General features: G+C 65.1%; 51 protein-coding genes and 1 other RNA gene (1 of these 52 running past the window's edge). 29 read left to right on the forward strand and 23 right to left on the reverse strand.

Annotated elements, in window-relative coordinates:
* Positions 1-764: 764 nt before the first annotated feature.
* Entirely contained in the window at positions 765-1,745 is a 981-nt protein-coding gene (locus QRM89_RS15120; RefSeq protein WP_285448377.1) for an IS5 family transposase, read from the reverse strand.
* A gap of 634 nt (positions 1,746-2,379) precedes the next feature.
* Entirely contained in the window at positions 2,380-5,580 is a 3,201-nt protein-coding gene (gene putA, locus QRM89_RS15125; protein WP_285448378.1) for a bifunctional proline dehydrogenase/L-glutamate gamma-semialdehyde dehydrogenase PutA, read from the reverse strand.
* A 278-nt stretch (positions 5,581-5,858) separates the two neighbouring features.
* On the opposite strand from putA, the gene QRM89_RS15130 reads away from it, so the two are divergent.
* The 6 genes from QRM89_RS15130 to QRM89_RS15155 are packed head-to-tail and all read left to right on the forward strand — an operon-like array spanning position 5,859 to position 10,629.
* The gene (locus tag QRM89_RS15130) at positions 5,859-6,335 is read left to right on the forward strand and encodes a DUF2244 domain-containing protein (RefSeq protein WP_285448379.1); all 477 of its coding nucleotides are present in this window, start codon (positions 5,859-5,861) and stop codon (positions 6,333-6,335) included.
* Between the two features lie 16 nt (positions 6,336-6,351).
* On the forward strand, positions 6,352-7,326 hold the full coding sequence (coxB, locus tag QRM89_RS15135) for a cytochrome c oxidase subunit II (RefSeq protein WP_285448380.1): 975 nt from the start codon (positions 6,352-6,354) through the stop codon (positions 7,324-7,326).
* 39 nt (positions 7,327-7,365) lie between these two features.
* Positions 7,366-8,970 carry a cytochrome c oxidase subunit I gene (ctaD, locus tag QRM89_RS15140; protein ID WP_114999697.1) on the forward strand — a complete coding sequence of 535 codons (1,605 nt, stop codon included), beginning with the start codon at positions 7,366-7,368 and terminating at the stop codon, positions 8,968-8,970.
* Positions 8,951-9,124, forward strand: a complete 174-nt coding sequence (locus QRM89_RS15145; protein ID WP_285448381.1) for a hypothetical protein — start codon at positions 8,951-8,953, stop codon at positions 9,122-9,124. The genes ctaD and QRM89_RS15145 overlap by 20 nt, the downstream gene beginning before the upstream one ends.
* Positions 9,121-9,717, forward strand: a complete 597-nt coding sequence (locus QRM89_RS15150) for a cytochrome c oxidase assembly protein (RefSeq protein ID WP_228417471.1) — start codon at positions 9,121-9,123, stop codon at positions 9,715-9,717. Before QRM89_RS15145 ends, QRM89_RS15150 begins: the two co-directional genes overlap by 4 nt.
* A gap of 36 nt (positions 9,718-9,753) precedes the next feature.
* Positions 9,754-10,629 (forward strand): cytochrome c oxidase subunit 3, encoded by an 876-nt coding sequence (locus QRM89_RS15155; RefSeq protein WP_042595322.1) that lies wholly within the window; start codon positions 9,754-9,756, stop codon positions 10,627-10,629.
* 92 nt (positions 10,630-10,721) lie between these two features.
* Here the strand turns inward: QRM89_RS15155 and QRM89_RS15160 are convergent, their stop codons facing one another.
* A complete protein-coding gene (locus QRM89_RS15160; RefSeq protein ID WP_011038908.1) occupies positions 10,722-10,940 on the reverse strand; it encodes a twin transmembrane helix small protein in 219 nt (72 codons plus the stop codon).
* Positions 10,941-11,000: 60 nt separating this feature from the next.
* On the opposite strand from QRM89_RS15160, the gene QRM89_RS15165 reads away from it, so the two are divergent.
* Genes QRM89_RS15165 through cyoE form a run of 4 tightly spaced genes read left to right on the forward strand, consistent with a single transcriptional unit; the run spans position 11,001 to position 14,402 of the window.
* Complete coding sequence (locus tag QRM89_RS15165) at positions 11,001-11,726, forward strand: SURF1 family protein (RefSeq protein WP_285448382.1); 726 nt, start codon at positions 11,001-11,003, stop codon at positions 11,724-11,726.
* Positions 11,727-11,753: 27 nt separating this feature from the next.
* Positions 11,754-12,329, forward strand: coding sequence for a hypothetical protein (locus tag QRM89_RS15170; RefSeq protein WP_014506320.1), 576 nt, complete (start codon positions 11,754-11,756; stop codon positions 12,327-12,329).
* Positions 12,330-12,339: 10 nt separating this feature from the next.
* Positions 12,340-13,503, forward strand: coding sequence for a COX15/CtaA family protein (locus QRM89_RS15175; RefSeq protein ID WP_285448383.1), 1,164 nt, complete (start codon positions 12,340-12,342; stop codon positions 13,501-13,503).
* Between the two features lie 2 nt (positions 13,504-13,505).
* Positions 13,506-14,402 carry a heme o synthase gene (gene cyoE, locus QRM89_RS15180; RefSeq protein ID WP_042595343.1) on the forward strand — a complete coding sequence of 299 codons (897 nt, stop codon included), beginning with the start codon at positions 13,506-13,508 and terminating at the stop codon, positions 14,400-14,402.
* Between the two features lie 91 nt (positions 14,403-14,493).
* Here cyoE and QRM89_RS15185 read toward each other — a convergent pair whose 3' ends face one another.
* The 7 genes from QRM89_RS15185 to rpsU form a co-directional block, all read right to left on the reverse strand.
* A complete protein-coding gene (locus QRM89_RS15185) occupies positions 14,494-16,068 on the reverse strand; it encodes a thioredoxin family protein (RefSeq protein ID WP_285448384.1) in 1,575 nt (524 codons plus the stop codon).
* Between the two features lie 207 nt (positions 16,069-16,275).
* On the reverse strand, positions 16,276-17,316 hold the full coding sequence (locus QRM89_RS15190) for a bile acid:sodium symporter family protein (protein ID WP_285448385.1): 1,041 nt from the start codon (positions 17,314-17,316) through the stop codon (positions 16,276-16,278).
* Between the two features lie 46 nt (positions 17,317-17,362).
* On the reverse strand, positions 17,363-17,863 hold the full coding sequence (locus tag QRM89_RS15195; RefSeq protein WP_285448386.1) for a sulfur transferase domain-containing protein: 501 nt from the start codon (positions 17,861-17,863) through the stop codon (positions 17,363-17,365).
* Complete coding sequence (gene dnaG / locus QRM89_RS15200; RefSeq protein WP_285448387.1) at positions 17,860-19,608, reverse strand: DNA primase; 1,749 nt, start codon at positions 19,606-19,608, stop codon at positions 17,860-17,862. The genes QRM89_RS15195 and dnaG overlap by 4 nt, the downstream gene beginning before the upstream one ends.
* 80 nt (positions 19,609-19,688) lie before the next feature.
* Positions 19,689-20,636, reverse strand: coding sequence for a YihY/virulence factor BrkB family protein (locus QRM89_RS15205; protein WP_161960447.1), 948 nt, complete (start codon positions 20,634-20,636; stop codon positions 19,689-19,691).
* 823 nt (positions 20,637-21,459) lie between these two features.
* Positions 21,460-21,906: a GatB/YqeY domain-containing protein gene (locus QRM89_RS15210; RefSeq protein WP_011038898.1), complete on the reverse strand. Its 447-nt coding sequence runs from the start codon at positions 21,904-21,906 to the stop codon at positions 21,460-21,462.
* A gap of 225 nt (positions 21,907-22,131) precedes the next feature.
* On the reverse strand, positions 22,132-22,347 hold the full coding sequence (gene rpsU, locus QRM89_RS15215; protein WP_002808376.1) for a 30S ribosomal protein S21: 216 nt from the start codon (positions 22,345-22,347) through the stop codon (positions 22,132-22,134).
* Positions 22,348-22,627: 280 nt separating this feature from the next.
* On the opposite strand from rpsU, the gene tsaD reads away from it, so the two are divergent.
* From tsaD to QRM89_RS15230, 3 genes are all read left to right on the forward strand, one after another.
* Positions 22,628-23,692: a tRNA (adenosine(37)-N6)-threonylcarbamoyltransferase complex transferase subunit TsaD gene (tsaD, locus tag QRM89_RS15220; protein ID WP_285448388.1), complete on the forward strand. Its 1,065-nt coding sequence runs from the start codon at positions 22,628-22,630 to the stop codon at positions 23,690-23,692.
* 69 nt (positions 23,693-23,761) lie between these two features.
* Positions 23,762-24,115, forward strand: a complete 354-nt coding sequence (gene folB / locus QRM89_RS15225; RefSeq protein ID WP_011038896.1) for a dihydroneopterin aldolase — start codon at positions 23,762-23,764, stop codon at positions 24,113-24,115.
* Between the two features lie 255 nt (positions 24,116-24,370).
* Positions 24,371-26,542, forward strand: a complete 2,172-nt coding sequence (locus QRM89_RS15230; protein WP_285448389.1) for a glycoside hydrolase family 3 N-terminal domain-containing protein — start codon at positions 24,371-24,373, stop codon at positions 26,540-26,542.
* Between the two features lie 320 nt (positions 26,543-26,862).
* Here QRM89_RS15230 and QRM89_RS15235 read toward each other — a convergent pair whose 3' ends face one another.
* On the reverse strand, positions 26,863-28,041 hold the full coding sequence (locus QRM89_RS15235) for a PQQ-dependent sugar dehydrogenase (RefSeq protein ID WP_014506333.1): 1,179 nt from the start codon (positions 28,039-28,041) through the stop codon (positions 26,863-26,865).
* A 170-nt stretch (positions 28,042-28,211) separates the two neighbouring features.
* Between QRM89_RS15235 and yiaA the strand changes: the two genes are divergently transcribed.
* A complete protein-coding gene (gene yiaA, locus QRM89_RS15240) occupies positions 28,212-28,646 on the forward strand; it encodes an inner membrane protein YiaA (protein ID WP_012439434.1) in 435 nt (144 codons plus the stop codon).
* 39 nt (positions 28,647-28,685) lie between these two features.
* On the opposite strand, the gene QRM89_RS15245 is transcribed toward yiaA, so the two are convergent.
* From QRM89_RS15245 to QRM89_RS15270, 6 genes are all read right to left on the reverse strand, one after another.
* Positions 28,686-29,033, reverse strand: a complete 348-nt coding sequence (locus QRM89_RS15245) for a hypothetical protein (protein ID WP_014506334.1) — start codon at positions 29,031-29,033, stop codon at positions 28,686-28,688.
* A 171-nt stretch (positions 29,034-29,204) separates the two neighbouring features.
* Positions 29,205-29,702 carry a hypothetical protein gene (locus QRM89_RS15250; RefSeq protein ID WP_076036578.1) on the reverse strand — a complete coding sequence of 166 codons (498 nt, stop codon included), beginning with the start codon at positions 29,700-29,702 and terminating at the stop codon, positions 29,205-29,207.
* An 87-nt stretch (positions 29,703-29,789) separates the two neighbouring features.
* A complete protein-coding gene (locus tag QRM89_RS15255; protein WP_285448390.1) occupies positions 29,790-31,091 on the reverse strand; it encodes an APC family permease in 1,302 nt (433 codons plus the stop codon).
* Positions 31,088-31,864, reverse strand: a complete 777-nt coding sequence (locus QRM89_RS15260; RefSeq protein WP_285448391.1) for a L,D-transpeptidase family protein — start codon at positions 31,862-31,864, stop codon at positions 31,088-31,090. Before QRM89_RS15260 ends, QRM89_RS15255 begins: the two co-directional genes overlap by 4 nt.
* A gap of 163 nt (positions 31,865-32,027) precedes the next feature.
* Positions 32,028-33,122, reverse strand: coding sequence for a dipeptide epimerase (locus QRM89_RS15265; protein WP_285448392.1), 1,095 nt, complete (start codon positions 33,120-33,122; stop codon positions 32,028-32,030).
* Complete coding sequence (locus tag QRM89_RS15270; protein ID WP_285448393.1) at positions 33,119-34,528, reverse strand: SH3 domain-containing protein; 1,410 nt, start codon at positions 34,526-34,528, stop codon at positions 33,119-33,121. Before QRM89_RS15270 ends, QRM89_RS15265 begins: the two co-directional genes overlap by 4 nt.
* Positions 34,529-34,681: 153 nt before the next feature.
* Here QRM89_RS15270 and QRM89_RS15275 point away from each other — a divergent pair, with 153 nt between their 5' ends.
* From QRM89_RS15275 to QRM89_RS15335, 13 genes are all read left to right on the forward strand, one after another.
* On the forward strand, positions 34,682-35,482 hold the full coding sequence (locus QRM89_RS15275) for an N-acetylmuramoyl-L-alanine amidase (protein ID WP_273675758.1): 801 nt from the start codon (positions 34,682-34,684) through the stop codon (positions 35,480-35,482).
* Positions 35,483-35,704: 222 nt separating this feature from the next.
* Positions 35,705-36,622, forward strand: coding sequence for a hypothetical protein (locus QRM89_RS15280; protein ID WP_285448500.1), 918 nt, complete (start codon positions 35,705-35,707; stop codon positions 36,620-36,622).
* 387 nt (positions 36,623-37,009) lie between these two features.
* On the forward strand, positions 37,010-37,315 hold the full coding sequence (locus QRM89_RS15285) for a lysozyme inhibitor LprI family protein (RefSeq protein ID WP_228427246.1): 306 nt from the start codon (positions 37,010-37,012) through the stop codon (positions 37,313-37,315).
* A gap of 54 nt (positions 37,316-37,369) precedes the next feature.
* Positions 37,370-38,731 (forward strand): peptidoglycan-binding domain-containing protein, encoded by a 1,362-nt coding sequence (locus QRM89_RS15290; protein WP_285448394.1) that lies wholly within the window; start codon positions 37,370-37,372, stop codon positions 38,729-38,731.
* A 314-nt stretch (positions 38,732-39,045) separates the two neighbouring features.
* Positions 39,046-39,750: a M15 family metallopeptidase gene (locus QRM89_RS15295; RefSeq protein ID WP_285448395.1), complete on the forward strand. Its 705-nt coding sequence runs from the start codon at positions 39,046-39,048 to the stop codon at positions 39,748-39,750.
* A 10-nt stretch (positions 39,751-39,760) separates the two neighbouring features.
* A complete protein-coding gene (locus QRM89_RS15300) occupies positions 39,761-39,958 on the forward strand; it encodes a CPXCG motif-containing cysteine-rich protein (RefSeq protein ID WP_285448396.1) in 198 nt (65 codons plus the stop codon).
* Between the two features lie 236 nt (positions 39,959-40,194).
* A complete protein-coding gene (locus tag QRM89_RS15305; RefSeq protein WP_011038880.1) occupies positions 40,195-40,572 on the forward strand; it encodes a hypothetical protein in 378 nt (125 codons plus the stop codon).
* Between the two features lie 224 nt (positions 40,573-40,796).
* On the forward strand, positions 40,797-41,144 hold the full coding sequence (locus QRM89_RS15310) for a hypothetical protein (protein ID WP_103700430.1): 348 nt from the start codon (positions 40,797-40,799) through the stop codon (positions 41,142-41,144).
* Positions 41,145-41,383: 239 nt separating this feature from the next.
* A complete protein-coding gene (locus tag QRM89_RS15315) occupies positions 41,384-41,818 on the forward strand; it encodes an EF-hand domain-containing protein (protein ID WP_285448397.1) in 435 nt (144 codons plus the stop codon).
* Positions 41,819-41,983: 165 nt separating this feature from the next.
* The gene (locus tag QRM89_RS15320; RefSeq protein WP_285448398.1) at positions 41,984-42,736 is read left to right on the forward strand and encodes an HAD family hydrolase; all 753 of its coding nucleotides are present in this window, start codon (positions 41,984-41,986) and stop codon (positions 42,734-42,736) included.
* Positions 42,737-42,847: 111 nt separating this feature from the next.
* A complete protein-coding gene (locus QRM89_RS15325) occupies positions 42,848-43,414 on the forward strand; it encodes a hypothetical protein (RefSeq protein WP_285448399.1) in 567 nt (188 codons plus the stop codon).
* Positions 43,414-44,079 (forward strand): hypothetical protein, encoded by a 666-nt coding sequence (locus tag QRM89_RS15330; RefSeq protein WP_223647362.1) that lies wholly within the window; start codon positions 43,414-43,416, stop codon positions 44,077-44,079. The genes QRM89_RS15325 and QRM89_RS15330 overlap by 1 nt, the downstream gene beginning before the upstream one ends.
* Before the next feature lie 255 nt (positions 44,080-44,334).
* Positions 44,335-45,702 (forward strand): VOC family protein, encoded by a 1,368-nt coding sequence (locus QRM89_RS15335; RefSeq protein WP_285448400.1) that lies wholly within the window; start codon positions 44,335-44,337, stop codon positions 45,700-45,702.
* Positions 45,703-45,813: 111 nt separating this feature from the next.
* Here the strand turns inward: QRM89_RS15335 and QRM89_RS15340 are convergent, their stop codons facing one another.
* The 3 genes from QRM89_RS15340 to QRM89_RS15350 form a co-directional block, all read right to left on the reverse strand.
* Positions 45,814-47,085 (reverse strand): sigma-70 family RNA polymerase sigma factor, encoded by a 1,272-nt coding sequence (locus QRM89_RS15340; protein ID WP_115003750.1) that lies wholly within the window; start codon positions 47,083-47,085, stop codon positions 45,814-45,816.
* Positions 47,086-47,539: 454 nt separating this feature from the next.
* The gene (locus QRM89_RS15345) at positions 47,540-47,974 is read right to left on the reverse strand and encodes a VOC family protein (protein WP_228433518.1); all 435 of its coding nucleotides are present in this window, start codon (positions 47,972-47,974) and stop codon (positions 47,540-47,542) included.
* A gap of 24 nt (positions 47,975-47,998) precedes the next feature.
* Positions 47,999-48,418 (reverse strand): YciI family protein, encoded by a 420-nt coding sequence (locus tag QRM89_RS15350; RefSeq protein WP_220375804.1) that lies wholly within the window; start codon positions 48,416-48,418, stop codon positions 47,999-48,001.
* Positions 48,419-48,672: 254 nt separating this feature from the next.
* Between QRM89_RS15350 and QRM89_RS15355 the strand changes: the two genes are divergently transcribed.
* Positions 48,673-48,749, forward strand: a non-coding RNA gene (locus QRM89_RS15355) — sX9 sRNA.
* Positions 48,750-48,753: 4 nt separating this feature from the next.
* Here the strand turns inward: QRM89_RS15355 and QRM89_RS15360 are convergent.
* The 3 genes from QRM89_RS15360 to QRM89_RS15370 all read right to left on the reverse strand — a co-directional run bounded on the left by QRM89_RS15360 (position 48,754) and on the right by QRM89_RS15370 (position 56,605).
* The gene (locus QRM89_RS15360) at positions 48,754-51,894 is read right to left on the reverse strand and encodes an efflux RND transporter permease subunit (RefSeq protein ID WP_129589222.1); all 3,141 of its coding nucleotides are present in this window, start codon (positions 51,892-51,894) and stop codon (positions 48,754-48,756) included.
* 130 nt (positions 51,895-52,024) lie between these two features.
* Positions 52,025-55,273, reverse strand: coding sequence for an efflux RND transporter permease subunit (locus tag QRM89_RS15365; protein WP_285448401.1), 3,249 nt, complete (start codon positions 55,271-55,273; stop codon positions 52,025-52,027).
* Positions 55,274-55,366: 93 nt separating this feature from the next.
* On the reverse strand, positions 55,367-56,605 hold the full coding sequence (locus QRM89_RS15370) for an efflux RND transporter periplasmic adaptor subunit (RefSeq protein ID WP_011038868.1): 1,239 nt from the start codon (positions 56,603-56,605) through the stop codon (positions 55,367-55,369).
* A 258-nt stretch (positions 56,606-56,863) separates the two neighbouring features.
* Here QRM89_RS15370 and QRM89_RS15375 point away from each other — a divergent pair, with 258 nt between their 5' ends.
* A protein-coding gene (locus QRM89_RS15375) for a M20 family metallopeptidase (protein WP_050912478.1) crosses the window boundary here: on the forward strand, positions 56,864-57,020 show its start. The gene runs 1,148 nt beyond the window's last position; only the first 157 of its 1,305 coding nucleotides appear in the window; the start codon lies at positions 56,864-56,866; the stop codon falls past the right edge of the window.

Raw genomic sequence — 57,020 nt, forward strand, 5'->3', positions numbered from 1 at the left:
CAGGATTGAGGGTTTCTTTTTGCCTGCAATTTGACCAAAGACATATCCATGGGCGTACGTGGACGCGCGGTCCTAGCGATTTAATGCGGACTCGGCTTGGACACGCTCGCTTTGGCGTTGGCGCCCAACGACAGCGCCCACGCCGTGAGACTACGTGGTTAGATCGTTCCTAAGCCGCTTTGCTGATCAGCCTGGCGTTATGCGTAGGCACTATGCGTAAAATATTGGCCTCTCCCGCACTGGGCAATAGGCATTTACCGACACTCTGCTGCAGAGATGAGTGGTGCGCTTAGCCGCATGCGATGTCTGAGCACATCTCTGGTACGACCCCTTTCTGCTGCGCTGCCTCAAGGAAGAACCATAGAAGGTATAGCTATGAGGTGGCCACTAGCCCTAAAGAGTGATTTCGTAAGTGCTGGAGCAAAGGCTCAGACCAGCGCGAGGCGATACACCGGTAGTGGGTTAGGGCTCGTGTAAGTGCTCAGAGACGACGCCGTTTGTAACTTCCGTCTGCGCGTCCATTTGCTGATCAGTCGTCCAGCATCACTGCAGGCCGGCGTACAAGCCCCATTGAAGTGGTGTCGTATTACTAGCCACCAATGAAGGCGTGTCCAGCATTAGCACTGGCGATCAGCGAGGCGCTGACCTAGGCATGGTCTGATCAACGGCGTCGGAGGATGAGCCTAACCACATCGGCCAGGCCGACGGCGCTCAGATCCTCGATTTTTTGCCGTTTCCGGCGCGTTTGCAGGGTGTTGCCCGCGTTACAGGCGCACGCTCCCCATAGCAGGCATCAACTGCTTTCGCTTTATCCACAGATTGGAGAGCGCAAACAGCGTCAGCACCTGCGCGGTGTTCTTCGCCAAGCCGCGATAGCGGACCTTGGTGTAACCGAACTGGCGCTTGATCACCCGGAACGGATGCTCCACCTTCGCACGCACGCTGGCCTTGAAGTGTTCCCAACGCTGTTCCCGAGCACGCTCCCGCTTGTTGCCGATGGCTTGAATCGTCCAACGCTTGGCAGCAATGAAAAATGCAGCCTCGCAGTCCTGCAGTTCTTCGCGCTTATCCGCACCGGTGTAGCCGCTATCGCCAAACACGCTGTCTTCCTTGCCATGCAGCAACGTGTGCTTCACCGTGACATCGGCGACGTTGGCGGCTGTGCAATGGACGTGGTGCACCAACCCGGAAAATTCATCCACCCCGATGTGCGCCTTCATCCCGAAATGCCACTGATTGCCCTTCTTGGTCTGATGCATTTCAGGGTCGCGCGCATGGTCGGCATTCTTGGTCGAACTGGGCGCCGCGATCAGCGTCGCATCGACGATCGTGCCCGACCGCAGGCTCTGGCCCTTGCGCGCCAGATGCGCGTTGACCGCTTCCAGCATCCGCGCGGCAAGGCCATGGGTCTCCAACAGGCGGCGAAAGTTGAGAATCGTGGTCTCGTCCGGAACGTTGTCCAAGCCACCGAGCTGGGCAAAGCGCCGCAAGGTCGGGATCTCGTGCAGTGCTTCTTCCATCGCCGGATCGCTCAGCGCATACCACTGCTGCAGCAGATGAATCCGCAACATCGTCGCCAGTGCGTACGGCTGCCGACCTGGCCGCCCCGAGACCGGATAGTGCGGCGCGACCAGCCCGAGCAGTTGCTGCCACGGGACGACCTGCTCCATCTCGGCCAGGAAGATCTCCCGGCGGGTCTGCTTGCGCTTGCCCAGGCCCTCAGCGTCACCGAACGTCAGTTGCATGGATCACTCCTCAACATCAGGCGGGTAGTGTCGCGTATCTGTTGTGCGTTGTTCAGAGGTTCCCTAGGTGGATGTAGTCATCCGAATGCGCGCTCGGCCTATGCGATAGCCAGTGGTCCAGATGGTTGAGTTAGCAAAAAGTGACGCTACTTGGCTGCTTGGCTAGTTGGTACGGCGCAGATTCGCTAGATGCAGTGCTGTCCCGGAAGCTGCTTAGATCCCGCGGGTAGGGTAGCCAATTGCGTTGCATCGCGGTGTCTAGTGCACTGCTGAGCCAGATTAAATTCTGAATCATGTGCTCAGGCATCGGCTGCGCGTAGGTCCACGGCCGTTTCGCGCTCGGCGGGGCCTATCCGTTGCGCCAAAAGAAAACCCCGCTTCTGCGGGGTTTTCTTGTTTCAAGCGCTCAATTCGACGCGTAAATGTAATGCGGCACTGCACTGCCGCCTGCATCAGTCGAACTTTCTGGCTTCCAGTGATGCGATAGCAAGTTGGGGCACTCCCTACTAGTTATAGCTGCCAGGGAACTCGTACTTCTTTACATCTAGGCTTCCTGCAAGAATCGTTCGGTAGCGTTGCCTTGCTACGCCCACGGACTATTTACACAGCTACCCAAAGTGACGCACTCCCAGCCTCAGTCACCCAAGGTCAGCAGCGAAGCATTGCCGCCGGCTGCGGTGGTGTTCACGGTGACGACCTTTTCGGTGGCAAAGCGCAGCAGGTAGTGAGGGCCGCCGGCCTTCGGGCCGGTGCCTGACAGTCCCTGACCACCGAACGGCTGCACGCCGACCACAGCGCCGATCTGGTTGCGATTGACGTAGACATTGCCCACGGCGACGCGCGAGGTGATGCGTTCGATGGTCTCATCGATCCGCGAATGCACGCCCAGGGTGAGGCCATAGCCGGTGGCGTTGATCTGATCGATGACCGCATCCAGCTGGTCGGCTTTCCAGCGAATGACGTGCAGCACGGGGCCGAAGATCTCACGCTGCAGCTGCGCAAGTGACTTCAGTTCATAGGCGCGTGGAGCAAAGAAGCTGCCGTGTGCCGTGGCGCTGTCCAGCGTGGTCGTGCCGATCAGGCGTGCTTCGCTGTCCATGCGACTCGCGTGTTCTTCCAGGATCTTCAGGGCATCGGCGTCGATTACGGGGCCAACGTCTGTGGAGAGCAGGGCCGGGTCGCCGATTTTCAGCTCGCCCATCGCGCCGGCGAGCATGGTCATGACCTTGTCGGCGATGTCGTCCTGTACGAACAGCACGCGGGCGGCCGAGCAGCGCTGGCCAGCAGAGATGAAGGCGCTGGAGATGGCGTCCTTGACCACGGCTTCCGGGAGCGAGGACGAATCGGCGATGAAGGCATTCTGGCCGCCGGTCTCGGCGATCAGTACGCCAATCGCGGCGTCACGCGCGGCGAGGGTACGATTGATGCTGCGGGCGGTGTCGGTGGAGCCGGTGAAGGCGACGCCGGCAACGCGGGGATCGTTGGTCAACGCGGCGCCGACCGTGGCGCCGTCGCCGGGCAGGAACTGCACAGCGGCTTCCGGCACGCCGGCTTCATGCAACAGTTTGACCGCCGCAAAGCCCACCAGGTTGGTCTGCTCGGCCGGCTTGGCGATGACGGTATTGCCTGCCGCCAGCGCCGCAGCCACTTGGCCCAGGAAGATCGCCAGCGGGAAGTTCCAAGGGCTGATGCAGACGAACACGCCGCGACCATGCAGTTGCAGCTCGTTGGATTCGCCGGTGGGGCCCGGCAGGCGCTCGGGCGCACCAAACTGCGCACGCGCCTGGGCAGCGTAATAGCGCAGGAAGTCCACGGCTTCGCGTACCTCGGCCACGGCGTCCGGCAGGGTCTTGCCTGCTTCCTTGACGCAGATCGCCATGAACTCCGGCATGCGGGCCTCGAGCAGGTCTGCAGCGTGTTCGAGGATGGTGGCGCGGCTGGCGGCGGGCGTGCGATTCCAGGCTGGCTGAGCGGCGGCGGCAGACGCCAATGCCTTCTGCACGGTGGCTGGGTCCGCAGGCTGCCAGTGACCGACTGTCTCGCGGCGGTCGGCCGGGTTGAGCACGGCCTCGCTTGGCGTGGTGATCACGGCACCCGGCACCAGCGGCGCGGCCTTCCACGGCTTGATTGCAGCAGTGAGTTGGTCGGCCAGCTGCCGCAGATCGTTATCGTTGGCGAGGTTGGCGCCCATGGAGTTCTTCCTGTTCTGGTTCTGGCTGCGCAGCAGGTCGGCCGGCATCGGGATCTTGGGGTGCGGGATGGACGCAAACGAGGACACCGCCTCGACCGGATCGCGGATCAGGTCTTCGATGGCGACGTCTTCATCGGTGATGCGATTGACGAAGCTGGAGTTGGCGCCGTTTTCCAGCAGACGACGGACCAGATACGGCAACAGGTCTTCGTGCGAGCCGACCGGCGCATACACCCGGCACGGCAATCCCAGCCGATCGGCCGGAATCACCTCGGCATACAGGTCATCGCCCATGCCGTGCAGCTTTTGGTGCTCGTAGGTTTTTCCTGCCGAGATCGCGCGCACCGCAGCGATGGTCTGTGCGTTGTGGGTGGCGAACATCGGGTACAGCGCGTCGCTGTGCGCGAACATGCGGCGTGCGCAGGCCAGATAGGACACGTCGGTGTTCTGCTTGCGGGTAAATACCGGATACCCGGGGTGGCCGTCGATCTGCGCGCGCTTGATCTCAGCGTCCCAATACGCGCCCTTGACCAGGCGCACCGGAATGCGGCGGCCAACGCGACGCGCCAGATCGGCGAGGAAATCGATCGTGTAGGGCGTGCGCTTCTGATACGCCTGCACTGCGAGCCCGTAGCCCTCCCAACCATCCAGCGATGGATCGGAGAACGTGGCTTCGATGATGTCCAGCGACAGCTCCAGGCGGTCGGCCTCTTCGGCATCGACGGTGTAGCCGATGCCGTAGGACTTGGCCAGTTGTGCCAGCTCCAGCACGCCGGGAATCAGCTCGGCCATCACGCGTGCGCGCTTGGCGTGTTCGTAGCGCGGATACAGCGCGGACAACTTGATCGAAATGCTGGGCGCGGCGAATACGTCGGTACCGACGAAGCTGCCACTGCGGCCGATGGCGTGGATGGCATCGCGATACGCCTGCAGATAGCGCTGCGCATCCTTCATGGTGAGCGCGCCTTCGCCGAGCATGTCGAACGAATAGCGGTAATTGGCGTTGTCACCCTTGCGCGAACGCGCCAGCGCCTCGCCGATGGTGCGGCCCATGACGAACTGGTGGCCCATGATCTTCATCGCCTGGCGCACGGCCAAACGGATCACCGGCTCGCCGACGCGGCCGATCAGCCGCTTGAAGGCGCCCGGCACATCGGCGCGGGTAAGGTCGTTGAGCTGTACCAGCTTGCCGGTGAGCATCAGTCCCCAGGTGGAGGCGTTGACCAGCACCGAATCACTGCCACCTACGTGTTTTTTCCAGTCCGCCTCGCCAAGCTTGTCGCGGATCAGCTTGTCGGCGGTGTCCTGGTCGGGAATGCGCAGCAAGGCTTCGGCCACGCACATCAGCAGCACGCCTTCTTCGCTGCCCAGATCGTATTGGCGCATGAAAGCTTCGATCGCGCCCTGATCCTGGGCACGTGCGCGCACCCGGGTGACCAGGTCGGCGGCCAGCGCCTGCACCTTGGCCTGCTCGGCGGCCGGCAAGCGCGCCTGCTCCAGCAATTCACGGACGTGCTCGGTTTCGTCCTTGAGCCAGGCAGCGGTGATAGCGGCACGCAAGGCGCCGGGCGCGGCGGGCAGTTCGGGCGCCAACAGCGGGCGCGCGGCGTGGGAAGAGGCAAACGTATCTGGCTGGGCGTTCATGCGTAAGGTGCCTGGGAATCCGCGCTCATTCTAGAGAGCCCGCATGGCTGTGCACTTGTGTGGAAGCGGCAGCTTTTCTGCCGTTTTGTGCATGCCGTCGCGCAACGCGGTGATCGCCCACGCGCGCGCCGCGATAAAACCCCGGCCAGCGGGAAGTGATTGATTTTTCGCGCAGTTTTTAGCTGCAGTGCAGCATTGGTGATTCGCGCGAAACGCTTGCCGCATGCGTTCGCCCGGGACTACCATCGGGACATTCCCGCAGTCCGCTGCGTGTTGCCATGATCGAAGTAGTGCCGTTGATGTCCGAAGGGGTTGGGACGCAGGTGCGGTTACGGCCTCCGCGGGCAATGAGTGCCAGGCAATTCGTGCAGTTGTTTGCGGTGTTGGCGGGAACGATGTGGTTGTTTGCAGGCCTGGGGTGGTGGACCGGCAATGCGTTCGCGCCGGTGTTCGCCCTGTTGCACAGTGGTGTGGTGGCGCTGGCGCTGCGGCAGTTGTGGCGAAGCGGCGAGCGTGTAGAAGCGATCCGGGTGGGGGAAACGGTAGTTGAAGTGTTTCCTTCCGGGCGTGCGCCATCAGCGTTTCAGGCACATCCGCACTGGGTGCGGTTGCGCACGGAACGCGACGACAGGGTGTTGCTGGTGAGCAGCGGCAGGCAGATCGAGATCGGGAGCTTTCTCGGGCCGGCCGAACGTGTGGAACTGGCAGATACGCTGAAACGCTTGCTCGCGGCCGCCAATGGCCGTCACCGATGACGTAAGGGTCTAGGCAATGACGCAACGCAGCAGCTGGAACGCGACGTACATGAAATGTGGCTCGGCCGTGTTGGCGCTTGCAAGTGCGCCGTCTGCCTGGGCGCAATCAGCCGATCCCAAGGAATGGCAGCTCAACATGGGCCGTGGGGTCACCCAGACCGCGCGCATGGCCTATGAGGCCCACATGGTGGCGTTGTGGGTGTGCGTGGTCATCGGCGCGTTGGTGTTCGGCGCGATGGGCTATGCGATCTTCAAGTTCCGCAAATCCAAGGGCGCGGTGGCCGCGCAATTCAGTCACAACACCAAGGCCGAGGTGCTGTGGACGGTGATTCCGGTGCTGGTGCTGATCGCCATGGCATGGCCAGCGACCGCCAAACTGATCGCGATGTACGACACCCGCGAGTCGGAAATGACCGTCAAGGTCACCGGTTATCAGTGGATGTGGAAGTACGAATACCTGGGGCAGGGCGTCGAGTTCACCAGCCGTCTTGCGCGTGAATCCGACCGGATCCGCCAAAGTGGCGAGCGCCCTACCGCCGCGTCGCAGCCGCACTATCTGCTGGATGTAGACAACCGGCTGGTGTTGCCGGTCGATACCAAGATCCGCTTCGTGATCACCGCCGATGACGTGATCCACGCCTGGTGGGTGCCGGCGCTGGGCTGGAAGCAGGACGCCATTCCGGGAATCGTCAACGAAGCCTGGACCAATATCGAAAAGCCCGGCGTCTATCGCGGGCAATGCGCCGAGTTGTGCGGCAAGGACCATGGCTTCATGCCGATCGTGGTCGAAGCGCTGCCCAAGGCGGAATTCCAACGTTGGCTCGCATCGCGTCGTAGCGCGGCAGGCGCGCCGGCCGCGGCACCCGCTGCAACGCCGACAGCGCCTGCAGCACCGGCGATGCCAGCGGACGCACCGGGGGCCGCCGCACCGTCAGCAGAGGCCACACCGGCAGCCGGCACGGCATCTGCCGCACCGTCCGCCGCTCTCTAATCGCTCGCAACCGCATCGCTTCGCAGAGGTCGTTCCGTCATGGCGCACACCGCAGTCGATCACCACGGACACCACCAGCCCGGTTTCGTCGAGCGCTGGTTCTTCTCGACCAATCACAAGGATATCGGCACGCTGTATCTGCTGTTTTCCTTCGTGATGTTCATCATCGGCGCTGCGATGAGCGTGGTGATCCGCGCCGAATTGATGCAGCCCGGCCTGCAATTCGTGAAGCCGGAATTCTTCAACCAGATGACCACCGTGCATGCACTGGTGATGATCTTCGGTGGCGTGATGCCGGCCTTCGTCGGCCTGGCGAACTGGATGATTCCGCTGCAGATCGGCGCGCCGGACATGGCGTTGCCCCGCATGAACAACTGGTCGTTCTGGCTGCTGCCGGTGGCCTTCACTCTGCTGCTGCTCACCTTGTTCCTGCCCGGTGGAGCGCCTGCCGGTGGCTGGACGCTGTACCCACCGTTGTCGCTGCAAGGCGGCTACAACGTGGCCTTCAGTGTGTTTGCGATCCACGTGGCCGGCGTCAGCTCGATCATGGGCGCAATCAACATCATCGCCACGGTGCTCAACATGCGTGCGCCCGGCATCGACCTGCTGAAGATGCCGATCTTCTGCTGGGCCTGGCTGATCACCGCCTTCCTGCTGATCGCGGTGATGCCGGTATTGGCCGGCGCGGTGACCATGCTGCTCACCGACAAGTTCTTCGGCACCAGTTTCTTCAATGCGGCCGGCGGCGGCGACCCGGTGATGTACCAGCACATTTTCTGGTTCTTCGGGCACCCGGAGGTGTACATCATGATCCTGCCGGCGTTCGGCGTGGTCAGCGAAATCATCCCCACCTTCAGCCGCAAACCGTTGTTCGGTTACCAGGCGATGGTCTACGCAATCGCGGCGATCGCCTTCCTGAGTTTCATCGTGTGGGCGCACCACATGTTCACCGTGGGCATGCCGCTCGGTGGCGAAATCTACTTCATGTTCGCCACGATGCTGATCTCCATTCCGACCGGGGTGAAGGTATTCAACTGGGTCAGCACGATGTGGAAGGGATCGCTCACCTTCGAATCGCCGATGCTCTGGGCGGTGGCGTTCGTGATCCTCTTCAGCATCGGTGGTTTCTCGGGCCTGATGCTGGCGATCGTGCCGGCGGACTTCCAGTACCACGACACTTACTTTGTGGTGGCGCATTTCCATTACGTACTGGTGACTGGCGCGGTGTTCGCACTGATTGCGGCGGTGTATTACTGGTGGCCGAAGTGGACCGGGCGCATGTACAACGAGACCTGGGCCAAGTTCCATTTCTGGTGGACGATGATCTTCGTCAACCTGCTGTTCTTCCCGCAGCACTTCCTGGGCCTGGCCGGCATGCCGCGGCGTATTCCCGATTACAACGTGGTATTTGCCGACTGGAATCTGATCAGTTCGATCGGTGCATTCGGCATGTTCGCCACCCCGTTCCTGATGGCCGGCATCTTGTTCGCCTCGTTGCGTAGTGGTGCCAAGGCCGACGCGCGTGCGTGGGAAGGGGCCAAGGGACTGGAGTGGACGGTGCCGTCGCCCGCCCCGGCGCATACCTTCACCGTACCGCCGGTCATCAAGCCTGGAGATCTTGCGCATGAAGACATCGGTCACTGAGTCGACGCCGGCACCCGCGGTGGCACGCATGCTCTCCGCTGCCGAACGGCAAGCACAACAGCGGCGCGCGGTGCGCCGTACCACCATCACGGTGGGCATCATTGCGCTGCTGATCTATGCCGGCTTCATCGCCTCGGGAGTCATTGGCCGGTGAGTACGCGTCTGCCTACGCACACGCCCACTGCCGGCTTGTTCAAGCTGCTGGGCGTGGTGCTGGGTGTGTTTGTGCTGACGTTCTCGCTGGTGCCGCTGTATCGCATCGCCTGCGAAAAAGTATTCGGCATCCGCATGGAGCGTGCGCCGGGCAGTGCCCGCGAAGGCGCGTCTAACGCGGTGGCGGCCGGCAAGCGCACGGTGCGGGTGGAGTTCGATGCTGGCGTCAATTCGAAACTGCCGTGGACCTTCCATCCCGAGCAGATGACCATGGACGTGGTGCCCGGCGAACTCAACGAAGCGCAGTATTTCGCGCGCAATGACAGCGCACGGGCAGTGGTGGGCAGTGCAGTGCCTTCGGTGGCACCGTCACGGGCGTCGGGCTACTTCAACAAGACCGAATGTTTCTGTTTCACCGCGCAGACGCTGCAGGCCGGCGAAACACGCGACATGCCGCTGCGCTTCATCGTGGACCCGGCGCTACCGCCGGAAGTGACCACCATTACCTTGTCCTACACGTTTTATCGCAACGACACGCTGACCTCGGAACTGCAAGGCGGCGGCGCAGCCAGCGCCCCGCGTGCCGCGCCGTAATCGATCGCCCACTCATACCGACACGGAAGCAACGCCATGGCCGACCACAGTCCCAACGCCGACGCGTATTTCGTCCCGACCCAAAGCAAGTGGCCCTTTGTCGGCTCCATTGCGATGTTCGTGATGATGATCGGCGTGGCCAGTTGGCTCAACGACGCCGGATGGGGGCGCTGGACGTTCTTCGCCGGCGTGGCCATGTTGCTGGCGACGTTGTTCATGTGGTTCGGCGACGTGATTCGCGAGTCGAACGCCGGCCACTACAACCGCCAGGTGGACGGCTCGTTCCGCATGGGCATGGTGTGGTTTATTTTTTCCGAGGTGATGTTCTTCGGCGCCTTCTTCGGTGCGCTCTTCTACACGCGCGTGCTGACACTGCCCTGGTTGGGCGGCGAGGGCGATGGCGTGATGACCAACGAACTGCTGTGGAATGGGTATTCCGCAGCCTGGCCGACCAATGGCCCGGGCACCATCGGCGGGCAGTTCCAGACCATTCCGGCCTGGGGCTTGCCGCTGATCAACACGCTGATCCTGCTCAGCTCCGGCGTGACCTTGACCATTGCCCATCACGCATTGAAAGGCGGCCGACGCGGCGCGCTCTTGCTGTGGCTGGGGCTGACCGTGCTGTTGGGCTGCGTGTTCCTGTTCCTGCAGGCGGAGGAATACATCCATGCCTACACCGAACTCAATCTCACGCTGGGTTCGGGCATCTACGGCTCGACCTTCTTCATGCTCACCGGCTTCCACGGCATGCATGTGCTGCTGGGTACGATCATGCTGGCGGTGATGTGGCTGCGCGCGGCGAAGGGCCACTTCAGCCGCGACAACCATTTCGCCTTCGAAGCCGCCGCGTGGTACTGGCACTTCGTCGACGTGGTGTGGCTGGCGCTATTTCTGTTTGTGTATGTGCTTTGAGGGCAGGGATTCGGGATTGGTGATTCGGGATTCGCAACAGCGATTTTTCTGCTGTTACGAATCCCCAATGCCGAATCGCCAATCCCGGCTCTTCAGCGCCCCACGCCATGCGGTTTGATCCAGCCGGTGTAGATGCCCAGGATCACCAGCGCGATCAATGCCACCGACAAGCCGATGCGCCAGGTCAATGCGTTGACCGTGCGCTTGGTCTGGCCGCGGTCGGTGAGCAGGTAGTAGAGCCCGGCGCCCAGGTTCCATAGGATGACGATCAGGAAGGCGACAATCAGCAGCGTCTTGAGCGAATCGTTCACAACAGCCCCGGTGGTCGTCGACGTGGTGCCGGCATTGCACGCCTTTTCGCGCCGATTGTCATGATGCGCAAGCACACGGGCGTGCTCGGCTGGTGTCTGGCACTGGCGGTGAGTGCCGGATTTGCCGCATTGGGGCAGTGGCAGTTGCAGCGCATGCAGGCCAAGGAGCAGCTGCTGGAGCGTGCTGCCCATGTGCGGCAGACGCCAACAACCCTGGTACAGGCACTGGCCGCGCCGCGCCCGCTGGCATGGGTCAGTGGACGCGTACGCTTTCTGCCGCAGCAGGTGCTGTTGGACAACCAGTTGCAGGAAGGGCGCGCCGGTGTGCGCGTCTACCAGCTGGCCGCGCCGGAAGGCAGCGCTGCAACGGTGCTGGTGGATCTAGGCTGGTTACCCGTGCCTGCCACGCGGCAATTGCCGACCGTGACCGCGTTGCAGGGCAGCCAGGCAGTGCAGGGGTTGTTGACTGCGCCGCCGTCGGCCGGGCTTGCGGTTGGCGCGGCACTGGCCAGCACCGCCCAGCCACAGACCTGGCTGGCGGTTCGCCTGGAGCCGCAGGCGTTGCGGCAGGCCTTGCACAGGCGCGACATTTCGTCGCAGGTATTGCGCCTGGATCCTGCCGTTCCGGTTGGTTATGCGCGCGATCTGCAGTTACTGGTCAACACGCTTCCGCCCGCGCGGCACTTGGGTTACGCGGTGCAATGGTTCGGCCTGGCGCTGGCCGTGCTGATCACCGCGGCGCTGTTGTCGTGGCGTGCGCGTCGCCGTCATCGACGCGGGCACTGACGCCCCCGGCATGAGAAAATCGCGGGCATGACCCCATCCACATCGGCCACGCCGCAGTCGGTCAATCGCGGCCGCAGGATGCTGATCGCCCTGGCGGTGCTGTTCTTCGGCTCGATGTTGCTGGCCGGCGTGCTGCGCTTCTCTGGCTGGCAACCGGCGGCGATGCGTAACCATGGCGAACTGCTTGCTCCGCCCGCAGACCTGCGCGCGTTGACGCCGCTGCGTGCGGACGGCAGCGCGTACGCATGGGCACCGGGCGAGCGCATGTGGCGGATCGCCCTGGCGCCGCCTGCCGGCTGCACGCAGCCGTGCGTGGCGCTGGCGGCCGAACTGGACAAGGTGTGGCAATTGCTCGGGCACCGCGCGGACAAGGTAGAGGTGCTGTGGATCGGCACGCCACCGGCCGGGCTGCCGGCGATGCCAGCGTTACGCGTGCTGCGCGACGATGCGCGCCTGCGCCAGGCATTGCCCCGTGCCAACGATGCCGCCGGCGTGCCGGTGTATGTGATCGACCCCAATGGCTTCGTGATCCTGCGCTACGCCCCGGGTTTCGACCCGGCCGGTCTGCGTGCGGATCTGGTCAAGCTGCTGAAACTGATGTGAGCCCGTTTCGATGAATCTGTTTGCGCCACCGGCGTTGTTCCGGCACTTCCACCGCATGGCCTGGCTGGCTGCCCTGTTCACGGCCAGCACGATCCTGTTCGGGTCGTTCGTGCGGCTGTCCGATGCCGGCATGAGCTGCCCGGACTGGCCCACCTGTTATGGCCGCGTCACCTGGCCGCAGACCAGCGACGAAGCCAATACGCACGTAGCCAGCAAGATCCGCCCGCTCGAGTCGCACAAGGCCTGGCGTGAGCAGGTGCACCGCTTCCTGGCTGGCGCGCTGGGCGTTGAAGTGCTGGTGCTGACGCTGCTGGCGGCGCGTCGCCGGCGTGCCGGCATTGCGCAGGTGGTGTCCGCCGCGGCGCTGGTCGCGCTGTCGATCCCGCTGTATATGTCCGGCTGGCACGGGCTGGCGATGGGCGTGGCGGCCGCTGGCGAAGCCATGCTGCTGCTGGCGGCGCTGCGCTGGAGCAATATCGATCTGGCCCGCGCTGCCGTGCTGACGCTGGCGGTGGTGATCTTCCAGGCCCTGCTGGGCATGTGGACGGTGACGCTGCTGCTCAAGCCCATCGTGGTGATGGGGCATCTGCTCGGCGGCATGCTGATGTTCTCGCTGCTGGTGTGGATGGCCTGGCGCGCGACACATCTACCGATCACGCTGGCCGACGCTTCGCGCCTGAAATGGCTGCTGCGTGTGGGCGTGGCGGTGCTGGGGCTGCAGATTGCGCTGGGTGGCTGGGTCAGCGCCAACTACGCGGCACTGGCGTGTGGCGGTGGCAGTTGGTCTGCCGACAATTTCCCCAAGTGCGTGAGCCAGTGGTGGCCACCGCATGACTTCCGCGCGGGCTTCACGCTCTGGCGCGGGATCGGCGTGGATTACGAAGGTGGCGTGCTGGACGGCGCGGCGCGCATCGCCATCCAGATGGCACACCGCTTGTGGGCGATCGCCACCGCGCTGTATCTGTGGTGGCTGGCCTGGCGTCTGTCGCGTTCGCCCGGCATGCGTGTGTGGGCTGGCGCGCTGGCGTTGCTGGTGGTGGTGCAGGTGACGCTGGGCATGCTCAACGTGAAGCTGGCGCTGCCGCTGGAAGTGTCGGTGCTGCACAACGGTGGCGCGGTTGCGTTGCTGTTCGTGCTGGTCTCGCTGTTGGCGCGGCTGCGCGCGCCGGAGTGATGATGGCTGTCAGCGCACGCGACTACTGGGACCTGACCAAGCCGAAGGTGGTGGCACTGATCGTGTTCACCGCGCTGGTCGGCATGTTCCTGGCCATCCCCGGCATGCCGACCTGGCTACAGGTACGCACCGGCGCGCTCGGCTTTTTGGGTATCTGGCTGGCGGCATCGGCGGCGGCGGCCATCAACCAGCTGCTCGACGCCAAGATCGACGCACAGATGGCCCGTACCTCCTGGCGCCCGTTGGTGGTGGGCAAGGTACGGCCCGCGCAGGTGCTGGCCTTCGCCAGCGTGTTGATCGTGATCTCGATGACCATCCTGGTGGTCTGGGTGAACGTCATCACTGCCGTGCTCACCTTTGCCTCGCTGATCGGCTATGCGGTGATCTACACCGTGTATCTCAAGCGCGCGACCTCACAGAACATCGTGATCGGCGGGCTGGCCGGTGCCACGCCGCCGATGCTGGGCTGGGCGGCAGTGACCGGTTTGCCCACCAGCGCCGACTGGATCAATGCCTCGCTGCTGGTGTTGATCATCTTCATCTGGACCCCGCCGCATTTCTGGGCCCTGGCCATCTTCCGGCGTGCCGATTACGCCAAGGCGGCGATCCCGATGTTGCCGGTGACCCATGGCGTGCCGCATACGCGCAAGCAGATCCTGGTGTACACCGTGCTGCTGGCCATCGTGACGCTGCTGCCGGTGGCCGTGGGCATGAGCGGGGTGTTTTATCTGGGCGGTGCGGTGGTGCTCAACGCGGTGTTTCTCTGGTACGCGTGGCGCATGCTCGACCCGCCGGACGAACTGTTCTCGATGAAGATGTTCGGCTACTCGGTGGTGTATCTGATGGCGCTGTTCGCGTTCCTGATGGTCGATCACCTGGTGCTGCCGTGGGTGCGTTAGCACCAGGTGCCATCATCGGCGAACCGCTTGATGCGCGTGCTCGCCAGTGCCCGGTCATGCCTCTCGCGCCGTGCTACGTCGCTTCCAGGTCCTAGCCTAGCCAGGCGACGCATTCGGTCTTGTTGCCGCAGAGGGTCTGCGCTTTCTGATGCAGCCGTGCCAGCATGGCCTTGCCTTGCGCTGGGTGCTGCTTGCCCCAGGCTTTCAGCGCTTCGGCCACCGGATCGAAGTGTCTGCGGTTTTCGCGCAGGTGACCGTCGGTCTGGTGTGCCAGGTCACCGATCACCTGAGTCGTCAGCGCTTCGATGCCTGCAGCATCGTCCGGATTGAGCCGGATCAGCGCATCCAGATAGGTCATGCCGCGATACAGGACATTTCCCTCGCTACCGGGGGTTTCGTAGGCCTTCTTGAACCAGGACAGTGCGGTCTTGCTGTCGCCGCGGTCCTCGGCCAGATGACCCAGGTACGGCATGTAGTAAGACGGCGTCTTGGTGCGGCCCAACTCCGCCGTCAGCAATTTTTCTGCTGCGTCGTTGTCGCCGACATCGACCAACAGGTGCATGGCATCGGCGATGGTGGATTGACGCTCCTCGGCAGTTTTGGCGGCCGTCACGGCCCACTGCACGCGCTGATGCACGGTTTCGACCACAGCCGCCGGCAAGGGCGGCTTGGGTTTTTTCTCGTTCGTCTCATCGGTCTGCCCCTGAGCCAGGCGCGCGAGGTCGATCGTCGCAGACGCGGTGCGCAAGCGGTCGCTGATCGGCAGCGTGGGGTCGGCATAGGCGCGCGTCAGCACCTGCTCGAATGTCTGCGACAAGGTGGCGCGCTTGCCTGGATCGGCGGTGGAGGCGGCAACCAGCGTGGCGGCATTGGGCAGCAGGACATGGAGATTGTCGCGAACCTCTGCCGGGTCGGCGAGCACGGCCTGCAGTAACGCGTAGGTGGCCGGATCTGCGACCGGCTTCTGCTTGGCGATGAGCACCGCCTGGAGTTGGAATTGCCGTTGCAGCGCTGGCTGTGGCGCTGCCTTTGCCAACGCGGCCAGAACGCGGGGCGCCTCCTTGGCGTCGACCAGGTGATTGTCATAAAGCCAAGCGTAATTGGCGAGTAGCGCCCATTCCTCCTGCTTCAGTGAGGCCGGCTGCTTGAGCGCCAGCTGCAGCAGCTGTTGGGTGCCGCCGCTGAGCTGGGTGGCGGTGTGCAGGCTGTCGATCAGCTGGGCCGTCGTGGTGTCGCCGATCAGCCGGGTGATTTCAGTGCCATCCGGGCGCAGCATGATGATGGTCGGATATCCCTTGACCGCGAAGCGTTCACCCGCCGCCTGGGCTTCTTCCAGGTCGCCGTCCAGATGCACCGCAATGAATTGCTGGGCCTGCGCGATGAAGGCCGGGTCCTTGAAGGTGGTGGACTTGAGCCGATTGCACGGCGGGCACCACACCGCGCCCCAGTACAGCAGCAAGGGTTTGCCGGTTTTCTTGGCTTCTGCGAGGGCTTCGTCAAGCTTGCCTTCCTGCCAATGAATGCCGGACGGCACGGCCGGGCGTGCGGCGGCCGCGGGCGGCGCGTTGACCGCTGATGGAGTCGGCTTATCGCAGGCGGTCAGCGTCGCGAGGACGGCAGACAGCGCAAGCAGCGCGGGAGACGGCGAACGAAATGACAGTGCCATGGGAAAGCCTTTGCGTGGAGGAGATGCCCGAACGCGCCGTCGAGCAGCCCTTGCAGGCTCCGCCGCGTACGTCCTCCCACTGTCACTGACTTTGATGCGTCACACGCCGGACAATGCGAACCGCCGTCCCGCAGTACGCATCGTTGGATCGGCGCGAATGCAGCAGTACGTCATCATTCGGTCACAATCGCGGTGCGCTGAATGCGCCTAGTGACGGCTGCTATCGGGCTGCGGGTCCGGTGCGGTGCGCGCATAACGCGCGGCCACGAACGCGCACACGATCAGCTGCAGCTGGTGGTACAGCATGATTGGCAGCACGATCGCGCCGAGGCCGCCGCCGGCGAACATCACCTTGGCCATCGGCACGCCGGTGGCCAGGCTCTTCTTGGAGCCGCAGAACACGATGGCGATTTCATCGGCGCGGTTGAAGCGCAGGCGGCGTGCGATGAAGGTGATTGACAGCATGGCCACCGCCAGCAACAGCGCCGCAGCGCCCAGCACGGCGAGCAAGGCTGGCAGCGGTGTCTTCTGCCACAGGCCTTCGTTGACCGAGGCGCTGAAGGCTGTGTAGACCACCAGCAGGATGGTGCCCTGGTCGGTGTAACGCAGCACCGCGCGATGGCGTTCTACCCACGCGCCGATCCACGGGCGCATGAAATGTCCAGCCAGAAACGGTACCAGCAGCTGCAGCAGGATCTTGCCGATGGCCTCGGCCGGGTGCGCCATTGCGCCCTGGCTGCCGACCATTGCGCCCATCAGTAGCGGGGTGAAAAACACGCCGAGCAAACTCGAAAGTGAGGCCGCGCAGACGGCTGCCGGCACATTGCCACGCGCCATCGAGGTGAGCGCGATCGAGGACTGCACGGTGGAGGGCAGGGCGCACAGGAACAGCACGCCGATGTACAACTCCGGCGTCAGCGCCAGATGCGCGAGCGGCTTGAACAACAGGCCCAGCAGCGGGAACAGCACGAAGGTGCAGGCCAGAATCACCAAGTGCAGCCGCCAATGTAGCGCGCCGGCCTTGACCGCTTCGCGCGAGAGCCGCGCGCCGTGCAGGAAGAACAGCGCGGCGATTGCCACGTCGGTGACGTCGTCCATGATCGCGGCCGCGGTGCCGGTGACCGGCAGCAGCGAGGCCAGCGTGACCGTGCACAGCAGCGCCAGGGTGAATGGATCAATGCGCAACCGCGCCAGCAGCTTCTTCATCGAGGTCCCAGGGGCGGCGCGCAGGCGCCTGTCGCGGACCATTCTACGATGCGCTGCTGCACCGACCGATGCCGGCGCAACAGATGCATCACTGCGGCGGCGGCGGCGGCAGGCGTTCGCGCACCGCCGGTTCCAGCGATGGTTGCAGGCCGGCATCGCGCCCGATCTGCAGGGCCTGTTCGGCACTGGCGCCTTCGCGTGCGGCGAGCAGCGCCAACAACGCGCCGGCGCGATTGCCGCTTGCACAATGCAGCAACACCTTGCCCTGGGCTTGTTGGTCGAGCACGCGCTGCAATGCGCGCACGTTGTCGGGCGTAAGGCCGGCTGCAGTGCGGATCGGCAGGCGCACATAGCGCAGGCCCAGGGCGTGCGCGCTTGCGGTTTCGTCGTAGCCGCGCGCTCCGTCCGGGCCACGCAGGTCGATCACGGTCGTGACGCCGTTGGCGGCTGCCTCGCGCAATTGCGCCTGCGATGGCTGGCCGGCGCTCAGCACCGCGCGCGGGCGGTAGGGCGGTGCTGACTGCGCCAGCGCGCCGCCGGCGAGCAGCAGGAGCATCCAGACCGCGTGGCGCAGGCGCAGTGGCATCACAACGCTGCGAGTGCCTTGAGCAGCTCGCGCATTTCGTACTTGTCGGTGTTGTCCAGGCCCTGCGCGCGCTGTTTGGCCTGCAGTTCTTCCACGCGTTGGCGCAGCAACTGCTTGTCGAGCTGGGCGACGACGTCATGCAACTCGATCGCCCAGCTGTGCTCGTCGCCGGGAAGCTCCTGCGCGGCCAGCTTCTGCAGCGCGACCAGTTCCTCGCGCTCGGCGAAGTGTTCCAGCAGCGCGCCGGTGCTGATTTCCGGCCGTTGCCGTACCAGCGCCAGCAGCTCCATCAACAGCTCGATACCGGGCAGGCGCAGGCCGGAAAAATCGTGGTCGCCTTCCAGGCTCATCGCCAATGACGGCTGTTGCAGCAGGATGGCGATCGACGCACGCACCAGGCTGCGTTTCTGCGTGGGCGCACCCATGCGCGCGGGCGGCCGCGCTTTTGGCGGGGACTGTTGCGCGGACATGCTCGCCCCAACGCCCGTCATACGCGCCAGCTCCTGCTTCATCAGATCGCCGAACGCGCCTTCGGGAATCTGCGCCAGCATTGGTTTGGCACGCTCGGCCAGGCGTGCCTTGCCATCCAGCGTGTGCAGGTTGATGTCGCGCGCCATTTCGTCGAAGAAGAACTGTGACAGCGGCGTGGCCTGCTTCAAGCGCGCATCGAAGGCCTGCGCGCCTTCCTTGCGCACGATGGTGTCCGGGTCTTCGCCGTCGGGCAGGAACAGGAAGAACGCCTGCCGGCCGTCCTTCATCCGCGGCAGCACCGATTCGAGCGCGCGCCAGCCGGCCTTGCGCCCGGCGTTGTCGCCATCGAAACAGAAGTACACGTCCGGCGCATTGCGGAACAACAGCTCGGCGTGTTCCGGCGTGGTCGCCGTGCCCAGCGTGGCCACCGCCTGGGTCACGCCGAACTGAAACAGCGAGACCACGTCCATGTAGCCCTCCACCACGATCAGCCGTTCGATCTTCTGGTTGGCCTGGCGCACCTGCCACAGGCCGTACAACTCGCGGCCCTTGTGGAACAGCGCGGTTTCCGGCGAATTGAGGTATTTGGGCCCCGGGTCGCGGCCATCGGCCGGCCCGCCCATGATGCGCCCGCCGAAGGCGATCACGCGGCCGCGGCGGTCGAAGATGGGGAACATCACCCGGTCGCGGAACTTGTCGTAGACATGCCCGCGGTCGTTCTTGGAAAACAGCCCGGCACGTTCGAGCACGCTCATGCGGCGCGCATCGGTGCCCAGCGTGTCCTTCAGGGCGCTGTAGCCATCCGGTGCGTAGCCGATCTGGAAACGCGCGCGGTTTTCCGCATCCACGCCGCGCCCATCCAGATAGTCGCGGGCACGGTCGCTGCCTTCGAGCTGACGCTGGAAGAACTTGGTTGCCGCCTCCAGTGCCGAGTACAACTCGCGGCTGTCGTCTTGCTGCTGCGGAGTGCGCTGCTGGGTCTCGCGCGGAATCTCCATGCCGGCGCGCTTGGCCAGCTCATCCACCGCGTCGAGAAATTCCAGGCGGTCGTAATTCATCAGGAAGCTGATCGCGGTGCCATGCGCGCCGCAGCCGAAGCAGTGATAGAACTGCTTGGTCGGCGACACGGTGAACGAGGCCGAGCGCTCGTCATGGAACGGGCAGCGCGCCGAATACTCCTTGCCCTGGCGCTTGAGCGGCACGCGACCGCCCACCACCTCGACGATGTCGGTGCGTGCGAGCAGTTCGTCGATGAACGCGTCTGGGATGCGGGCCATCCCGCTAGGATAATCCCTCGCGCCCGGCTCGGGCCTGTCTCAGTGCGTCTTCATCCGCAGCCGAGCGCCCACGGTTGGGCTCAGCTGCGCAACGGCGTCTCGGTGGAAGCCGGTGTTGCCGGCACAGCAGCAATCTCGGGCGGATGCTCCGGGTCCACGCCGGCATCGCGCAGTTTGCGGTGCGAGCGCACGCGCTCATCGATCACTGCGGTGAGCAGCGCGCCGATGAAGAACACCACCGAGGCGTAGTACATCCACACCAGCAGGATCACCAGCGTGCCCATCGAGCCGTACGCACTGCCGGGCGCAGCCTTGGCGATGTACACGCCGATCGCGTAGCGGCCCAGGGCAAACAGCAGCGAAGTGATCACGCCGCCCACGAAGGCCTGGCGCCAATTGACGGTGCGATCGGGCAGGTAGCGGTACAGGAACGCGAACGCCAGCGAATACAACGCCAGCGTGGTCACATAGCCCACAGCAGGTAGTACAGAGGGCAGCCTGGCAAAGACCACCTGCAAGGCGGTGGTGGCGATCATCGAGACGATCAGCAGAAAGCCCAGCGCCAGGATCACGCCGAAGGAAAACACTCGCTTCTTCAGCCACGCCATGATGCCGTCCAGGCGCTGCTTGTCGGTACGGAAGATCAGGTTGAGTGCGTTCTGCAGCTGCGCAAAGACCGCAGTGGCACCGATGAACAGCAGCAGCGTGCTCCACAGCCCGGCCAGCGAGCCCACACCGGGCTGGTCGGTGGCATTGCGGATCACCGTATCGGCGACTTCTGCCGCGCTGCCGCCGGCCAGTTGCGCGATCTGCTGCACCAGCGCTTCCTGCGCGGGTGGATACAGCGAGGCCGTCAGCCACAGCAGCAAGACCAGCAAGGGCGCCAGCGACAGCAGCGCATAGAACGACAACGACGCGGCCTGGGTCATCACGTCGATTTCGAGAAAGCGGTTGAACAGCGCCATGGGCAGGCTGCGCTGCACGCGGGTCAGGTGCTTTTGCAGGTGTTCGGTGGAGAATGTCGTCACCGGCGGAGAATCCTTGGCGCATACCGTGGCGTGTGCAGGATCCAAGGGCCAGGCCGGTATGCGGAGTGCCTGGCCTGCGCCTGCGCTGGCATCACCGTTCTAGCAGGGCGGGATCGAAGGCATGGTGAAAAAATCGATGCTGGAGGATGTCGTGCAGCGATGGCTGCGAGATCAGGTTAGGGCATGTGCCGGTGGCACGCTGCCGGCTGGGCCAATATCAGCGCATCGTTGAGTGCTGCACATCACTTGCGGCGCCTGCCGCGCGATGCGTGGTTGACTTCAGCGCGCAGCGTTGATTCCTGTCTGCGATAGCGCGCAGTCGTATGACAGAAAAAGAATCGGTGCGAGCCTTGCCACACTGCAGCGCAGTGTCGGACTTACGGCGAACCAACGGTATGAGGCGCGCAGATGCAGTGTGCATTGGCCATTTGCTTGAGCCGGAGCCACATCGTCGCTTGCGCGCCGTTGTTCTCGGAACGGAAAAGGCAACGGCAACGGCAGTACGGATCAGTGATCAACGATGTGCCAGCAGCACTGCGGCGTCTATGACGCCGTGCGGCGGCGTACCGATATGCGCGGACTCGGCAGCGCGCAGTGCGCGTTCGTAGCAACGAGGGGATGGTTCAACCGCTGCGAATGATGTAACCGTGCAACGCATCGGGCCACACATACCGCCAAGCTGCGATCCACCTCGGAAGGCGAAGGCCCATCACCGGCGCGCGTCGTCATCGCACCACGCGGGCTCGACGCGCGCGGCGGCGGCAGTGCGCCCGCCGCGCCTGCACGCCCTGCCATCGGCGCAGGGCATGCCGGTTGATCGGCCTCAGCCGGCCAGCTGCTTCTTCACCAGCGTGGACACCAGGCCCATGTCGGCCTGACCGGCCAGCTTGGGCTTGAGTGCGCCCATCAGCTTGCCGATATCGGCAGGGCTGCTGGCGCCCGTCTCGGCGACGGCCGCCTGGATCGCGGCCACGATCTCGGCTTCGCCCATCTTGGCCGGCAGGTAGCGCTCGATCACTACGATTTCCTCGCGCTCGATCTGTGCCAGATCCTCGCGGGCGGCGCCTTCGTACTGGGTCACCGAGTCCTTGCGCTGCTTAACCATCTTGTCGAGCACGGCAATGACGGCGGCATCGTCCATTTCGACGCGCTCGTCCACTTCTTTCTGCTTGATCGCGGCATTGATCAGCCGGATCACGCCCAGGCTGTGCTTGTCGCCGGACTTCATCGCAGCCTTCATGTCTTCGGTGAGCTGTTGCTTGAGGGACATGCTGTACTCCTGGGTGACGTAAGGGGGATCGCCGACAGGCGCCGCCGAGATGGCGGGTAACCGGCGTGAATGCAGCGACGCGGTGGCCGGGCCAACTGCCTCGGCACGCACGGCCGCGTCAGGCCAATACAAAAAGCCGGCGACGCTTACGCGTGCCGGCTCTTGGGTTCTACTCCGAGGGGCCGCGCCTACAGCGCCTGCCCACCGGCGAAGAACCGCGATCGATCAGTACAAACGCTGGCGCTTGGTGACGTCGCGCGACGAGCGACGCAGCTGACGCTTCACAGCAGCGGCAGCCTTACGCTTACGCTCCTGGGTCGGCTTTTCATAGAACTCGCGCTTGCGGGTCTCGGCCAGCACGCCGGCCTTTTCGCAGGTGCGCTTGAAACGGCGGAGCGCAAATTCGAAGGGCTCGTTCTCGCGGACTTTAACGCTGGGCATGGGTTCTCCAGATAATGGGATTTCCGTCCGGGAGCCCCGGGCGGGTGCGAGCGGACTCGCGTGACGGAATTTCCGGGTTGCCCCGGCGAGCCGCGCATTATAACGACTTGGGAACGGCCTGCAAGCCCCTGGCGCAATCGAATGGATCGAGGGCGCCGGAACGTGCGTGCTGCCGCAGTTGGCGGGCCATTCCGCGGTTGCGCAGCATACCTGCGGAGACCGGTTTGCGCGCGGCAAAAGCTGCGAAAATGTCGCCCATGAACCTGCCTGCCGAACTGTCATGAAAGTGCTTGGGATCGAATCATCCTGCGATGAGACCGGAGTGGCGGTGTACGACACCGCGTTGTCCGGCGTGCCGACGCTGCGTGCCCATGCGGTCTATAGCCAGATCGCGCTGCATGCCGAGTACGGCGGCGTGGTGCCGGAGCTGGCCAGCCGCGACCATGTGCGCAAGCTGCTGCCGCTGATCCGCCAGACCCTGGACGAGGCCGGGTTGCGCATCGATGAGCTGGACGGGGTGGCCTATACCGCCGGCCCGGGCCTGGTCGGTGCCTTACTAGTAGGTGCGGGGGTGGCGCGCGCGCTGGCCTGGGCGCTGGAGGTGCCGGCGATCGGCGTGCACCACATGGAAGGCCATTTGCTGGCCCCGTTGATGGAAGACGACCCGCCGCAGCCGCCGTTCGTGGCGCTGCTGGTATCTGGCGGCCACACCCAGCTGGTCTCGGTGAAGGCGCTGGGCGCCTACGAAGTGTTGGGCGAAACGCTCGACGACGCCGCCGGCGAGGCCTTCGACAAGACTGCCAAGATGATGGGGCTGCCGTATCCGGGCGGTCCGCAGCTGGCGGCGCTGGCCGAAACCGGCGCGCCGGGGCGCTACAAGTTCGCGCGGCCGATGACCGACCGCCCCGGGCTGGACTTCAGTTTCAGCGGGCTCAAGACCCAGGTGCTGCTGGCCTGGCGCGGCAGCGACCAGTCCGACACCACCCGCGCCGACATCGCGCGCGGGTTCGAAGATGCGGTAGTGGAGACGCTGGCGATCAAGTGCCTGCGCGCGCTGGACGCCGCCGACTGCAACACCCTGGTGGTGGCCGGCGGCGTGGGCGCCAACAAGCGCCTGCGGGCCCGCCTGCAGGAGGCCGCGCAGCGCCGCGGCGGCCGGGTCTGCTTCCCGCGTCCAGCCCTGTGCACCGACAACGGCGCCATGATTGCCTTCGCCGGCGCGCTGCGCCTGGAAGCCGGCGAGCACGCCGATGCCGCGGTGCAGGTGACGCCGCGTTGGGACATGGCGACGCTTGCGCCGCTAGCGGCGGCGCGGGAATCGGGAGTAGAGATTCGGGATTCGTAAATGCCTGGCTCCGCGCTGCCTTCCTGTTCTTGCCAATCCCGACTCCCCACTCCCCAATCTCGGCTCTCCATGGACAAAGTCTTTATCGAAGGTCTCGACATCGATGCGCTGATCGGCATCTATGACTGGGAGCGGCGGATTCGGCAGACGTTGCGGTTCGACCTGGAGATGGGGTTCGACAACCGCATTCCGGCCGCCAGCGACGACATCGCCGACACGCTCAACTACAAGGCGGTGAGCAAGCGGTTGATCGAGTTCGTGCAGCAGTCGGAGTTCGGGTTGGTGGAAACACTGGCCGAGCGGTGTGCGGCGATCGTGCTGGACGAATTTCAGGTGCAGTGGCTGCGGCTGAAGTTGAGCAAGCCGGGCGCGGTGCGCGGCGCGCAGGCGGTGGGCGTCATCATCGAGCGCAGCCGCAGCTGATCTTGCGCTCCCACTGGCGTAATAGACGTTGGTGTATCGAGTTAGAGAGGTGGCCGATCCGCCGGCAACCGGGCTCATCCAACAGCCGGGGTCACTGGCGCTGCTGGGGACAGCGTCTGCCGTCGGCTGCGCGAACTGCGTCGCACTGCCGCCCCGAACAGCTGAATCCGAGGCTGAACCGGGGTGGGGACTTTCACCATCATGGTCGCATCAGGCTAGAATTGCCGGCCATGTAAACGTTTTCTCAAGGATCTCATGGCTGCTGATCGCATCGACTCCCTGATTGCCCGCATGACCGTCGAAGAGAAGGTCGGCCAGCTCGGGGTATTCGCCGACATGGTGCGGCCGTTCGCGCCGGACGTGAATCCCGAGGCCAATGTCCTCAACGCCGACGAAGTGCTGCAACAGGTCCGCCAGGGCCGGGTGGGCTCGCTGTTCAATGGTGTGGGCGCTGCGTTGGGCGTGCAGATCCAGAAAGTGGCGGTCGAAGAAAGCCGCCTGGGCATTCCGGTGATCCTGGCCGCCGATGTCATCCACGGCATGCGCACTGTGTTCCCGATCCCGTTGGGCGAAGCGGCAAGCTTCGAGCCGGAGCTGGCTGAGCGCACCGCGCGGGCCACCGCGATCGAGGCCACCGCTGCCGGCCTGCACTGGACCTACGCACCTGCGGTGGACATTGCGCGCGACCAGCGCTGGGGCCGTGGCGCCGAAGGCGCCGGCGAAGACGTGGTGCTGGGCATGGCGTTTGCCACCGCGCGCGTGCGCGGGTTCCAGGGCAGCGATCTCAAAGCCGACGATTGCCTGCTGGCCACGCCCAAGCATTTCGCCGCCTACGGCGCGGTGGCGGCCGGCATGGAATACAACACGGTGGATATCGCCCCGCAGACGCTGCGCGATGTGCATCTGCCGCCGTTCAAGGCGGCATTCGATGCGGGCGCGCTGACGGTGATGTCGTCCTTCAACGACATCAACGGCGTTCCGGCCAGCGCCAACCACGAATTGCTCACCGAGATCCTGCGCGGTGAATGGCAGTTCCCGGGCGTGGTGATTTCCGATTACACCGCCGACATGGAATTGATTGCGCACGGCTACGCGGCCGATGAGCGCGACGCCACCAAGAAGGCGTTCCTGGCCGGTCTGGACCTGAGCATGCAGAGCGGTTTCTATGCCGCGCATCTGCCGTCGCTGGTGGAAAGCGGCGAGGTGCCGATGGCCACGCTGGACGCCAGCGTGCGCCGCATCCTGCAGCTGAAAGAGGCGATCGGCCTGTTCGACAATCCGTACCGCTCGCTGGATCCCGCACGCGAAGCCGATACCGCGCATCTGCCTGCGCACGATGCGTTGTCGCGCGATGCGGCGCGGCGTTCGATCGTTCTGCTCAAGAACGAAGGCGACCTGCTGCCGCTGAAGAAGAGCGGGCAGAACATCGCGCTGATCGGCCCGTTCGTGCAGGACCGCGAAAACATCGAAGGCTGCTGGACCCTGTTCGGCGACAAGGAACGGTACGTCACGCTCGAGCAGGGCGTGCGCGCGGTAGTGGCGGCTGACAACCTGAGCGTGGTGGCCGGCTGCGGGCTGGAAGAGCCGTTGCCGGGCGGCATTTCCGCGGCAATCGATGCCGCGCAAGCTGCCGATGTGGTGGTGCTGGCACTGGGCGAGCCGCAGCGTTTCAGTGGTGAGGCGCAGTCGCGGACCGAGATCACGCTGCCGCCGGCACAGCAGGCGCTGGCCGAAGCGGTGGCCGCCACCGGCACGCCGATGGTGATCCTGTTGCGCAACGGCCGCGCGCTGGCGCTGAGCGGTGCGGTGCGCGATGCCGATGCGATTGCGGTGACCTGGTACCTGGGCACCCAGACCGGCACCGGCGTGGCCGACGTCCTGTTTGGCGACTACAACCCGTCGGCACGCCTGCCGATCAGCTTCCCGCAGGTGACCGGCCAGCAGCCGTATTTCTACAACCATCTGCGCACCGGCCGCCCGGAATTGCCCACGCTGTCCGAGTACAAGGCGCGCTGGCGCGAGATGCCCAACGAGCCGCTGTACCCGTTCGGCCACGGCTTGAGCTACACCACCTTTGCGTATGCGGCGCCGCAACTGAGCACCACGCAGCTGGGATGGGAGCAGACGCTGACCATCACCACGCGCGTCACCAACACTGGCGCGGTGGCCGGCGAAGAAGTGGTGCAGCTGTATGTGCACGACCGGGTTGCCAGCCGCGTGCGCCCGGTGCGCGAGCTCAAGGGATTCCGCAAGGTGCTGCTGCAGCCGGGCGAGAGTGCGGAGGTGGTGTTCACCCTGCAGCGCGATGCGCTGGCGTTTACCAACCCCAAGGGCGTGTTCGGCGCCGAGCCGGGGTTGTTCGATGTGTGGGTGTGCGCGTCGGCCAAGAGTGGCGAGCCGGTGTCGTTCGAGTTGCTGGAAAGCTGAGGCACCCACCATGGCGTGGCCTGCCGCAGTGCAGGTCACTCGGTTGTGTGGATGCAACGCGGGTCTCTGGGTTGGAGACCTGTGACTCAGGCCAGGCGACGATCACACACGTCGTTCGCATGCGAGTGCATAGCGGCCCATCAGCGTTAGCGGTCAACGCGCTTGCCGCTGCGCGCAACTTTTTGTCGAAAGACATACATGCTGCAGAAGTACGTGTCGCAGAAAAAAGCGCCGATCACTCGGCGCTTCGCATCATGACCATCGCCAGCACGCGATGCGTGCGTGGCGATGGCATGACTCCCCTACTCAAACTCGCTGGTTCACGCATCTTCCTCGACAGCGCCGGTGCGCTTGGGTGTCAGCTTGAGCAGACGGCCGGTGCTGCCGCTGGCCTCGTCTTCCAGCAGCCACAGCGCGCCATCTGGACCTTGCTCCACCTCGCGGATGCGCGCGCCCATGTCGTAACGGGCCAGTTCGCGCGGTTGTTCGTCCAGGGACACCTGCACCAACGCCATCGACGACAGCCCGCCGATGAAGCCATTGCCGCGCCATGCCGGGAACTGCTTGCCGCTGTAGATCACAAACCCCGCCGGCGAAATCACTGGCGTCCAGCTGATCTTGGGCGCAGCGAACTCCGGGCGCGTGTTGTGATCCGGGATGGGCGTGCCGTCGTAGTTGTCGCCGTTGGACACCACCGGGTAGCCGTAATTGGCGCCACGCTGGATCAGGTTGAGCTCATCACCACCGAGCGGGCCCATTTCGTGTTCCCACAGTTTGCCCTTGCTGTCGAACGCGATGCCCAGGATGTTGCGGTGGCCCAGCGACCACACCTGCGCGGCAACTCCACCTTGCGCAGCGAAGGGGTTGTCGGCAGGCACACTGCCGTCGTCGTTGAGACGAATCAATTTGCCCAGGTTGGCCTGCATGTCCTGCGCGGGCGTGAACTTCTGGCGTTCGCTGGAGCTGATCCACAGCTTGCCGTCCGGGCCGAAGGCAAGGCGATGACCGAAGTGGCCGTTGCCGGTCACCTTCGGGTCCTGCCGCCAGATCACCTTCAGGTCCGACAGGCTGCCGCCGCCGTTTGCGTCCAATGTCAGCTTGGCACGCGCCACGGCCGCGCCGCGCACGTCGCCCTCGCCAGGTTCGGCGTAGCTCACGTACACCAGCCCATTGCGGGCGAACCGCGGATGCGCCAGCACATCGCCGAAACCGCCCTGGCCGCCGTAAGCGACGGTGGGGATGCCGGTAATGGCGCGTTTGCGCTTTGTTTTCAGGTCCAGGCGCATCAACGCGCCACGCTTTTCGCTGACCAGCAGGCTGCCGTCGGGCAGGAACGTCATGGCCCACGGCTCATCGAAATCGGCCACGGTGGTGGCCTGGAACGGCCATTGCGCCTTGGGAATGGACGCTGCCGGCGCGGTGGCAGGTGCGGCAAATGCGGCGCCGGTGGCAAACAAGCTGGCCGTGCAGGCCAGGGCAAGCAGACGTCGAACTGACATGAGGTCCTCCAGGGGATGAGGCACGGTCACGTCGCAGCCCTCCCACAACGTGTCCCGCGTCGGGTTTTCAAGTACCTTACACGACGCCGTCCAGGCCGCCCTTGTCGTAGATCACCATCTGCGAGACCGCCGGGTCCCCTCTCGATGCTTCACCATGAAAAGGAGTTTCCATGGCTGTCACGCAGAAAACCTCGTTTGCCTTTGTCGCCGCATCGTGGGCCGCCTTGCTGCTCGGTGGCGGCGCCTATCTGGTCGGCCTGTGGAATGCCGAAATGCTGCTCAACGAAAAGGGCTATTACTTCACCCTGCTGTTGTTCGGCCTGTTCGCATCGGTATCGCTGCAAAAAAGTGTGCGCGACCGTGTCGATGGTATTCCGGTCACCGGGTTGTATTACGCCATCTGCTGGTTCTCGCTGATTGCAGCGCTGTTGTTGCTGACCATTGGCTTGTTCAACGCAACACTGCTGCTCAGCGAAAAAGGCTTCTATGCGATGGCCTACGCACTGAGCCTGTTTGGCGCGGTCGCGGTGCAGAAGAACACGCGTGATGCGATGGATGGCCCGGCGGGGTCAGTGCGCCGCGCCGTCCCGCCTGCGCTGGACTGACACTGCACCAGCTGGTACGTGTTAACGCGAAACGCCACCTCAACGGTGGCGTTCTGCGTTCTTGGCGTGGTCATCGCCACTGACAAACTCTGCAGCGCTTTCCCATGCGCGCCGCACGGCATGGCGGGCCTTGCTCCAGCTCAACGATGAAGACCCACGATTGGCATCCCAGTCACGATGCAGTTCGGCTTCCACCTGATCGTAGGCGCGTGCCATATCGCGCACGCGTGCTTCGTGGCCGGCAAGATACGCGGCTTCATAATCTTCGTAGCGATCGCCTTCGGCGTAATACGGCTCCTCGGTGAAACGCTCGCGCCAGTATTGCGAAACGTTCTGGTTGCGGCCTTCGTCCGGGGCACGGCCGGGAATCTGGTAGGGAACGTTCATGCGCGTCTCCGTCGTTCGAATGTGCGAAATACCCTAGGGCGGCGGTTGTTAACTGCATGGCACGCCGGGTGATGGGTAGATCAAACTGTGGTGCTCGTGGGTGTGTTGTCCAAGCTGAAGTGGTTTGCTCGGAGTATGCGATTGAGCCCGCATCGCATTTCCGCTGATGCTTCAGGTCGCCGCTGACGCGGCTTCATACGGCAACGGCGTTGCCCCTGCGCTCACCAGCGCGGTCTCCGCATTGTGGAGTTCCTGTTCTTCGGCATCGATCACCACCAGCACGCGACCGGCTTCGATCTCGTCTTCGAACTGGCGTCGCACCGGATCCGGCACGGTGGCGCCCACCAGCGCGGACGACCACGTGCCAACCAAAGCGCCCGCAAGGGCCATGACACCGGCGCCAGCGACAGTGAGCCCAATTGGCGGCACCGCGATGGCGACCAATCCTGCGACCAGGCCAGCGGCACCGCCGGTGGCAGCGCCGCGGGCGGCGGCGGGCAGGAAGTCGGTCTTGGCGTCCTTGCGTTCGTCGGGAACGCCTTCCACTTCGATATCCGAACGCGCAATCAGTGAGAGCGCATCGTTGTCGAGCCCCGCGCCGCGCGCGGCCTGCAGGACGCGTTGGGCACTGTCGACATTCGGTGTGCTGTAGACACGGCGCAGCTTCATCGCAACCTCCCGCAGGACTGTGCGTGGCAGCGTCATGCGCACGCAGTTAGTCGTGCGTGAGCGCTACGCGAGCGCGGCGCGAAGTGCTCAGGCGGGCTTACGCGGGAATAGGTAGAACACGCAGCCCACCAGCAAGGCCAGCCCGGCGGCGGCGAGGTTCTGCCAGCTGGCGCTCGCCAACAGGCCAAGCGACAACAGCAGGGCGGCGATGGGAATGAGCGGGCCACCGGGCAGGCGCAAGGCATCGGTGCGCGCGCGATAACGGCGTGCCAGCACGATCACCGCCGCCGCGGTGCCGATATAGGCAAACAGCCGCGTGACCATCGACAGCAGTGCCAGCTGCGTAAACGAGCCCGACAAGGCCAGCGCCAGCGAAAGCACGCCTTGCGTGAGCACGGCTGCCGCCGGGGTGTGGAAGCGCGGATGGACGCGCGCCAAAAAGGCCGGGCCGTAGCCGTCCTGGGCCAGTGCAAACAAAAACCGCGGGCCCAGCATCACCGTGTTGCTGGTGGTGCCCAGGATGGAGATGGTGGCGCCCACGGTGAGGATCAGCGCCAGGGCTTCGCCACCGAAACGGCTGGCGGCATCGGCCAGCGGCGTAGGCGATGCTGCCAGATTGGGCAGGGTGCCCTGCGCCACCACCTGCACGGCGGCGTAGATCAGGGTCACGGTGACGATCATGGTGATCAAGGCGAACGGCACGTCGCGGCGCGGGTTGCGGTACTCGCCTGCAGCGGCAGGGATGTTCTCAAAGCCGGCATAGGCGAACAGCAGCAGCAACGCGGCTTCGCCCAGGTTACCCAGGTCGCGCAGGTCTGGCGTGCTGCCGGCAAAGGCCCACGACCAATCCACGTAAAACAGGCCGATGGCCACGAACAACAGCAACGGCACCAGCTTGCCGATCACCAGCGCCACGCCGGTGCGTGCGGCTGACTTCACCCCGATCACGTTGATGGCGGTGAGCACGCCCAGCGAGCCCACCACCACGAGTAGACGTTCCCAGCCGTTGCTGCCAGCGGCCGGCCAGAAGCGCGCCACCGCATCGGCCAGCCCATTGCTCAGTGCCGCGGCCGAACTGATGCGTGTCAGCCAGATCATCCAGCCGATCTGGAAGCCGGTGAACGGGCCGAAGGCTTCGCGCGTATACAGATAGCTGCCGCCGGGCGTATCGAAATAACTGGCCGCCTGGGCGTAGCACAGCACCAGCAGCGCCACTGCCAGGCCGGCCAGCATCACCGCCCACAGGCTCATCGGCCCCAGCAGCGCGGCCGTGGCCGCGGGCAGCAGGTAAATGCCGCTGCCGATCACATCGTTGATCGACAAGCCCACGATTTGCCAGCGGCTGACCGCGCGCACCAGCGCGGGAGATTCATTGCCTTGGCTGCTCATGGTGTGGCCTGCGCCAGTGCCGGCAACTGCCAGCTGCGTTGCAGGCGCGCGTACTCGGCACGTGGCAACAGCACGAACAGCGGCGCATCCTCGGGCTTCAACCAGGCGAGCAAGCGTCGCATGTCTGCCGGCGCCATCGCGGTGCAGCCGGCAGTCGCATGGCCCGGGCTGCGCCACAGATGCGCGAAAATGCAGCTGCCGCGGCCGGGAATCGCCTGTGGGTTGTGTGCAATCACAAACCCTTCCTGGTAGCGCGCATCGCCGGGCTGGCGCAGATCCAGACGCATCGGTTCGGTCGAGCCGGCCACCGCGGCCTTGCCCACCTGGTCGGCATCGACGATGCGGTTGTACAGCGGCGAGCTGGGTACATCCATGCAGTAGTGGCTGGCCTGCATCGGCTGGTACGGCATGGCGCTATCGATCTGCGGCGCATAGCCGAACGCGGGGCCGATGGCGAAGATGCCGGCCGGGCTGCGGCCGTCGCCTTCCCGTTTTTGCGGGCCTTGCGTCTGGGCCGGGTGCAGGCCCTCGCCCCAGGCGCTGCCATGCTGGCCCAGCGCAACTGCAAACGCCGGTGCGGCCGGTTGCCAGCGGCCATCCACGCGGTGGAAGGCCTGCAGCCGCGCCTGGGTGCTGTCCCAGTCCGCCGTGGTCACCACGATCAGGGCGCGTGCCGCCTCCAGTGCCGGCACCGGGGCGGCGCTGCCTGGCGCGCTGCTGCTCAGCAGGACCGCCAGCACCACGAAGGATCGAAACAACACAGCGATGCGCATGCAGGCTCCAGTGATCACTGACCAGCGGTAGGCACCGCTGCAAAGGGGGCGGCGCGCACCGTATTGCCGTTCGGCACTGCACGCCTGATCGCTACTGTACCCAGCAACGCGCTCGCCTGCGCATCGGTGGATGCAACGCAGCGCTGCGCGGCATGTGCGCCGATCAGGGCAACAGCTCCAGCCCGCGGATGCGCCGGATGCCCAGGCCGGGCGCGTCGTCGATATGAATCTGCGCCTCATTGAAATGCACGCCGCCCTCGGTGGGGTCGAACTGCCCCAGCGCCGGCGCGTCCAGGTCGGCCAGGGTGATGCTGTCGGCCTTGGCCACCGCCAGATGCACCGCGGCGGCCACGCTGATGCTGGATTCGATCATGCAGCCGATCATGCACGGCATGCCGTACAGCGCAGCGATATCGGCAATGCGGATGGCCTGCGACAACCCACCGGTCTTCATCAACTTGATGTTGACGATGTCGGCCGCGCGGCGCTGGATGAGGTCGATCACCTGCGCCGGCGCGAACACGCTTTCGTCGGCCATTACCGGGGTGTCGATATGTGCGGTGACGAACGCCAGGCCATCGAGGTCGGCGGCCTTGACCGGCTGCTCCAGCAACTCCGGAGCGATGCCTGCATGCTCCAGCGCGCGCATGGTGCGCACCGCCTGTTTGGGCGTCCACCCCTGGTTGGCATCCAGCCGCAGCGACGCACGGCCCTGCACGGCAGCGTGAATCGCCTGCACACGGGCCAGGTCCGAATCGATGTCCTTGCCGACCTTGATCTTCAGCGCGCGGTAGCCACGCGCAAGCGCGTCGTGCACATCGGCCACCATCACCTCGATGGGATTGGCGCTGATGGTGATATCGGTGGTGATGCGCGGAGTGCCGCCGCCCAGCAGCTGATACAGCGGCGCATCGAACGCCTGCGCCCACAGATCGTACAGCGCGATTTCCACCGCGGCCTTGGCACTGCTGTTGCGCTCCAGCGCCTGCTGCACCAGCCCGCATAAGCGGTTGAGATCGGCCACGTCCTGACCGACCAGGCGCGGGCCGATGCAGTGCGTGATGGCAGCGATGATGCTGGCATGCGTCTCGCCGGTGATCAGCGCGGTGGCGGGCGCGGCGCCATAGCCGATGTGGCCGCCGTCGGTCTGGAGCAGCACCACCACATCCTCGATGGCCTGCACCGTGCGCACCGCGGTCTTGAACGGGGTTTTCAACGGCACGCGCAGCATGCCCAGGCGGAAACCGGTGATCTTCATGGCAAGGCCGTGGCTGCAACGCGTTGGATGCGGGTGATGTGGTCGATGAACGGGGTACCGTCGCCGGCGAGCAGCGGCAGCAGCGGCGTGACCGAGACACCGTTCAAGCGCGCGCGCTGCAGGGCGCCGGCGGCATCGCGGTAGCCCGCACCGGCCACGTCGTGGATCACCCACGGCGTGCCCTGCACATGCCCGATCACTAGCATTACGTGGCCGGGGATGTAGATCAGGTCGCCCACCTGTAGCCGCGCCAGCTGTTGTTGCCGTTGCGGCAAGGGAGCGCGTTGATCGAAGGGCACGCTGTGCAGCACCGGGCTGCGCGCCTGGTCGCCGGTATTGCGTGGCAGCGCAATGCCGAGGCTGCGATAGACATCCAGCACGAAGCCGCTGCAATCGCGTGCGGCGTAATCGTTGCCCCAGCCGTAGCGCTCACCCAGGAACTTGAACGCCTGGCGCAGCAGTGCTGCATCGCTGAGCGGCAACGCACCGACATGCACATCCGCACCACGCGGCACCAGCGCCGGCACCAGCTGCAGAGCACCGCGCGCATCGCGCTGTGGCAGTTCCACCACGTATGCGGCGAGCGGCAATTGCCCGTTGACCGGCGTCTGTGGCGGCCAGCGCGGCAGCAGCGGCAGGCTGGTGCCCATGTCCAGCGTCAGTGCGGAGACCGCCGGCAATTCCGGCGTGTAGGCGCTCTGCACGCGTGCGCCGGTTACCACCAGGCGCGGGCCGCGTTGTGCGTAGTCGAGCACCTGGGCGCGCGTGCCCACCGCCAGCTGATCATTGGCGACCCAGGCGGCGTAGTTTTCGGCCAGCACAAAGCGCCACACACCATCGGCACTGGTGTGCAGCACGGCGACCGGCGTGCCGGGGTAGAGCGCCGACTCCTGAAACCGGTCGATATCGCGGTCGTCGGGAGTGGTGAACACCCGCTGCGTGGTCGGGAAGGTGCGCAAGGCGGCGCGCTGCACCACCAGGGCATAGGCCGGCGTGATCCGCGCGGGTAACGTATCCAGCGCCAGCGATTGCCGCAACGCATCCAACTGCGCTGCACTCATCGTCTGGCCATCGGCACTGTAGAGCGTGCGCGTTGGCGTTGCCGACAGCGTCTGGATCCATGCGCGCACCTGCGCAGCCGTCAGCGTAGCGGGCAGGCGCGCCAGGTCGTGCATGGAGGCATCGTCACGCAACAGGCGTGCATTGAACGCGGCGATCTGCGTGCCAGGCATGCGCGGCGCGTTGGCCGTGTCGCTGCGTGCGATCCAGTAATCGGCCTGCAGCTGCGCTTCGTCCACGGCGAACGGTGCTTGCAGGGAAGGCGAGCTGTCCGCGCACGCCATACCGCTGGCGAGCATCACGACCAGGCAGAGCAACCACAAGCACAGAGGGCGCGACACGGGCATGGCAGGAGTTCTCGACGATGGCCGCGGCCGGCATGCTGCGAAGCGTTTAGTCTAGTCGCGTTGCGCTGTGCCCGCGCGGCGCTCACCCGCACGTGTGCCCAGGCCGGCGCGCGTCGCACCTGCCTGACCGGGCAGTCTTTGAAGGAGAACCGGATGCCCCCTCGTCCTCGCGCGTTGCACCTGTGGTCACGTGCCGCGCTGTGCGCGGCGGTGCTGCTGCTGGGCGCGTGCGCGCATGCGCCGCAGCGCAACCCGCTGGCCCAGTGGGTGCCGTCGCCAAACCAGGATGCGCGGCGCCCGATCCTGATCGTGCTGCATTTCACCGACCAGCACTCCGTGCAGCAGAGCCTGACCACCTTGCGCGGCCGCAACAGCGGCGGCCGGGTCAGTGCGCACTACCTGATTGGCGAGGATGGCCAGCGCTATCAACTGGTCGCCGACAGCGCACGCGCCTGGCATGGCGGGGCAGGGCGCTGGGGCACCATCACCGATATCAACTCGGCCTCGATCGGCATCGAGTTGGACAATGACGGACACGAGTCCTTTGCCCCGGCGCAGATCGACAGCCTGCTGGTGTTGCTGGAGGACCTGTGCACGCGCCTGCGCATCCCGCGCACCCAGATCGTTGGGCATGAAGATGTCGCGCCCACACGCAAGAACGACCCGGGCCCCCTGTTCCCGTGGAAGCGCCTGGCCGATGCCGGCTTCGGCCGCTGGCCGGCCGCCGACAGCCCCGCCGCGCCCGCCGGCTTCGACCCCTGGCAGGCACTGGCCCTGCTCGGCTACAGCCTGGACGACCCCGCCGCTACCCTGCAGGCCTTCCACCACCACTTCCGCGGCAATGACGCCAAGGTGCTGGACGCGGAAGATCTGCGCATCCTGTTTGCGTTGACGCGGCCGTTGACGGTACCGGCGACGGCGCTCGTTCCGGCAGCTGCGCCCGAGGCGAACTAGCGTCCACGGGTTCGCTCCGAGTCGCTGGATCGGCCGGCGATCGAAGGCAGAATGCCCGCGCGGGCCACATGGCAAAGGATGGCCCGCGGACTTCCTGCAGGCCCGGGTCGAAGCCAAGCACTTAATCCGCCCACGTCCGGTGGGCTGGCTTCCGAAATCTACTGGGTGTACTGCGCATTGTTGCTAGGATCGGCCCGCCAAAACCTGGAAGGATGTCGCGTGATGAGGCTCAGGAAGACACTGCTGTGGGCGGCGACCATGCTGATGCTTGGCGGCTGCTCGGAGAAGGCCAGCGATGCGGCGCCTGCGGGCACGCCGGCAGCGACAGCCACCGCTGCGCAGGCCGCACCGGCGCTGGCACCCGCAGTGCAGCCGCAACACGTTGCCGTGGAGGTGCCCACACCCGGCGAGGTGCTGAATGATGTTTACGGGATGAAGGGCGATGGCTCGGAGTCCTACACCATCGATAATGGCGCGACCGCCACCTTTTGGTATGGCTACCGCTTCGACCTCGGCGGCAAGCACTACTACACCGGGCTTGCCAATGCCGGGCCGGGCAAATACGGCAAATCCGAAGAGGAAGACATCCCCGATCCCAACGTCGGGGTGAGTATCAGCCAGGCTACTTATGTGCTGGACGAGACAGGCGGCAAGCCGACCTGGACGCTCTTCCACGCGCAGCAATGGGCGGGCGATTTTGGCGCAAACGAAAAAGCCGACCCGCTCGATGAGAAGCGCAAACCCCAGAGCACGCAGACAAAGGACGGCCATCTGCTGCTCGCAGTGCCGACCACACGGTTCGCCACCGGCGTCACCCTCTCAGGCTTTGCCATCTTTACGTTCGACCCGAACAAGAACGATCTGGGCGACTACAAGGGCTGGGTCTATCTGGGCACCGTGGTGACCGGCGACGACAACAGCGCAGCCTGTGACGACGAAGGCACGATGAAATGCGTCACCAGCACCGGCACGCTGAGCTTCGAGCCGGCCAAATCCGGCCCGATGCCTTCGCTGCGGGTGGTCATGCAGGGCACAACCGTTTCCGGCCCAGGCAAGATCCGCACCCTCGGCGCAAATGACGCAGTCACCTACACCTATGACGCGGTGAAGCAGGCATATACGCCGCTGCTGGAGCGCTAAAAATTTTGTTTAAGGTTTCCTTCTTATTGAACGTGTCCTTGAAGGACTATCACCGCAGCTGGAAATATAATGGGCACTGATTCACTGATCGTCTAGAACTCCCACCCCGATCCGTGCAAGCCAAAAGGATGAATTCCATCAATGGTCACCGTCAAAGTCCTTCGTCTTTCATGTCTGCTTGCGCTATGCGGGCTGGCTGCATGTAGTGGCGAATCTGCCACGCCAGCTCAATCAACCGCGTCTGCTTCACCGAACGGATCCAGTGCGCCAGCTTCCGCCTCACCTACCGACGATGTGGCATTTGCCGCTGATGCACAGCCTTCCAGTCCGCAAGCTACCCAGGCGCAGGCTGCGCCTGGGTCATCAAAACCAAAAGGAGATTCACCCTTGCTGCGACCTTCCTATGACGAATGCATTACTAACGCCGCAGGTGCGACCCCGGCAATGCTGGATTGCATCTCTGCTGAGCACGAGTACCAGGATGCCCGCCTGAATACGGTCTACAAGGCGCTGATTGCGAAGCTGGATGGCACAGAGCAGAGCAAGCTGCGCGATCAGCAGCGGCAATGGATCGCTGATCGCGATGAAAAGTGTTACTACGATCCCGATAGCGGGCAGGCGGGGCGCGTAGATGCTGCCGAATGCCGTCTCGACATGACGGCGAGTCGAGCAGCCGAGCTTGAAGCGCTTTGAATTCCGCGTTTCTCGTGACAACTGTAATTTGGTTATTAGATAAGGAGATGTGCGATGAGCAACAAGGACTGGGAGTTGGGTCAAACCTCTAAGCATTACGAAACCGGCGGGCGAGGCGCAAGTACAGTGTCGTCCGGTATCGATGATCCGGGCGGTGTTTCTTACGGCTCTTATCAGATGACGTCCCAGGTCAAGACAAAGGAAGGCAATGTCATCGTTGGAGGTACCGTTGCGGCATTCGTGAAGAACAGTAAATACACCGACGATTTTGCCGGTTTGACGCCTGGCTCTGCCGATTTCAGTGCCAAGTGGAAGGAGTTGGCTAGGACCGATATTTCTTTTCCGCAGGAGCAGCACGACTACATCAAGCGGACGCATTACGACAAACTGGTGGACCGACTGAGCGACAAAGGCGTGGATCTGTCCGACCGTGGTCCGGCTGTGCAGGATGCGCTGTGGAGCACTGCTGTGCAGTACGGTCCGGGAAGCGATAAAAAGCCCGGCGGATCTGGCGTTTTTTTGAAGGGGCTGGAAGAGAAGTTTGGTAAAGATTACGAGCTCTCCAAGCTTTCCGACAAGGACATCGTTAGTGCAGTGCAGGATTACAAAGCCGAGCACGTCAAGGGGCTTTTTCCTCGTGTTGAGAAGCAAAAAACGCTGGATTCCCTGAAGGATCGCGCTGAGAACGAGAAAGCGGATCTGATCAAACTGGCAGACCCGGATAGGACGGTTGCCAAGGCGAGCCAAGAGCCTGCAGCACATGACCGTTCTCAGCTGGAAAAGCACGGCGCCCATAGTGTAGATAAGGGCGATGGGGTCCTGAAGCGCAATGAGCAGGGCGCTCCAGTGAAGGAGTTGCAGGAAAAGCTCTCCAAGCTGGGATATCTGGATGCGAAGGATGCCATCGGCACATATGGTCCCAAAACCGAGGCTGCGGTAGAGAAGTTCCAGCAGGAAAATCGGTTGAAAGGCGTGGATGGCAAGGCTGGCCCGGAAACACTTGCATCTATCGACAGGAATGTGCGACGGCAAGAGGGAGTTGAGCAGCTGCGCCGCGATAACCCGCTATTCGATCAGGCCGTCAAGCAGCTGGAAAAACAAGGGCCGAACGGCGGTTTCCAGAATCGCGATGAGATGCAACGCGCCGCCGGCCAAGTGGCATTTGAAGCCAAGGTGAGTGGTATGTCGCGTATCGATGAGTTGGTGCCGAGTACCAATGGCAAGGGCTTGATTGCAGTGGAGCGAAACCCCAATAACCCGCTCGATGTGAATCGTGCCTACGTGGACAAGCAACAGGCCGCAGCGGTGCCGCTGGAGCAGAGCCAGCAACAGCTCACAGCGGAGACGCAGCGGCAAAGTCAGGACGCGCAGCAGCGCACACAGACCGCGCAGACACAGACGGGCCCAGCGCGCTGAGCAAGCTTATGCGGATGACGTTGTGACCTGTTGAGACAGCAGTCGCCAGTCCGGTGATCCACCGGGCTGGTGCTGCCCAAGTGTCGGCGTTGCTTGGATATCGTTCCGTGATCTCTGTTTCTGATTCGTAAGTCCAAAGTCCAGCAACAACTGATCCCACGTGGTCGGATCCGCATGGCAGTCCATGCGATCCGGCAAGCGTGTCTTTCTGACCATCTCCGCGTATCCCGCCCAGCGGGCCGATGTCCTATGCTTGGCGCATGCCACACCCATGCTTCAGCGCAGATAACACCTCGCAGACCGTCTGCACCTCGATGCGTGCTTGGCGGTGGTCGCTCGCACTAGCTGTTCTATGCGCAGCGTTCAATGTAGCGGCCACTCCCACGATTTCGCCAGCCACCACGGCTGCAGAAGCGGGGATGATCGATGTGCGCACCCTTGCGCCCAACATCGATGTCGACATGCGGTACGCCGGGCGCGACAACTTCACTGGCCGCGTGGTGCCGGGCTACGTGGCGCCGACCTGCTACCTGCTGCGACCGGCCGCCGAGGCGTTGGCAAGGGTGGCACGTGCGGTGAAGGCTGATGGCGATCGCCTGCAGGTCTTCGATTGCTATCGCCCGGTGCGTGCGGTGCAGGCGTTCGTCGCGTGGGCGCGTGATCTGCAGGCGCAGTCGACCAAGGCGCAGTACTACCCGCGCGTGGACAAGCGCGCGCTGCTGGGCGATTACATCGCCGAGACCTCCGGGCACAGCCGCGGGGCCACGCTCGATCTGGGGTTGCTGACTTGCAAGCAGGGAACCTGCGCACCGGTGGACATGGGCACGCCGTTCGATTTCTTCGACGCCCGGGCACATACCGACGCGCCCGACATCAGCGCAACCCAACGCGCACACCGCCAGCGCCTGCTGCGCGCAATGGCGGCGCAGGGCTTCGTCAACTACCCGATGGAATGGTGGCACTTCACCTTTCGTCCGGAAACCACGCCCGACACCGCCTACGACGTGCCGGTCAACTAAGGAACCTGCCATGTCCGATCCGGAACGCTTTGTCGATATCGCCTGCCCGTATTGCGGGGAATGGATCACCCTGGCGCTGGATCTGTCCGGCGGCGACCAGCATTACATCGAAGACTGCCAGGTCTGTTGCAAGCCCATGTCGGTGAGCGTGCAGTGGGGTGAGGAAGGCGAAGCGCAGGTCAGCGCACGTGGGCAGGACGACGCCTGAGCGCTAGGCGGCTTTGCGCAGGCCTGGCGAGCGAATAGTCCACCGCGTAACGATGTTGCGCCGCCGAACGAATGAGTGGATGAGGAGTTAGCCCACTTCGCTTCGCTTGCCGCACCGACGCTGCGGCAGCGGCCGCTGGCTGCACGATGCAGTGGCGCGCCAACCGCAGTGCCGTGCATGGTTGCCCCGCGCACTGCCGCTAGACTGGGGTGTCTCTCGCGCTGGAACGCCTTTTAATGAATTTACCTCTGCACTTCGGCCTGCTCGGATCGCTGGAAGCCGGCCTGATCGCCCTGGTGATCGGGGTATTGCTGTTTGCCGGGGTCGAGCACCTGGGCCGGCGTCTGCAGTTTACCCATGGGCACACCCTGGGCATCGCCTGCCTGCTGGCGGTGGCCATCGGCGCCGGCTACGACATGTGGCATCTGGTTTACACCAGCGTGGTGCGGCTCGAATCACCGCTGTATGCGCGCGTGGCATTGGCCAAGATCCACGACCCCAATGAACTGGGCTCGCGCGTGGTGCTCGAAGTAGCCGGTGCGATCGCCGGTGTAGTGCTGGGTTGGCGATTGTTCAGTTCCGCGACGTGGGACGATGACGCGCCTGCCGCGTAAAAGCGGCTATCAAAACGGGCCTCAAGTCTCAAATTCGCGCTGATTGAATGGGGCGCTTCTGTTTGGCTCACGCATGCCTAACAGCCGCCTAATCGCAAAGAATTGTTGGGTGGTTAAGAGGACGTTTTGCGGCAAATCAGGGCAGGTTGAACGTTCATTTGCGATGGGTAGGGTGGTGCCATGTGCGGCGACACCGTGCATTCCCAAGCCAAGGAGACCACCCAATGAAGACCCGTAACCGCACCTCGCTGATCGCTGCCACTGCCGCCCTTGCTGCCGCTCTGGCGCTGCCGGCCATGGCGCAGAGCACCTCCCAGGATGCTGCGCAGCCGGCGCAGACCGGTAGCTCGGCAACCAGCGCACAGCCGCAGTCTGGCGGTGGTCAGACCTGGGCCAGTGTGGACACCGATAGTGACGGCGCCATCAGCAAGCAGGAAGCGCAGGTCAACGCAGGTCTTGCGCAGATTTTCGATAGCGCGGACGGCAACACCGACGGCAAGCTGACCCCGGATGAGTACAAGGCCTTTGTCGCCAAGCAGAGTGGCGGCGCGACCGGTTCGCAGGGTCAGTAAGCTGCGACCCACAGCTGTAGCGTTCTTTCCAACCGACAGAAACATGTAGAACTCGACGCGATGTTTGCCCACTGACATGACGATGGAGGTGCGAAATCAGCCAACCACTGCATGAGCGCCGCGCGCGCTGAGAACATTGTTAGGATTCAACACACGGGAGCGGCCTGCCAGGGTTGCTCCCGTTCTGTTTACGTCTACCGGGTTAACGTGCGCTGCTTTCCTGTGCTTGGCGGTCATCTATGTCTGTGCGTCTCACGCTACTGATCGGCTTGTCGGCAACGGGCATGGTGTGGGCCGCCCCACCGGAACTGCCGCCTGTCACGCCTGCGCCCGCCCCGGCGGCGCCTGGATCGAACACGCAGACCATGGCGCCGCTGCCGGTCGACCCGCCAGCACCGGCCAGCACGCCGTTGTTGCCTGCTGCGCCTGCGGCCACATCTGGTGCAAAAGGCGGCGCAGAAGCGGCGCTGCCCAGTCAGGCCGGGACCTTGGGCCCGCGCAGTTTCCGCAGCCTGGATACCGATGCCGATGGCTCGCTGACCGCTGCGGAAGCCGGCGCGGACCCGGTGCTGCGCGAGAATTTCGCCCGGTTCGACAGCAATGGCGACGGCCGCCTGTCGCGGGACGAATTCGCCAGCTACCAGCCCGGTCCGGGCGACGCGGCAGGGGACTGAGGGGCGCGATTGAGATGCCGGTGCCGCCGCCAACAGGCGCGCTGCCGTGGCCAGCAATCAGCATCTTCCAACCGCGCGACGGTTGTTGCAGCCTGCGTTGGCGACGGCTCGCCACACGCTGCCAGCCACGCTGAACACGGCCATGCGCGCTGCTAGACTTGCCCGATGACTCCCATTGCACAGCGCGACGGCCAGGCGATCCAACTGGTCGGCTTCGACGGCGACGACACCCTCTGGAAGAGCGAGGATTATTACCGCACGGCCGAGGCGGACTTCGAGACCATCCTGTCCGGCTATCTGGACCTGGGCGACAGCCGCATGCAGCAGCATCTGCTGGCAGTGGAGCGGCGCAATCTCAAGATCTTCGGCTACGGAGCCAAGGGCATGACCTTGTCGATGATCGAAACCGCGATCGAGTTGACCGAGGCGCGCATCGAGGCACGCGACATCCAGCGCATCGTCGAGATCGGCCGCGCCACGCTGCAACACCCGGTGGAGGTCATTGCCGGCGTGCGCGAGGCGGTGGCTGCAATCGCCGCCGACTACGCGGTGGTGTTGATTACCAAGGGCGACCTGTTCCATCAGGAGCAGAAGATCGAACAGTCGGGCTTGAGCGATCTGTTTCCGCGCATCGAGGTGGTGTCCGAGAAGGATCCGCAGACCTATGCGCGCGTGCTTGGCGAATTCGATCTGCCTGCAGAGCGCTTTGTGATGATCGGCAATTCGCTGCGTTCGGATGTCGAGCCGGTGCTGGCGATCGGTGGCTGGGGCATCTACACACCCTATGCGGTGACCTGGGCACACGAGCAGGACCATGGCGTAGCAGCGGATGAGCCGCGCCTGCGCGAAGTGCCGGACCCATCCGGTTGGCCGGCCGCCGTGCGTGCGCTGGATGCGCTGGCGGGGCGCCAGCGGTAAGCTGAGCCGGCACTGCAGGGGCAGGACAATACGGCGCGTTCCACCGCACTGCAGTGGACAGGACGTTTTTTTGGAGCGGCGCGGCGCGCCACCGAGCGAGGAGGGAATCTGATGAAGGTGTTTTGTTTGCTGCAAGCGTCCACGGCGCGTGCCTTGGTGTTGGCGGTGCTGTGCTGTTCCTCGCCGTTGCTGGCAGCGGAGCTGGAGGAAGAGCGCGTCAACCCCAGCGAGGTGGTGTTCCGGCAAGGCCAGCCTTACTACGACGATGGCGGCACGTTCGTGCAGCTGCAGACGCGCCGCATCGATGGCGAACTGGTGTATGTGCGTAAGGTGCGGTTCGACCCTGAAAACGGCTATGTGGACGCGCAAGGCGACAGCGTGGCGCGTTTACAGCCACGGTCAGGTGCGCGCCACAATGCTGGCGATGACGGCGCGAGTCCCTGGACACGTGGCGGCTACGGCGATGGCTACGGCTACGGCGCGATCCGGCTCGGTGCCAGCCGCAACCGCCCCTACGGGCAGATGTACTACGGCAACGGGCTGTACGGCCCCGACCCGTACAGCAGCCCGCACAACCGCGATGCGCGCCAGCGGTATGTCGGCCCGGGTTACATCGGGTCCTGCGATCTCAGCGGCTGCCGTGAAGTGCACTACTACGGCGTGTACGACCTGCGCTGATGCGCCACCAGCCTGACAGCCGCACAGGCTTGCGGCATCATCTGCGCATGCCTGTGTTGCGCGCCCTGCCGCTTCGAACCGTGCCGCTGTTGCTGGCGCTGCTGCTATTGCCTGTATGGGCTGCGGCGCAGAGTGCATCAGCGCCAGCAGCGCCTGCGTCGGCCGATGCCGCGACGGGACAGGAAACCGCGCCGGCAGTGATGCCGGGCACCGGCGACGCCTGGGTAGACCAGCATCTGGCCGATATGGGTAGCTACGCGCAGCGTTATCCGGACAGTTTCATGGACGAGGTAGCGCGCTACGCCGGTGTACGCCGCGGCTATGTGCAGGCGCTGCTGCAGGTGCACGGCTGGCATGCGGGGGACATCTATTTCGCGTGTTTCTGGGCGCAGACGGTGCAGCTGTCCTGCCGCGACACCGTGCGCGCCTTCAGCCGCGACCATCACGACGGCTGGCAGGGTGTGATCACGCGGCTGTCGGTGGCGCCAGACACGGCGCACCTGCGTGCGTTGCGCCACGCGATCGTGGCCAGCTACGACCGCTGGGAGCGGCCGATCACGCTGGACGCGCTGCTGCGCCGCCAACTGGGTGACCATACCCAGCGCCTGGAAGCGGCGCGCGAGGCCAGCGAGGCGGCCGAAGCAGCGGTACAGGCCGGGTTGTAGCGCGGTAGCTGTCGCGCGGCAGCGCGATGGTGCAGGCATAACGGGCGCTGCGATGGTCTTGCCGATGACCGCGGCACGGCGCAATGACGCGACACCGCCCAGCATGGCGCGCGAGTACGCCGAACGGCGTCTGGTAGCGCTGCTGTCTGCCCGCCAACACGCGATGCCGATGCTGCCGTGCAGCTGGCCGCCAGCCGGCAGGGTCGGCGAGAATGGGGCAACGTCGGCAGTGGCCGGCACTGCCAAGACTGTCCCATGCGCGAGACCGTGTTTGTTTCCCCTGACCAGATCCGCAGCCTGTTTGCGCAGGCCATGTCAGACATGTATCGCGCCGAGGTGCCGCTGTATGGCGACCTGATGACCCTGGTGGCCGACGTCAACGCGCAGACCCTGCAGGCCGATCCGGCACTGGCGGCGCGGCTGCAACGCAACGACGAGCGCGCGCGGCTGGATCTGGAGCGGCATGGTGCGATCCGGGTCGGCACGGCACAGGAGCTGGCCACGTTGCGGCGGCTGTTTGCGGTGATGGGCATGCACCCGGTGGGCTATTACGACCTCTCTGTTGCGGGCGTGCCGGTGCACTCCACCGCCTTCCGCCCGATCGACGATGCGGCGTTGTCGGCCAATCCGTTCCGCGTGTTCACCTCGCTGCTGCGCCTGGAGCTGATCGAAGATCCGGCGCTGCGCGCGCAGGCGGCGGAGATCCTGGCGCAACGCCAGATCTTCACCGCCGAGGCGCTGGCACTGATCGAGCAGCACGAGCGTGCCGGCGGCCTGGATACGACACAGGCGCAGCAGTTCGTGGCACAGGCGATGGAAACCTTCCGTTGGCACGGCGATGCAACGGTGACGTTGCCGACCTACCGCGCGTTGAGCCAGGCGCACAAGCTGATTGCCGACGTGGTGAGTTTCCACGGCCCGCATATCAATCACCTCACGCCGCGCACGCTGGATATCGATGCGGCGCAGGCGCAGATGCAGCGCGCCGGCATCGAGGCCAAGGCGGTCATCGAAGGCCCGCCACGCCGGCGCGTGCCGATCCTGCTGCGGCAGACCAGCTTCAAGGCGCTGGAAGAGCCGGTGCGCTTCCTGGGCGAAACGGGCCAGGCCGAGCAGGGCACGCATACCGCGCGCTTCGGCGAGATCGAGCAGCGCGGGCTTGCACTCACACCCAAGGGCCGCGCGCTGTACGACGCGTTGCTGGCGCAGGCGCGCGAGACCGAGGGTGCGGGCAGTACCGGCAGCGATTACGCCACCGTGCTGCAGACCGCGTTCGTTGCGTTCCCCGATGATGAAGCGGTGCTGCGCCAGGAAGGCCTGGGGTATTTCCGTTACGCGCTCACCGAGGCCGGCCGCGCCGACCCGGCGCAGGTTGCCGCGATGCCGGCCGAAACCGCGATCGCGCTGGGATTGGTGCGCGCCGATCCAATCATCTACGAAGACTTCCTGCCGGTGAGCGCGGCGGGCATCTTTCAATCCAATCTGGGCGGCGCCGAGCAGCGCGCCTATGCCGCGCACGCCAGCAAGAGCACCTTCGAACGCGAACTGGGCGCGCCGGTGCATGACGAGTTTGCGCTGTATGCGCAGCTGGAGCGCGACTCGTTGCGGGCCTTGCTGGTGTAGCCAGACGGCGGCGTTGGTATCGCGTGCCGCGCCGCATTGGGGCTGCGGTACGCGCACCGAAACCATCTAATCGTTCGGCGCAAGCCAGCACGTAAAACGACAACGCGCGCCTTACGCAGGCAATCCGGTGCAGGCATCCGCGCGGGCCAGCAGGAATGTCTTGTCGCGTGCGTTGCCGGCCAGCGTGGCGGCGTGCAGGAAGTCAGCGCGTGCTTCGTCAAACCGGCCGAGCTTGTAGAGCAGGTCGCCGCGAACGCTGGGCAGCAGATGGTAGTGACGCAGCGTGTTGTCCTGCTGCAACGCCTCCACCAGCACCAACCCTGCCGCCGGGCCCTCGGCCATGGCGATGGCCACGGCGCGATTGAGTGCAATCACCGGTGATGGAACGCGCTGCGCCAGCCGTGTGTACAGCGCGGCGATGCGCGACCAGTCGGTGTCCTGCGCCTGCGCGGCGGTGGCGTGGCAGGCGGCGATGGCAGCCTGCAACGCGTAACTGCTCTCGCCACCTCCCAACTGCTGCGCGCGGGCCAGCGCGGCCAGGCCGAGCTGGATCAGCGGTTGATGCCAGCGGCTGCGGTCCTGCTCCAGCAATAACACCGGTGCGCCGCTGGCATCGCTGCGCGCAGCGCTACGTGAGGCCTGCAATGCCATCAGGGCGCGCAATGCATGTACCTCGGCGGCAGTGGGCATCTGCTCGGCAAGCACGCCGATCAGACTCAGCGCTTCGTGGCAGAGCGCAGGCCGCTGTGCATCGTCGCCGTCGCTGGCCGCGTAGCCTTCGTTGAAGATCAGGTACAGCACCTCCAGCACCGAGGCCAGCCGTGCATGCCGCTCGCTCCCGCGCGGCACTTCGAACGGCACCTGCTTGTCGCTGAGTGTGCGTTTGGCCCGCACGATGCGCTGGGCGATGGTGGCTTCCGGTACCAAAAACGCGCGTGCGATCGCGTCGGTGCTCAAACCGCCGAGCAGGCGCAGGGTCAGTGCGACACGCGCATCGGTCCCCAGCGCCGGGTGGCAGGCCACGAACATCAAACGCAGTTGGTCATCGCCCAGGTCATCGTCGGGATCGACGACCTGCGCGGCACTGGCGGCTTGCTGTTCGCGCTCGATCTCGAAGCTCAGCGCATCGTGCTTGCGCCGCTGCAACTGATAGTGGCGCAGGCGGTCGATGGCGCGGTGCTTGGCGGTGGTCATCAGCCACGCGGCCGGGTTGTCGGGAATGCCGTTGCGCGGCCAATGCTCCAGTGCGGCGACCAGCGCATCCTGCGCCAGTTCTTCGGCCAGCCCGACGTCGCGGAGCTGGCGTGCCAACGCACCGATGATGCGTGAGGCCTCGCGGCGCCACAGGGTGTCCAGCAGTGCGGAAATGTCGGTCGCAGCCATGGGCACCGATCAGAGCATTCCCGCGTGCCGCCAGCAAGACGCGCCGCAGCGCGCCTGCATGGCTCAGCCCGGTTCGCAGAGGTTGTGCAAGACATCTGCATCGCCGCAGCGTGCGAACGTGCGCTGTGTCTGCCAGCGATGCTGCAGCAGCGTTTCTGCAGGCGGCGTGGTGTGCACGGCGACACGTGACGGTGTGCACTGGGCGCTCCAGATCGCCCTGCTGCACGCGGTGCACGGCTGCTGCGTCATCCGTGCCATCGGCGCAAGACACTGCACCGTGGCGACTGCGCACATACCCCGCGACATCAAACAGTCCTCGCACACGTTACAGGGCAGCAGGCGCAGCCCCATCGCGTGGAAGAACGCGATGGCGAGCGGCAGTGACACGATATGTGCATCCATCGCGCGCTGTGGGTGCATGGGCAGCTCCTGTGAGCGAGCGCAACGTTTGGGGTCAACTCTGCTGGTAGCGCCCGTTGACCAGCCACTGGATCCCGAACCGGTCAATGCACATGCCAAAGCGCTCGGCCCAGAAGGTTTCCTCCATAGGCATACCGATCTGGCCGCCCTCGGCCAGCGCCGCGAACACGCGCTCTGCCTCGGCGTTGTCATCGAAGTTCAGGGCGACCGCGATGTTGGAGCCGCCCGGCGCGTGCTGGCCGGGCGGCATGTCCGAGCCCATCAGCAGTGGCGCTTCGCCTGCGGCGAGCGTGACGTGCATGACCTGGTCCGGTGCCGCGGCGCTCACGTCGGCGCAGCCGTCATCGCGGGTGTTTTCCGGCATCTGTGCGTAGGTCATCAGCATCAACTCGCCACCGAGGACGCGTTGGTAATGGGCGAAAGCCTCACGGCAATGGCCGTTGAAATTGAGATAGGGCGTGACGTGCATGGGGTGGTCTCCTGGGTGCGGGGATCAGTGGGCGAGTTGTTGGCGCAGCGCGTCTTCCAGGGCGCGTGCCTCGGCAGTAAATGCAGTGCCGAAGTCCTCGGCCTCGAAGACCGGGCGCAATTCGATCTCGATCGGCGCGTTGTCGGGATTGGGCATGCGTTTCAACCACGCCACGGCGTCGTCCAGTGAGTTCACCTGCAGCAGCCAGAAGCCGGCGATCAATTCGCCGGTGGCTGCAAACGGGCCGGAGGTGACACGGCTGCCGTGCGCATCTAGCTGCAGGCGCAGCCCGCGCGCGCTGGGGTGCAGCCCCTCACCGCCGAGCAGGACGCCGGCGTCGAGCAGTTCCTGGTTGAACGCACCCATCGCGGTAAGCTGGCGCTCGCTGGGCAGAATGCCGGCTTCGGATTCGGGGCTTGCCTTGATGATGGCCATGCAGCGCATGCGGATCTCCTTCGTGGTGTCGGGCGGATGACCGCTCACTGCGGCCATTGCAGACACGACGAACCAGCACGCGGCAGATCGACACGCGTGTGCGGAGATTTTTCAGTTGCATCCGCTCAAGCGGGCGCGAACGGTCCGCACGCCCCGCCACGCCGGCCCGCGTGGGCCAACGTGGTCACAGCGCCGCAGCTTAGAGCAGCTATCAAAACTACTGCGCAGCCGCCGGGCGGGCGCGGCCGGTGCTCGGAATCGGCATGTACCCAGGTACATTCCGGTTCCTCCGCGCGCCGTCCGCACCCACCTGACGACTGCTCGCTACGTTTTGTTAGCCGCTCTTAGTGTGCGGAGGCTGCCGGGCGGCGTGCGGCGGCGCGCTCGGCCCGCTGTGCACGCTTGCGCGCGCGGCGCGCCTTCCAGCGCTCGCTCAGGCAGGAAAAGATCACGTACAGCGCCGGGGTGCTGAGCAGGGTCAGGCCCTGCGAGAACACCAACCCGCCAATCATCGCGATACCCAGCGGCCGGCGCAGTTCCGAGCCTTCGCCCAGGCCCACCGCCAGCGGCACCGCAGCCAGGATCGCCACCATCGTGGTCATCATGATCGGCCGGAAGCGCACGATCGATGCCTCGCGTGCAGCGGCACGTGCATCCTTGCCATGCTCGCGCTGCGCCACCAGTGCGAAGTCGATCATCATGATGGCGTTCTTCTTGACGATGCCGATCAGCAGCACCAGCGCGATCATCGAAATCACCGACAGCTCGGTGTTGGTGATGAACAACGCCAGCAGCGCGCCCACGCCGGCGGCCGGCAGGGTGGACAGGATGGTCACCGGGTGGATCAGGCTCTCGTAGAGCATGCCCAGCACGATGTACACGGTGAGCACTGCGGCCAGCAGCAACACGCCCATCGAATTGGGGTTGAGTTGCACGTTGAAACCGCCACCATCGCTGATGCGGATGTCGCCGGGCATGCGCAGCCCTTCCACGGTGTTCTTGATGATCAGATCCGCCTCGCCGGTGCTCACGCCCGGTGCGAGGTTGTAGCTCAGATCCATCGTCGAATACTGGTTGTCGTGGGTGATCTGCGGCGGTGCCAGACCCGGCACCTGCGTGGCCACCGCGGTGATCGGCACCATCTGGCCGGCGCGATTGGGCACGAACACTTCATCCAGTGCCTTGGGCGTGGCGGTCTGCGATGGCAGTGCATTGACCACCACGCTGTACTGGTTGAGATCCGAATAGATGGTGGAGATGGAGCGCTGGCCGAACGCGCCATACAGCGCGCCATCGATGGCACCCACTGAAATCCCCAGGCGCGCGGCCTTGGCGCGGTCGATCACGATGTTCTGGCGCAGGCCCGAGGTATCCACGTCGGTACCGACATCGCGCAGGCGCGGGTTCTTTTTCAGCGCGGCCTGCACCTTGGGCAACCATTCCTGCAGTTGCGCCAGGTCGTTGCCCTGCAGCGACACGCGGTATTGCGCCCCCTGACTGGTACCGCCGCCGCCGTCGCTGGGCAGGTCCTGGATTGCGCGCAGGCGCAAGTCCAGATCCGGGTAACGGTCGGCCTTGGCACTCAGGCGCGCAACCACCTGCGCGGTGGTCTCGCGGCGGCCTTCGTCGCGTTTTTTCAGTTCAATGTTGAACGAGGCGCTGGAGCCCTGGCGGCCGGAGCCCAGCCGCGCGCCCACGGTTTTCACCGCCGGGTCGGCCATCAACATGTCGGTGATGCGGCGCTGGCGGCTGACCATGTCGGCAAACGACACCGTGGCGCTGGAATTGGCGCGGCCCCAGATCAGGCCGGTGTCCTGTGGCGGGAACGAGCCCTTCTTGACCGCGCCGCCCAGGAAAATGGTGGCGGCGATCAGCACCAGCGGCGTCAGCGACAACAGCAAGGCATGCCGCAACGAAAAATCCAGTGCCACGGTGTACACCGCGAGCATGCGGTCGTGCATGCGATCCAGCCAGGCGCCAAAACGGCTGGGTTTTTCCGGCGCGGTATGGGCTGAGAGGAACCGGCTGCACAACGCCGGCGTCAGCGTCAGCGACACCAGCATCGAGACCACGATGGCGGCCACCAAGGTCACGGTGAACTCGCGGAAGAACGCGCCGACCATGCCGCTGGCAAACAACATCGGAATGAACACCGCCACCAGTGAGGCAGTGATCGACACGATGGTGAAGCCGATCTCGCGCGCGCCGGTGAGTGCGGCCTGCAGGCGCGGCATGCCCTCGTCGAGGTGGCGCATGATGTTTTCGATCACCACGATCGCATCGTCGACCACGAACCCAATCGCGATCACCAGCGCCAGCAGGCTGAGGTTGTTCAAGGTGAAGCCGAGCACATACATCACCAACGCCGAGCCGGCCAGCGACAGCGGTACGGTGACCGCGGCGATCAGCGTGGGCGCCAGGCGGCGCAGGAACAGCGCCATGGTCAGCACCACCATCGCCAGGCTGATCATCAGCGTGGCCTGCACTTCATGCAGCGAGGCGCGGATGGTGGGCGTGCGGTCGAAATACGGTGTGAGGGTGGTGCCGGGCTGCAGGTAGGCGCGCAGCTCGGGAATCTGCGCTTTCACCTGGTCCACGGTTTCGACGATGTTGGCACCGGCGCGGGTGAAGGCATACATCACCACCGCGGGTTTGCCGTTGAACCAGGCGGCCTGGTAGGCATCCTGCTGGCCGTCGTAGACGGTGGCCACATCGCCCAGGCGCACGATGCGCCCGTTGGATTGGGTGGAGATCGCCAGCTGCGCGAAGTCGGCGGCCTTGGCCACCGAATCGTTGGCGATGATCGCCATGGTGGTGTTGCCGTCGGACAAAAAGCCGGTCGGCGAGGTGACGTTGGCCGCGCGCACAGCGTTGCGCAGATCGTCCGGGGTCAAGCCCAATGCGTTGAGCGCGCGCAGGTCCACATCCACGCGCACGGCTGGTGTGGAGGCACCTGCGATATCCACCGAGCTGATGCCGGTGATCTGCCGCAGCCGTTGCGCCAACAGCGAGTCGGCCACGTTGTAGAGCTCATCGGCCGATTGGGTGTCGGAGGTCAGCGCAATGGCGATGACCGGGTCGTCGTTCGGGTTGGCCTTCTGGTACATCGGCGTACCGAGCCCGGAGGGCAGATCGGACTGTGCCGAGTTGATCGCGGTCTGCACATCCTGCGCGGCCGAATCGATGTCGCGATTACTCTGGAAAATCATGAACACCATGCTGCTGCTCTCCGAACTGGAGGAGCGCATGCGGTCAATCCCGGGCAGCTGCCCCAGGTGGCGTTCCAGCGGCGCGGTGACCGTGGAGGCCATGGTGCTGGCATCGGCGCCGGACTGCGTGGCGTGCACGAAGATCACCGGGATCTGGATGTTCGGCAACGCCGCCACGCCCAGCCGCAGGTAGCACATCAATCCGATCACGAACAAACCGATCGCCAGCAACGAGGTGCCGATCGGGCGCTTGATGAAGGGCGCGGAGATGTTCATGGCTGTGGCGCCGGGAATTGGGAATTGGGAATCGGGAGTCGGCAAGCAAGGTCAAAGCCACACACCAGTGCCTGCGTGCGCAGGCCAAGCCGCCGGCCGGCAACCCGATCAGCAACCACTGCACCAGCCGTCATGCCGGGCGCTCCGTCGTGGATGCCGGAGGCACGCCATCGCGGCGGGCGGCACGTTGCGCGCGCCAATCGCGCATGCGCTCGCCGGCGCGCTCCATGTACAGATAGATCACCGGGGTGGTGTACAGCGTGACCAGCTGCGAGAGCAGCAGGCCGCCAACGATGGCGATGCCCAGCGGGCGGCGCAATTCCGAACCGATGCCGGTGCCCAGCGCCAGCGGCAGCGCGCCCAGCATCGCGGCGGCGGTGGTCATCATGATCGGGCGGAACCGCAGCAGGCAGGCGCGCCGAATCGCTTCGTGCGCGTTGACGCCGGTACGGCGCGCTTCGATCGCGAAGTCGATCATCATGATCGCGTTTTTCTTGACGATGCCGATCAGCAGCACGATGCCGACGATGCCGTCCACCGACAGGCTCAGCCCGCACACCATCAACGCCAGCAACGCACCGACACCGGCCGGCGGCAGCGTGGAGATGATCGTCAGCGGGTGGATGTAGCTCTCGTAGAGCACGCCCAGCACGATGTAGATCACCACGATGGAGGCCAGCAGCAACCACACGATGTCGGTCTGGCTGCCGGTGAACTCGGCGGCCTTGCCGACGAATTCCGCATGCACCTGGGTGGGAATCTTGAGGTCTGCGCGCGCCTGTTCGATCGCCGCCACGGCCTGCGAGAGCGAATGCCCGGGTGCCAGGTTGAAGGAGATGGTCACCGCCGGCAGCTGCTGCTGATGGCTGACCACCAACGGCGTGTTGGTGACCTTGGCCTCGGCCAGCGCGGCCAGCGGAATGATGCTGCCGGCGCCGACCACAATGCCGGTGTTCTGGTTGCCCACGCCGGTGGCGGTGGACGAGTTGGACGAGGTCACCTGGCCGAAGCTGGTGGCATTGGTGCCGGTCAGCGCGCCACTGCCGTTGCTGGCCACGGCCAGCTGGTTCATCAATGCAGTGCTGCTGCGGAATTCCGGTGCCACTTCCAGCACCACGCGGTACTGATTGAGCTCGGTGAAGATGGTGGAGATCTGGCGCTGGCCGAAGGCGTCGTAGAGCGTGTCGTCGATGGTCTGCATCGGCACGCCCAGCATGCTGGCCTTGTCGCGGTCGATGCTGAGCTCCAGCGCGCGGCCCTGGTTGGCCAGGTTGTTGTCCACGTCGGCCAGCTCGGGCAGCTTGCGCATCGCCTCGGTCATGCGCGCGGCCCAGGACGCCAGTTCGGTGCTGTCCACGTCCGACATCGAATACTGGTATTCGGTGGCGGCCACGCGCGTGTCCAGGGTGACGTCCTGCACCGGCTTGAGGAACAGCGCCACGCCGGGAATGCCGGACACCGCTTTTTGCAGGCGCGCCACCACGGTTTCCAGATCGTCGCGGTCGCCGCGCGTCTTCAGCACGATCGACAGCTGGCCCTGGTTGAGCGTGGGATTCATCGAGCCTGCGCCGATGAAGGCAGCCACGCCGGTCACCGCCGGGTCCTTGCGCAGCGCGGCGGCCACCGCCTGGGTGCGCTGCTCCATCTGCGGGAAGGCCACGTTCTGGTCGGCCTGCACCACGCCGGTGATCAGGCCAGTGTCCTGTTCGGGCAGCAGGCCCTTGGGGATGGCCACATACAGCACCACGGTCAAGGCCACCGCGCCGATCGCCACGGCCAGGGTCAGTGGCTGGTGGTCGAGCACCCAGTCCAGCGAGCGCTCGTACACACCCACAGTGCGCGTCCACAGGTTGGTCTTGCCTTCAGCGGCCGCGCGCTCGTGCGCGTCTTCGCCTTCGGGCAACGCGTCGGGCTTGAGCAGGTAGGCGCACATCATCGGCGTCAGCGTCAGCGACACCAGCATCGAGATCACCACCGCAATCGACAGCACCCACGCAAACTCATGGAACAGCCGCCCGGTGACGCCGGGCATCAGCAGTAGCGGCAGGAACACCGCCACCAGCGAGACGGTCAGCGACAACACCGTGAAGCCGATCTGGCGCGCACCGATCTCTGCCGCCTCCGGCCCGCTCTTGCCTTGTTCGATGTAACGCACGATGTTTTCGATCATCACGATCGCATCGTCGACCACGAATCCGGTCGCCACCACCAGCGCCATCAGCGACAGGTTGTCCAGCGACATGCCCGCGAACGCCATCACCCCGAAGGTGCCGGCCAGCGACAACGGCACCGCCACCGAGGGAATGATGGTGGCCCACAGCCGGCGCAGGAACACGAAGATCACCGCCACCACCAGGAAGATGGTCAGCACCAGGGTGAACTTCACTTCATGCACCGAGGCGCGGATGGTTTCGGTGCGGTCGGAGAACACGTCCAGGTGCACGTCGGCCGGCAGCACGCCCTGAAGCTGCGGCAGGATGCTGCGGATCTGCTCCACCGTCTGCACGATGTTGGCACCGGGCTGGCGGCGGATTTCCAGCAGCACCGCCGGCTTGCCGTCGGCCCAGGCGGCCAGCTGGTCGTTCTCTACGCCATCGACCACCTTGGCCACATCGGCCAGCCGCACCGGCGCGCCGTTGTTGTAGCTGATGATGGTTTCGCGGTACTGCGCCGCGTCGGTGAGCTGGTCGTTGGTGCCGATGCTGTAGGACTGGGTCTTGCCGTTGAGCGAGCCCTTCGGCGCGCTGACATTGGTCTGGGTCAGTGCGCTGCGCAGCGACTCCATGGTCAGGCCCATGTTCGACAACTGCGCCGGATTGACCTGGATGCGCACCGCAGGCCGCACGTTGCCGGCGATCGACACCAGGCCCACGCCCGGCACCTGCGACAGGCGCTGGGCCAGGATCGCATCCGCATAGCGGTTGACCTCGCGCAGCGGCAGCGTGTCGGAGGTGAGCTTGAGCGTGAGGATCGCCGCGTCTGCGGGATTCACCCGGTTGTAGACCGGCTGGTAGGGCAACGACGAGGGCAGGGTGGCCTGGCGGATCGCTGCCTGCACGTCCTGCGCGGCGATATCGATATTCCGGTCCATCGAGAACTGCAGGATGATCGTGGACAGCCCCGCCGACGAATCGGAGGTCATCATCTGCAGCCCGGAAATCTGACCGAACTGCCGCTCCAGCGGCGTGGTCACCAGCGAGGCCATGGTGGTCGCGTTGGCACCGGGGTACTGGGTGGTGACGACCAGGCTGGGGGCGTCGATTTCCGGCAAGGCAGACACCGGCAATTGCCGGTAGCCCAGGATGCCCAGCAGCAGGATGCCCGCCATCAACAGCGAGGTGGCGATCGGACGGCGGATGAAGATGGTCGAAAAGCCCACGGGGGGTGTCCTTGCTGAAGACGTCAATCGATGCCGGCGCCAAGGGCGCCGACGCACACAGGCAACGGGAATGCCGTTGCCTGTGGTCGCGAGTTAGCGCGGGCCGCCGCCACGCCGGCCGCCGGCACTGCCGCGGCTCTTGTCCTGCGCCGCCTTGAGCTCGGCTTCGGTGGGCTCGGGCGGGGTTTCGCCCGGCTTGAGCGCGCTGACCTTGCTGCCCGGCTTGAGCCGGAACTGGCCTTCGGTCACCACGCGTTCGCCGGGCTTGAGGCCCTTGGTGATCTGCACGTGGCTGTCGTCCACCTCCACGCCCTGCACCACGGTGCGCATCTGCGCGGTGCTGTCGCTGCCCACTACGTAGACGTAATCGCCATCCGGGCCGCGCTGCACGGCCTGGGTCGGCACCACGGTGCCGCCGGAGATGGTGCGCAGCTGCAGCCGCACGTTGACGAACTGGCCCGGCCACAGCGCGTTGTCGGCATTGCCGAAGATCGCGCGCGCACCAAAGGTGCCGCTGTCGGCGGCGATGCGGTTGTCGATCACATCGAGCTTGCCGTCGGCACTGATCACGTGCGCATCGCCACGGTCCAGCGCGGCCACCGGCAACGGGGTGGCGGCCTGACCGCTGCGCACTGCCGGCAGCTCGCGCTCGGGCAGGCTGAAGGACACGTAGATCGGGCGGATCTGGGTCAGGGTGACGATGGTGGAGGTGGTGCTGACGATATTGCCCACGTCCACGCCGCGGATACCGGCAATGCCGTCGATCGGCGCGGTGACCCGGGTGAACTGCAACTGCACCTGCGCCGAGCGCATCTGTGCGTCGTTGGCGGCCACGGCGGCCTCGTACTGCGCCACCTGGTTGCGCTGGGTGTCCAGGTCGGTGCGCGACACGTACTGCTTGTAGGCCGGGTCATTGGAGCGCTGGTAGTTCACCCGCGCGGTGGCCAGCAGCGCCTGGTTCTGGCGCTTGGCGGCCAGCGCCTGGTCGTAGCTGGCTTGCAGCGTGCGCGGGTCGATCTGCGCCAGCAGCGCGCCCTTCTTCACTTCCTGGCCTTCCTGGAAATTCAGGCTCATCAGCTGGCCGGACACCTGCGGGTTCACCGTCACCGTGTTGAGCGCGGTCACCGTGCCCAGCGCGGTGGCGTACACCGGCACATCCTGGGTGGCGGCGGGCACCACAGTCACCGGTACCGGGCCGCTGTTTTCGGTGCCATTGCCGTCCGGTGCCCCTGGCCGCTTGCCCTGCTGGCCCCCGCCCATCATGCGCATTGCAACGAACACAACGACGAGCACCGCCACGACCAGCAGTGAGATCTTCCAGAAACGCGACATTCGACAACTCCTGATGGCGGGCCGGGCGCGTGGGTGCGTCCGTGGGGGCGGCTGAGCAAAGCATATCGTCGCGCCCGCAGGTTGGAACGTTACTGAAGTAACGGGCCACCCCCTGCGCGACAGGCCGATTCACTGGCGTGGTGCTGCGGCAACGCGCCACGGTCGTTGCGGTTGACCGCGGGGCTGAATCGCACCCCACTGTGGCCCGGGCGCGGCGCCGGTGCACTACAGTGAGGCATCCCGATTGGAGAATGTTCAATGCGCCATCGCCTGCTCAGCAGCGCCCTGCTGCTTGCCCTGCCCACGCTTGCCGCCGCCCAGGCCGCGCCCCGGCCCGAAGTCCAGGCGGCTGCGGCGCCCTTGCAGGCCAAGGTGGTGCAGTGGCGCCGCGACTTCCACCAGCACCCGGAGTTGT

Origin of the sequence: Xanthomonas sp. LMC-A-07 (genome assembly GCF_030208825.1) — a bacterium.
GTDB lineage: Bacteria > Pseudomonadota > Gammaproteobacteria > Xanthomonadales > Xanthomonadaceae > Xanthomonas > Xanthomonas campestris.

What these genes read in the sequence shown, in the direction of transcription:
- QRM89_RS15120 (WP_285448377.1), bottom strand. Translation starts at nt 1,745, where the DNA reads ATGCAACTGACGTTCGGTGACGCTGAGGGCCTGGGCAAGCGCAAGCAG.
- putA (WP_285448378.1), bottom strand. Translation starts at nt 5,580, where the DNA reads ATGAACGCCCAGCCAGATACGTTTGCCTCTTCCCACGCCGCGCGCCCG.
- QRM89_RS15130 (WP_285448379.1), top strand. Translation starts at nt 5,859, where the DNA reads ATGATCGAAGTAGTGCCGTTGATGTCCGAAGGGGTTGGGACGCAGGTG.
- coxB (WP_285448380.1), top strand. Translation starts at nt 6,352, where the DNA reads ATGACGCAACGCAGCAGCTGGAACGCGACGTACATGAAATGTGGCTCG.
- ctaD (WP_114999697.1), top strand. Translation starts at nt 7,366, where the DNA reads ATGGCGCACACCGCAGTCGATCACCACGGACACCACCAGCCCGGTTTC.
- QRM89_RS15145 (WP_285448381.1), top strand. Translation starts at nt 8,951, where the DNA reads ATGAAGACATCGGTCACTGAGTCGACGCCGGCACCCGCGGTGGCACGC.
- QRM89_RS15155 (WP_042595322.1), top strand. Translation starts at nt 9,754, where the DNA reads ATGGCCGACCACAGTCCCAACGCCGACGCGTATTTCGTCCCGACCCAA.
- QRM89_RS15165 (WP_285448382.1), top strand. Translation starts at nt 11,001, where the DNA reads ATGATGCGCAAGCACACGGGCGTGCTCGGCTGGTGTCTGGCACTGGCG.
- QRM89_RS15170 (WP_014506320.1), top strand. Translation starts at nt 11,754, where the DNA reads ATGACCCCATCCACATCGGCCACGCCGCAGTCGGTCAATCGCGGCCGC.
- QRM89_RS15175 (WP_285448383.1), top strand. Translation starts at nt 12,340, where the DNA reads ATGAATCTGTTTGCGCCACCGGCGTTGTTCCGGCACTTCCACCGCATG.
- cyoE (WP_042595343.1), top strand. Translation starts at nt 13,506, where the DNA reads ATGGCTGTCAGCGCACGCGACTACTGGGACCTGACCAAGCCGAAGGTG.
- QRM89_RS15185 (WP_285448384.1), bottom strand. Translation starts at nt 16,068, where the DNA reads ATGGCACTGTCATTTCGTTCGCCGTCTCCCGCGCTGCTTGCGCTGTCT.
- QRM89_RS15190 (WP_285448385.1), bottom strand. Translation starts at nt 17,316, where the DNA reads ATGGTCCGCGACAGGCGCCTGCGCGCCGCCCCTGGGACCTCGATGAAG.
- dnaG (WP_285448387.1), bottom strand. Translation starts at nt 19,608, where the DNA reads ATGGCCCGCATCCCAGACGCGTTCATCGACGAACTGCTCGCACGCACC.
- QRM89_RS15210 (WP_011038898.1), bottom strand. Translation starts at nt 21,906, where the DNA reads ATGTCCCTCAAGCAACAGCTCACCGAAGACATGAAGGCTGCGATGAAG.
- rpsU (WP_002808376.1), bottom strand. Translation starts at nt 22,347, where the DNA reads ATGCCCAGCGTTAAAGTCCGCGAGAACGAGCCCTTCGAATTTGCGCTC.
- tsaD (WP_285448388.1), top strand. Translation starts at nt 22,628, where the DNA reads ATGAAAGTGCTTGGGATCGAATCATCCTGCGATGAGACCGGAGTGGCG.
- folB (WP_011038896.1), top strand. Translation starts at nt 23,762, where the DNA reads ATGGACAAAGTCTTTATCGAAGGTCTCGACATCGATGCGCTGATCGGC.
- QRM89_RS15230 (WP_285448389.1), top strand. Translation starts at nt 24,371, where the DNA reads ATGGCTGCTGATCGCATCGACTCCCTGATTGCCCGCATGACCGTCGAA.
- QRM89_RS15235 (WP_014506333.1), bottom strand. Translation starts at nt 28,041, where the DNA reads ATGTCAGTTCGACGTCTGCTTGCCCTGGCCTGCACGGCCAGCTTGTTT.
- yiaA (WP_012439434.1), top strand. Translation starts at nt 28,212, where the DNA reads ATGGCTGTCACGCAGAAAACCTCGTTTGCCTTTGTCGCCGCATCGTGG.
- QRM89_RS15245 (WP_014506334.1), bottom strand. Translation starts at nt 29,033, where the DNA reads ATGAACGTTCCCTACCAGATTCCCGGCCGTGCCCCGGACGAAGGCCGC.
- QRM89_RS15250 (WP_076036578.1), bottom strand. Translation starts at nt 29,702, where the DNA reads ATGAAGCTGCGCCGTGTCTACAGCACACCGAATGTCGACAGTGCCCAA.
- QRM89_RS15255 (WP_285448390.1), bottom strand. Translation starts at nt 31,091, where the DNA reads ATGAGCAGCCAAGGCAATGAATCTCCCGCGCTGGTGCGCGCGGTCAGC.
- QRM89_RS15260 (WP_285448391.1), bottom strand. Translation starts at nt 31,864, where the DNA reads ATGCGCATCGCTGTGTTGTTTCGATCCTTCGTGGTGCTGGCGGTCCTG.
- QRM89_RS15265 (WP_285448392.1), bottom strand. Translation starts at nt 33,122, where the DNA reads ATGAAGATCACCGGTTTCCGCCTGGGCATGCTGCGCGTGCCGTTGAAA.
- QRM89_RS15270 (WP_285448393.1), bottom strand. Translation starts at nt 34,528, where the DNA reads ATGCCCGTGTCGCGCCCTCTGTGCTTGTGGTTGCTCTGCCTGGTCGTG.
- QRM89_RS15275 (WP_273675758.1), top strand. Translation starts at nt 34,682, where the DNA reads ATGCCCCCTCGTCCTCGCGCGTTGCACCTGTGGTCACGTGCCGCGCTG.
- QRM89_RS15280 (WP_285448500.1), top strand. Translation starts at nt 35,705, where the DNA reads ATGAGGCTCAGGAAGACACTGCTGTGGGCGGCGACCATGCTGATGCTT.
- QRM89_RS15290 (WP_285448394.1), top strand. Translation starts at nt 37,370, where the DNA reads ATGAGCAACAAGGACTGGGAGTTGGGTCAAACCTCTAAGCATTACGAA.
- QRM89_RS15295 (WP_285448395.1), top strand. Translation starts at nt 39,046, where the DNA reads ATGCGTGCTTGGCGGTGGTCGCTCGCACTAGCTGTTCTATGCGCAGCG.
- QRM89_RS15300 (WP_285448396.1), top strand. Translation starts at nt 39,761, where the DNA reads ATGTCCGATCCGGAACGCTTTGTCGATATCGCCTGCCCGTATTGCGGG.
- QRM89_RS15305 (WP_011038880.1), top strand. Translation starts at nt 40,195, where the DNA reads ATGAATTTACCTCTGCACTTCGGCCTGCTCGGATCGCTGGAAGCCGGC.
- QRM89_RS15310 (WP_103700430.1), top strand. Translation starts at nt 40,797, where the DNA reads ATGAAGACCCGTAACCGCACCTCGCTGATCGCTGCCACTGCCGCCCTT.
- QRM89_RS15315 (WP_285448397.1), top strand. Translation starts at nt 41,384, where the DNA reads ATGTCTGTGCGTCTCACGCTACTGATCGGCTTGTCGGCAACGGGCATG.
- QRM89_RS15320 (WP_285448398.1), top strand. Translation starts at nt 41,984, where the DNA reads ATGACTCCCATTGCACAGCGCGACGGCCAGGCGATCCAACTGGTCGGC.
- QRM89_RS15325 (WP_285448399.1), top strand. Translation starts at nt 42,848, where the DNA reads ATGAAGGTGTTTTGTTTGCTGCAAGCGTCCACGGCGCGTGCCTTGGTG.
- QRM89_RS15330 (WP_223647362.1), top strand. Translation starts at nt 43,414, where the DNA reads ATGCGCCACCAGCCTGACAGCCGCACAGGCTTGCGGCATCATCTGCGC.
- QRM89_RS15335 (WP_285448400.1), top strand. Translation starts at nt 44,335, where the DNA reads ATGCGCGAGACCGTGTTTGTTTCCCCTGACCAGATCCGCAGCCTGTTT.
- QRM89_RS15340 (WP_115003750.1), bottom strand. Translation starts at nt 47,085, where the DNA reads ATGGCTGCGACCGACATTTCCGCACTGCTGGACACCCTGTGGCGCCGC.
- QRM89_RS15345 (WP_228433518.1), bottom strand. Translation starts at nt 47,974, where the DNA reads ATGCACGTCACGCCCTATCTCAATTTCAACGGCCATTGCCGTGAGGCT.
- QRM89_RS15350 (WP_220375804.1), bottom strand. Translation starts at nt 48,418, where the DNA reads ATGCGCTGCATGGCCATCATCAAGGCAAGCCCCGAATCCGAAGCCGGC.
- QRM89_RS15360 (WP_129589222.1), bottom strand. Translation starts at nt 51,894, where the DNA reads ATGAACATCTCCGCGCCCTTCATCAAGCGCCCGATCGGCACCTCGTTG.
- QRM89_RS15370 (WP_011038868.1), bottom strand. Translation starts at nt 56,605, where the DNA reads ATGTCGCGTTTCTGGAAGATCTCACTGCTGGTCGTGGCGGTGCTCGTC.